The organism is Gemmatimonadota bacterium, from assembly GCA_026706845.1.
In the GTDB taxonomy this organism is placed as follows: Bacteria; Latescibacterota; UBA2968; order UBA2968; family UBA2968; genus VXRD01.
In genome coordinates this window covers 1-46,302 of sequence record JAPOXY010000155.1, presented here as the reverse complement: position 1 = coordinate 46,302, position 46,302 = coordinate 1, and the positions used below count along the sequence as shown (strand labels likewise).

The 46,302-nt window shown below is 49.4% G+C and carries 52 protein-coding genes, 3 pseudogenes and 1 riboswitch; of the genes and pseudogenes, 38 read left to right on the top strand and 17 right to left on the bottom strand.

Going from position 1 to position 46,302, the window contains the following annotated elements; translation table 11 throughout:
• The 6 genes from OXG87_14965 to OXG87_14940 all read left to right on the top strand — a co-directional run.
• Nucleotides 1-178, top strand: a 178-nt coding sequence (locus tag OXG87_14965) for a GTP-binding protein (GenBank protein MCY3870847.1), incomplete at its 5' end; no start/stop codon positions are given.
• A gap of 80 nt (nt 179-258) precedes the next feature.
• Nucleotides 259-912, top strand: a complete 654-nt coding sequence (locus tag OXG87_14960) for an ABC transporter ATP-binding protein (protein MCY3870846.1) — start codon at nt 259-261, stop codon at nt 910-912.
• Nucleotides 909-2,183 carry an ABC transporter permease gene (locus OXG87_14955; GenBank protein MCY3870845.1) on the top strand — a complete coding sequence of 425 codons (1,275 nt, stop codon included), beginning with the start codon at nt 909-911 and terminating at the stop codon, nt 2,181-2,183. The genes OXG87_14960 and OXG87_14955 overlap by 4 nt, the downstream gene beginning before the upstream one ends.
• Nucleotides 2,183-2,713, top strand: coding sequence for a DUF3299 domain-containing protein (locus tag OXG87_14950; protein ID MCY3870844.1), 531 nt, complete (start codon nt 2,183-2,185; stop codon nt 2,711-2,713). Before OXG87_14955 ends, OXG87_14950 begins: the two co-directional genes overlap by 1 nt.
• A gap of 35 nt (nt 2,714-2,748) precedes the next feature.
• Nucleotides 2,749-3,147 (top strand): MerC domain-containing protein, encoded by a 399-nt coding sequence (locus OXG87_14945; GenBank protein ID MCY3870843.1) that lies wholly within the window; start codon nt 2,749-2,751, stop codon nt 3,145-3,147.
• A 28-nt stretch (nt 3,148-3,175) separates the two neighbouring features.
• Nucleotides 3,176-3,628, top strand: coding sequence for a hypothetical protein (locus OXG87_14940; GenBank protein ID MCY3870842.1), 453 nt, complete (start codon nt 3,176-3,178; stop codon nt 3,626-3,628).
• 47 nt (nt 3,629-3,675) lie between these two features.
• Here OXG87_14940 and OXG87_14935 read toward each other — a convergent pair whose 3' ends face one another.
• Nucleotides 3,676-3,828 (bottom strand): hypothetical protein, encoded by a 153-nt coding sequence (locus tag OXG87_14935; GenBank protein ID MCY3870841.1) that lies wholly within the window; start codon nt 3,826-3,828, stop codon nt 3,676-3,678.
• A 274-nt stretch (nt 3,829-4,102) separates the two neighbouring features.
• Between OXG87_14935 and OXG87_14930 the strand changes: the two genes are divergently transcribed.
• From OXG87_14930 to OXG87_14920, 3 genes are all read left to right on the top strand, one after another.
• On the top strand, nt 4,103-4,591 hold the full coding sequence (locus OXG87_14930; GenBank protein ID MCY3870840.1) for a hypothetical protein: 489 nt from the start codon (nt 4,103-4,105) through the stop codon (nt 4,589-4,591).
• 64 nt (nt 4,592-4,655) lie between these two features.
• A complete protein-coding gene (locus tag OXG87_14925; GenBank protein MCY3870839.1) occupies nt 4,656-6,857 on the top strand; it encodes a TonB-dependent receptor in 2,202 nt (733 codons plus the stop codon).
• A 149-nt stretch (nt 6,858-7,006) separates the two neighbouring features.
• A complete protein-coding gene (locus OXG87_14920; GenBank protein MCY3870838.1) occupies nt 7,007-7,717 on the top strand; it encodes a chlorite dismutase family protein in 711 nt (236 codons plus the stop codon).
• A gap of 18 nt (nt 7,718-7,735) precedes the next feature.
• On the opposite strand, the gene OXG87_14915 is transcribed toward OXG87_14920, so the two are convergent.
• Together OXG87_14915 and OXG87_14910 are read right to left on the bottom strand one after the other, a co-directional pair.
• A complete protein-coding gene (locus tag OXG87_14915) occupies nt 7,736-8,554 on the bottom strand; it encodes an SDR family NAD(P)-dependent oxidoreductase (GenBank protein MCY3870837.1) in 819 nt (272 codons plus the stop codon).
• Nucleotides 8,479-9,210, bottom strand: a complete 732-nt coding sequence (locus tag OXG87_14910; GenBank protein ID MCY3870836.1) for an SDR family NAD(P)-dependent oxidoreductase — start codon at nt 9,208-9,210, stop codon at nt 8,479-8,481. Before OXG87_14910 ends, OXG87_14915 begins: the two co-directional genes overlap by 76 nt.
• 62 nt (nt 9,211-9,272) lie before the next feature.
• Here OXG87_14910 and OXG87_14905 point away from each other — a divergent pair, with 62 nt between their 5' ends.
• The 6 genes from OXG87_14905 to OXG87_14880 all read left to right on the top strand — a co-directional run bounded on the left by OXG87_14905 (nt 9,273) and on the right by OXG87_14880 (nt 15,095).
• On the top strand, nt 9,273-10,484 hold the full coding sequence (locus OXG87_14905; GenBank protein MCY3870835.1) for an ATP-binding protein: 1,212 nt from the start codon (nt 9,273-9,275) through the stop codon (nt 10,482-10,484).
• 47 nt (nt 10,485-10,531) lie between these two features.
• A riboswitch (ZMP/ZTP riboswitch) is annotated at nt 10,532-10,621 on the top strand.
• A 122-nt stretch (nt 10,622-10,743) separates the two neighbouring features.
• The gene (locus tag OXG87_14900; protein ID MCY3870834.1) at nt 10,744-11,919 is read left to right on the top strand and encodes a phosphoribosylaminoimidazolecarboxamide formyltransferase; all 1,176 of its coding nucleotides are present in this window, start codon (nt 10,744-10,746) and stop codon (nt 11,917-11,919) included.
• Between the two features lie 138 nt (nt 11,920-12,057).
• The gene (locus OXG87_14895; protein ID MCY3870833.1) at nt 12,058-12,564 is read left to right on the top strand and encodes a MerR family transcriptional regulator; all 507 of its coding nucleotides are present in this window, start codon (nt 12,058-12,060) and stop codon (nt 12,562-12,564) included.
• On the top strand, nt 12,561-13,436 hold the full coding sequence (locus OXG87_14890) for an RNA polymerase sigma factor RpoD/SigA (GenBank protein ID MCY3870832.1): 876 nt from the start codon (nt 12,561-12,563) through the stop codon (nt 13,434-13,436). The genes OXG87_14895 and OXG87_14890 overlap by 4 nt, the downstream gene beginning before the upstream one ends.
• Before the next feature lie 11 nt (nt 13,437-13,447).
• Nucleotides 13,448-14,278 (top strand): amidohydrolase family protein, encoded by an 831-nt coding sequence (locus OXG87_14885; protein ID MCY3870831.1) that lies wholly within the window; start codon nt 13,448-13,450, stop codon nt 14,276-14,278.
• Between the two features lie 13 nt (nt 14,279-14,291).
• Complete coding sequence (locus OXG87_14880; protein ID MCY3870830.1) at nt 14,292-15,095, top strand: TauD/TfdA family dioxygenase; 804 nt, start codon at nt 14,292-14,294, stop codon at nt 15,093-15,095.
• An 11-nt stretch (nt 15,096-15,106) separates the two neighbouring features.
• Here OXG87_14880 and OXG87_14875 read toward each other — a convergent pair whose 3' ends face one another.
• Together OXG87_14875 and OXG87_14870 are read right to left on the bottom strand one after the other, a co-directional pair.
• Complete coding sequence (locus OXG87_14875; protein MCY3870829.1) at nt 15,107-15,997, bottom strand: phytanoyl-CoA dioxygenase family protein; 891 nt, start codon at nt 15,995-15,997, stop codon at nt 15,107-15,109.
• 55 nt (nt 15,998-16,052) lie between these two features.
• Nucleotides 16,053-16,829, bottom strand: coding sequence for a hypothetical protein (locus OXG87_14870; GenBank protein ID MCY3870828.1), 777 nt, complete (start codon nt 16,827-16,829; stop codon nt 16,053-16,055).
• Nucleotides 16,830-17,007: 178 nt separating this feature from the next.
• On the opposite strand from OXG87_14870, the pseudogene OXG87_14865 reads away from it, so the two are divergent.
• Nucleotides 17,008-17,154 (top strand): annotated as a pseudogene (locus OXG87_14865) (zinc ribbon domain-containing protein).
• Between the two features lie 90 nt (nt 17,155-17,244).
• Here the strand turns inward: OXG87_14865 and OXG87_14860 are convergent.
• The 7 genes from OXG87_14860 to OXG87_14830 all read right to left on the bottom strand — a co-directional run bounded on the left by OXG87_14860 (nt 17,245) and on the right by OXG87_14830 (nt 23,016).
• Nucleotides 17,245-17,958, bottom strand: a complete 714-nt coding sequence (locus tag OXG87_14860; GenBank protein ID MCY3870827.1) for a molybdopterin-dependent oxidoreductase — start codon at nt 17,956-17,958, stop codon at nt 17,245-17,247.
• Nucleotides 17,959-18,168: 210 nt separating this feature from the next.
• Nucleotides 18,169-19,008: a thymidylate synthase gene (locus tag OXG87_14855; GenBank protein ID MCY3870826.1), complete on the bottom strand. Its 840-nt coding sequence runs from the start codon at nt 19,006-19,008 to the stop codon at nt 18,169-18,171.
• A gap of 81 nt (nt 19,009-19,089) precedes the next feature.
• Nucleotides 19,090-19,554 (bottom strand): dihydrofolate reductase, encoded by a 465-nt coding sequence (locus tag OXG87_14850; protein ID MCY3870825.1) that lies wholly within the window; start codon nt 19,552-19,554, stop codon nt 19,090-19,092.
• 7 nt (nt 19,555-19,561) lie between these two features.
• Entirely contained in the window at nt 19,562-20,902 is a 1,341-nt protein-coding gene (rimO, locus tag OXG87_14845; GenBank protein ID MCY3870824.1) for a 30S ribosomal protein S12 methylthiotransferase RimO, read from the bottom strand.
• Between the two features lie 22 nt (nt 20,903-20,924).
• The gene (locus OXG87_14840; GenBank protein ID MCY3870823.1) at nt 20,925-21,452 is read right to left on the bottom strand and encodes a hypothetical protein; all 528 of its coding nucleotides are present in this window, start codon (nt 21,450-21,452) and stop codon (nt 20,925-20,927) included.
• Nucleotides 21,449-22,348, bottom strand: a complete 900-nt coding sequence (gene asd, locus OXG87_14835) for an archaetidylserine decarboxylase (protein ID MCY3870822.1) — start codon at nt 22,346-22,348, stop codon at nt 21,449-21,451. Before asd ends, OXG87_14840 begins: the two co-directional genes overlap by 4 nt.
• A gap of 20 nt (nt 22,349-22,368) precedes the next feature.
• A complete protein-coding gene (locus OXG87_14830) occupies nt 22,369-23,016 on the bottom strand; it encodes an RNA pseudouridine synthase (GenBank protein ID MCY3870821.1) in 648 nt (215 codons plus the stop codon).
• Between the two features lie 167 nt (nt 23,017-23,183).
• Here OXG87_14830 and OXG87_14825 point away from each other — a divergent pair, with 167 nt between their 5' ends.
• From OXG87_14825 to OXG87_14805, 5 genes are all read left to right on the top strand, one after another.
• A complete protein-coding gene (locus OXG87_14825; protein ID MCY3870820.1) occupies nt 23,184-24,620 on the top strand; it encodes a pectic acid lyase in 1,437 nt (478 codons plus the stop codon).
• A 13-nt stretch (nt 24,621-24,633) separates the two neighbouring features.
• Nucleotides 24,634-25,548, top strand: a complete 915-nt coding sequence (locus OXG87_14820; protein MCY3870819.1) for an aldo/keto reductase — start codon at nt 24,634-24,636, stop codon at nt 25,546-25,548.
• Nucleotides 25,549-25,791: 243 nt separating this feature from the next.
• Nucleotides 25,792-27,090 carry an ATP-binding protein gene (locus OXG87_14815; protein MCY3870818.1) on the top strand — a complete coding sequence of 433 codons (1,299 nt, stop codon included), beginning with the start codon at nt 25,792-25,794 and terminating at the stop codon, nt 27,088-27,090.
• Nucleotides 27,091-27,158: 68 nt separating this feature from the next.
• Entirely contained in the window at nt 27,159-27,440 is a 282-nt protein-coding gene (locus OXG87_14810) for a type II toxin-antitoxin system RelE/ParE family toxin (GenBank protein ID MCY3870817.1), read from the top strand.
• A 9-nt stretch (nt 27,441-27,449) separates the two neighbouring features.
• Nucleotides 27,450-27,764, top strand: a complete 315-nt coding sequence (locus OXG87_14805) for a HigA family addiction module antitoxin (protein ID MCY3870816.1) — start codon at nt 27,450-27,452, stop codon at nt 27,762-27,764.
• Nucleotides 27,765-27,810: 46 nt separating this feature from the next.
• Here the strand turns inward: OXG87_14805 and OXG87_14800 are convergent, their stop codons facing one another.
• Nucleotides 27,811-28,020 carry a hypothetical protein gene (locus OXG87_14800; protein MCY3870815.1) on the bottom strand — a complete coding sequence of 70 codons (210 nt, stop codon included), beginning with the start codon at nt 28,018-28,020 and terminating at the stop codon, nt 27,811-27,813.
• Between the two features lie 174 nt (nt 28,021-28,194).
• Here OXG87_14800 and OXG87_14795 point away from each other — a divergent pair, with 174 nt between their 5' ends.
• From OXG87_14795 to OXG87_14770, 6 genes are all read left to right on the top strand, one after another.
• Nucleotides 28,195-28,419 (top strand): hypothetical protein, encoded by a 225-nt coding sequence (locus tag OXG87_14795; GenBank protein MCY3870814.1) that lies wholly within the window; start codon nt 28,195-28,197, stop codon nt 28,417-28,419.
• 235 nt (nt 28,420-28,654) lie between these two features.
• Entirely contained in the window at nt 28,655-29,401 is a 747-nt protein-coding gene (locus tag OXG87_14790) for an NAD(P)-dependent oxidoreductase (protein MCY3870813.1), read from the top strand.
• The gene (locus tag OXG87_14785; GenBank protein MCY3870812.1) at nt 29,401-30,075 is read left to right on the top strand and encodes an HAD family hydrolase; all 675 of its coding nucleotides are present in this window, start codon (nt 29,401-29,403) and stop codon (nt 30,073-30,075) included. Before OXG87_14790 ends, OXG87_14785 begins: the two co-directional genes overlap by 1 nt.
• Nucleotides 30,075-30,878, top strand: a complete 804-nt coding sequence (locus OXG87_14780; protein ID MCY3870811.1) for a phytanoyl-CoA dioxygenase family protein — start codon at nt 30,075-30,077, stop codon at nt 30,876-30,878. The genes OXG87_14785 and OXG87_14780 overlap by 1 nt, the downstream gene beginning before the upstream one ends.
• 15 nt (nt 30,879-30,893) lie before the next feature.
• Nucleotides 30,894-32,081, top strand: a complete 1,188-nt coding sequence (locus tag OXG87_14775; protein MCY3870810.1) for a CaiB/BaiF CoA-transferase family protein — start codon at nt 30,894-30,896, stop codon at nt 32,079-32,081.
• Nucleotides 32,082-32,101: 20 nt separating this feature from the next.
• The gene (locus OXG87_14770) at nt 32,102-32,887 is read left to right on the top strand and encodes an enoyl-CoA hydratase (protein MCY3870809.1); all 786 of its coding nucleotides are present in this window, start codon (nt 32,102-32,104) and stop codon (nt 32,885-32,887) included.
• 1 nt (nt 32,888) lies between these two features.
• Here the strand turns inward: OXG87_14770 and OXG87_14765 are convergent, their stop codons facing one another.
• Nucleotides 32,889-33,794, bottom strand: a complete 906-nt coding sequence (locus tag OXG87_14765; GenBank protein MCY3870808.1) for a metallophosphoesterase — start codon at nt 33,792-33,794, stop codon at nt 32,889-32,891.
• Between the two features lie 98 nt (nt 33,795-33,892).
• Complete coding sequence (locus OXG87_14760; GenBank protein MCY3870807.1) at nt 33,893-35,302, bottom strand: hypothetical protein; 1,410 nt, start codon at nt 35,300-35,302, stop codon at nt 33,893-33,895.
• Between the two features lie 171 nt (nt 35,303-35,473).
• Between OXG87_14760 and OXG87_14755 the strand changes: the two genes are divergently transcribed.
• Genes OXG87_14755 through OXG87_14740 form a run of 4 tightly spaced genes read left to right on the top strand, consistent with a single transcriptional unit; the run spans nt 35,474 to nt 40,769 of the window.
• Nucleotides 35,474-37,495, top strand: a complete 2,022-nt coding sequence (locus OXG87_14755) for a class I SAM-dependent DNA methyltransferase (protein MCY3870806.1) — start codon at nt 35,474-35,476, stop codon at nt 37,493-37,495.
• Nucleotides 37,488-38,501 carry a PDDEXK nuclease domain-containing protein gene (locus OXG87_14750; protein ID MCY3870805.1) on the top strand — a complete coding sequence of 338 codons (1,014 nt, stop codon included), beginning with the start codon at nt 37,488-37,490 and terminating at the stop codon, nt 38,499-38,501. Before OXG87_14755 ends, OXG87_14750 begins: the two co-directional genes overlap by 8 nt.
• Nucleotides 38,498-39,838: a restriction endonuclease subunit S gene (locus OXG87_14745; protein ID MCY3870804.1), complete on the top strand. Its 1,341-nt coding sequence runs from the start codon at nt 38,498-38,500 to the stop codon at nt 39,836-39,838. Before OXG87_14750 ends, OXG87_14745 begins: the two co-directional genes overlap by 4 nt.
• 10 nt (nt 39,839-39,848) lie before the next feature.
• On the top strand, nt 39,849-40,769 hold the full coding sequence (locus tag OXG87_14740) for a putative phage abortive infection protein (protein ID MCY3870803.1): 921 nt from the start codon (nt 39,849-39,851) through the stop codon (nt 40,767-40,769).
• Between the two features lie 64 nt (nt 40,770-40,833).
• Here the strand turns inward: OXG87_14740 and OXG87_14735 are convergent, their stop codons facing one another.
• Both OXG87_14735 and OXG87_14730 read right to left on the bottom strand, forming a co-directional pair.
• Nucleotides 40,834-41,094 carry a hypothetical protein gene (locus OXG87_14735; protein MCY3870802.1) on the bottom strand — a complete coding sequence of 87 codons (261 nt, stop codon included), beginning with the start codon at nt 41,092-41,094 and terminating at the stop codon, nt 40,834-40,836.
• Between the two features lie 30 nt (nt 41,095-41,124).
• Nucleotides 41,125-41,313 carry a YjzC family protein gene (locus OXG87_14730; protein MCY3870801.1) on the bottom strand — a complete coding sequence of 63 codons (189 nt, stop codon included), beginning with the start codon at nt 41,311-41,313 and terminating at the stop codon, nt 41,125-41,127.
• A 117-nt stretch (nt 41,314-41,430) separates the two neighbouring features.
• Between OXG87_14730 and OXG87_14725 the strand changes: the two genes are divergently transcribed.
• The 7 genes and pseudogenes from OXG87_14725 to OXG87_14695 all read left to right on the top strand — a co-directional run.
• A complete protein-coding gene (locus OXG87_14725; protein MCY3870800.1) occupies nt 41,431-41,766 on the top strand; it encodes a helix-turn-helix transcriptional regulator in 336 nt (111 codons plus the stop codon).
• 15 nt (nt 41,767-41,781) lie between these two features.
• Nucleotides 41,782-42,642 carry an ImmA/IrrE family metallo-endopeptidase gene (locus OXG87_14720; GenBank protein MCY3870799.1) on the top strand — a complete coding sequence of 287 codons (861 nt, stop codon included), beginning with the start codon at nt 41,782-41,784 and terminating at the stop codon, nt 42,640-42,642.
• Nucleotides 42,635-42,886: a hypothetical protein gene (locus OXG87_14715; protein ID MCY3870798.1), complete on the top strand. Its 252-nt coding sequence runs from the start codon at nt 42,635-42,637 to the stop codon at nt 42,884-42,886. Before OXG87_14720 ends, OXG87_14715 begins: the two co-directional genes overlap by 8 nt.
• A gap of 67 nt (nt 42,887-42,953) precedes the next feature.
• A pseudogene (locus OXG87_14710) lies at nt 42,954-43,160 on the top strand (hypothetical protein).
• Nucleotides 43,161-43,464: 304 nt separating this feature from the next.
• Nucleotides 43,465-43,650: pseudogene (locus OXG87_14705) on the top strand (DUF2283 domain-containing protein).
• A 288-nt stretch (nt 43,651-43,938) separates the two neighbouring features.
• Nucleotides 43,939-44,136, top strand: coding sequence for a hypothetical protein (locus tag OXG87_14700; protein ID MCY3870797.1), 198 nt, complete (start codon nt 43,939-43,941; stop codon nt 44,134-44,136).
• A gap of 20 nt (nt 44,137-44,156) precedes the next feature.
• Nucleotides 44,157-46,302 (top strand): DEAD/DEAH box helicase family protein (locus tag OXG87_14695; GenBank protein ID MCY3870796.1); only part of this gene is annotated, 2,146 nt, incomplete at its 3' end.

Here is a 46,302-nt window from a genome sequence, read left to right as displayed (position 1 = left end):
CTTCGGCGATCGCGCGCAACAACTTGTCTTCATCGGCCAGCAGATGCACGAGGCGGCGATGCGCGCTCGCCTCGATGCATGCCTGCTCGACGAGCGCCTCGCCTCCGCTAACAGCAAGACCTGGACAGGGTTGCGGAACCCGTTTCCGGAGCTTATCATGGTCGAGGAGTCAGAATGACCGAAACTGCCTCATCCGTTCGATTTTGACGGCCTCGTAACATTTAGAAGTCACACATCGCATTTTTTGAATACTATCTCATGTTTGCACTTAAACACGTTGGGCATGTTTATGGCAGTCGTCTTGTATTGGACTTGCCAGAATATATTGAGGCCCAGCCCGATGAAAAATGGCTGTTGCATGGGCCATCGGGAAGCGGGAAGACGACGCTTTTGCATATTATCGCCGGTTTGTTAAAGCCCTCACAGGGCAGTGTGCATATTGCCAAACAGGATATTTATGCAATGACAGAGACTGCTCGCGATCGATTTCGCGGGCAACGCATTGGCATTGTTTTTCAACAATTTCACCTGTTCCCGGTTTTTACGGTGCTGGAAAATTTGCTTATGGCGCATTATATGGCCGGTGTTCCGCAGGATAAAGCGCGTGTCCAACAGGTGCTTGCGACTCTCGGTCTGGCAGGCCGCGAACACGCTTATCCATCGGAACTGAGTTTTGGTCAACAACAGCGCGTGGCAATCGCCCGGGCTGTTGTTAACCGCCCCCAATTGCTGTTGGCCGATGAGCCGACATCTGGATTGGATGACGCGCGCAGCAAGCAGGTGTTGGATTTGCTCACGTCATCGGCGCGAGAGGTTCAGGCAACTCTGGTGGTGGCGTCACATGATCATCGCATTACCGATAGTTTTGACCATTGTATTGCGCTTGATGAACAGATGGAATTGCCCGCATGAATCTCTTCAAAATTAGTCTGGCCTATATTTATCGGCGCAAGTTGAATACATTGCTCAATATGATATTGTTGGGACTTGGAACGGGTATTGTCGTTGTTTTGTTGCTTTTTGGCGAACAATTTGAAGAGAATTTGCACCGCAATGTTCAAAATATCGATGTCGTTGTGGGTGCTAAGGGCAGTCCTTTGCAATTGATTTTATCCAGTGTCTTTCACGTTGATGTGCCAACGGGAAATATACCGCTTTTAGAGGCGCGTGAACTGGCAAAAAACAGAGCGGTTGCACAGGCGATACCCCTGGCGTTGGGGGATAATTATCGGGGATATCGCATTGTGGGAACGACGTCCGAATACGCCAAACACTACCGGGCGGAATTGGTTGATGGTACCTTTTGGGATGCACCATACCAGGTGGTTATAGGCGCGCAGGTTGCCAACGAGACGGGTCTTGCGCTGGGTGACGAGGTTATTAGTTCGCACGGTTTGACCGCAGAAACGGCTTCTGAACAACACGAATCGCAACCGTTTCGCGTGGTGGGTGTTTTGCAACCAACGGGTTCGATTATCGACCGTCTGTTACTGACTGCTGTGGAAACCGTCTGGCTGGTTCACGAACCGCATGAAGAAGAGGGCGATGGACTGGATCACCACCTGGAGAGCCAGGCCGATGAGAACCGCGCACGCGATGTTCTGGGTTTGCCGATGGACAGTGAAGCCGATGCCGAGCGCGAAGTTACGGGTTTGTTGATTCGCTATCGTTCACCTATTGCAGCCGTGTCATTTCCGAGGTATGTTAATAAAGAGACCAAATTTCAGGCTGCGTCCCCCGCATTTGAGACAACGCGCCTTTTTGCATTGCTCGGTGTTGGGTTGGAGGTGGTGCGGGTTTTTGGTGGGGTTCTGGTGTTTGCAGCGGCGTTGAGCATTTTTGTGGCACTTTATAATGCGATGAAAGATCGGCGATACGATCTGGCTATGATGCGTGCTCTGGGGGCAAGTCGCGGCAAACTTTTTGTTCAGGTGCTTTTGGAGGGGGTCTTGCTTACACTGATGGGCACGGGGTTGGGTTTTGTGCTTGGGCATGCAAGCACTGAGGTGATTGGCGTATGGGTGCGCGAGGCACAGCATATAAATTTGACGGGATGGATTATTGTGTCCGATGAATTCTGGCTCATTGGTCTGGCGCTTGTGTTGGGTAGTGTATCGGCTCTTATACCGGCGCTTCAGGTCTATCGGACAGATGTTGCACAAACACTGGTGGAGGTATCGTGATGAATATACAACGCACGGTAATGTTTATTTTATTATTTGCTGTGGTTTTGAGAATAGATACTGGCAGTGAGACACCGCCCTCGTCAACAGACCATCGCCCAGAACTTCAGGCGTCTCCACTGCCCCAGATGATGAAGGGTTCGCTTTGGGAAACCCTTGCGACGGTGAGTTATGATCCCTATGCGCCGACCTTTATACCCATATTTTCCGATACGTTGAAAAAAATGAATGGCAAACACGTCGAGCTTGTCGGGTTTATGATTCCGCTATCGGCTCAAAAAAAACAGGCGCGTTTTGTTTTGACTCCGTATTCACTTGGGGGATGTTCTTTTTGTGTAGGCGGAGGTGGGCCTGAGTCTCTTGTAGATGTTCACCCGAGCAAACCGATTGATTTTACTTATTATCCCGTTACTATTACAGGTCGTCTGGAACTGTTGCAAAAAGATCCGTCCGAACTCTTTTTTCGCATCAGCAAAGCCGAGGTGATGGATAAGCGCGATATGAAAAACAATCCTGGTGATACATATTAATTGTGTCGTTATTATGAATAAGAAGGAGATAATAAATGGCGCGTTTGAGCTATCAAACCGCAGGTGATAAAATTGCCATTGTTCTTTCAACAATGTGTGCGATCCATTGCTTGACATTGCCTGTTGCACTTATTGCGTTTCCGTTGTTGGCAACTACGTTTGTTGGCGATGAACATTTTCATGGGCTTTTGATGTGGCTGATTCTGCCCACCAGTATTCTTGCTCTTGGATTGGGGTGTCGCCTTCATAAAGATCAATTTGTCATTGGTTTCGGTATCCTCGGGCTGTCCCTTCTCGTCATAATGGTTATGGTTGGCCATGATCTTTTTGGGGAAATAGGGGAACGGGTGGGGACCGTTTTAGGGTCGGGATTTTTGATCTCAGGCCATATTCGGAATCATCATTTATGTCGCAAAGATGATTGTGAAAAATAGGATAAACACGCGAAAGGAGACGTAAAATATGGAGAGACAAAATCCAATGCGACTCAAAGTGATAAGTGTTATAGTGTTTGCGTTCTTTGTTTCTTGCCATGGAGAAAATAAAGAAGATGCACACCACTTGCAACAGGCGGCAGATATTCACAAGGCGATGATGGAAATTGAAAAGCAATTTGAGAGCCAACTGGATAGTCTAAAGTCATTTTCACATCATGCTGTGGAAATACGCGATAGTCTTCAGGTTATCGAAAAAGACTTTGAATTGTGGGAAAAAAATGTGGTTGAAGTGCCGGGAGATGACTCGGCAGAGGCCCATGATCACGGTCATGGACACCATCACGAAAAAGAAGATCTACAGGTGACACCCGAGCAAATGGTCGAGATCCAAAAAGAGCTAAAATCAAATCTCGAAAAATTGCTTTTGCGATTGCAATCGATTAGACAATTACGAGCGCATTCCGCAGGGGACAAATAGGCGCATTGATAGACAACTATTTTTGCTCGAGGTAGCCCCATATAGTATTAAAAATGAATTTCTACACCAGACACCCGCTCGTTAAAACGCTGATCGTCATATTGCTCGTCGGCGCGTTTGCCCTTGCCTTTGGGCATGCGGTTGACCATGGTGAACATGGTGACCATGATGAACATGACACCCATTGCTTCGTTTGCCATTGGATTTATAGCTTTAGTGGTCTTATCAGTGATGTATTGACTTCTGGTGCATTATACGCCTGTTATTTTTTCGCTCTGCCGCATCCCACATTTTTATCCCACCAGTTTTTCCTTTCACCTCAGAGCCGATCTCCTCCAGTAGTTTCCTGAATACTGAATATCTCAATACTAAAGTTTGCATTATTTTTCTGTATTTTTGTGCCTTTTTGTGCGGGCATAAGAGGGGATCCCTCTGCGTGTTCTCTGCCCGTGCGGGCTTATTCAGGAGACTATCATGTTTTTTAGAAAAAACTCGTTTCAACGCATTTTCACCGCTGTGGCAGTTCTGACTTTGTTTGTGATCGGTTGTGGTAGTGACGATCCCACGTCTCACCAGGAAGAGCATTTTGAACCCGAGGGTCTGGTTATTATAGATTCGGGCAATCGTTTTTTTCGCTATTTTCGAGGGCAGATCGATGCCAGCGGTGGTCGGAAAGATCATCTCGACGCCCCTCTCAATGAGGAAACGTCGCACTGGAGCATCCGTTTTCTGGATGAAGATGGCGACGAGATTGACCCGCCAGATGATCCGGATTTCAAATTTACATGGGCGATTGCCGATCCCACGGTTTTGGAAGTTGTTCAGGATGCCGATGATGTCGGCAAGTTTGATTTTCACCTGCGGGGTCTCAAGGTAGGCGAAACTACGATTGAACTCCAGGTCACGCACGACGATCATGTGGATTTTCGCACCATTCCCATTCCGGTGCATGTCGGAGGGTAGTAACTGCTTTGCCCTCACCCTGTTTTTGAAAGACCGGGTGAGGGCTTTTTATAGGAGGTATGTTTTGAGATTTACAGCCTTCATTCTCGTTTTTGTGGTCTGCTTTTCCGCGATCAGCGCATCGAGTGAAATGCGTTTGCTCGAGGGATATGTTTTTGATCACAAGACCCAACGCACAATTGACAATGTCGATATCATACTCGATGATGGCGCAACGAGCACGACAACCGATGATCGGGGCCGTTTTGTCTTGCGTCTGTCGCAGGGCGTTCATCGCCTGTCTTTTTTTCGTGTCGGGTATGGATTGGTGAGTCGGAAAATAAGGGTTTCGGATGAGAAATTGCCCATTCTATACGTCGAAATGGTTGCCCGGGAAATTGTTGCGGATACCATTGTGGTGGTAGGAAAAAGTGCAGAGACGCGCTTTGAAGAATTGTACGAAGCGACTGGCGTGCTTTCTGGAGATGAGCTTCAGAAGAAGTATAGTCTCACGCTTGCCGAGACGATGAAAAACGAAATCGGCGTCGCTATCCGCAGCATGGGACCTGCTCCCGCTCGACCAGTTATACGCGGTCTCAGTGGCGACCGCGTGCAGATCAATATAGATGGTATGGAGACTCGGGATCTTTCCGCTACTTCTGCTGATCACGCGGTTACGCTTGAGCCTTTTAATTCAGAACGCCTCGAAATTATCCGGGGGCCGCGCATACTGCTTCACACGGCATCGGCTATTGGTGGGGTTATCAATGTCGTGAAACAGAAGATACCGGAAGACTATCCGCAGCGCGTTTTTGGCAGTGTTGGTGCTTATGGAGAGACGGTTAATCGCGGGTATCTCTCAGCCGCTGGTATTACAGTGCCCGTAGGTCCGCTCGCGCTGTATGTCGAGACCACGTACCGCAATACCCGGGATGTGCAAACGCCTATTGGCAGGCTTGTCAACACACCGATTGACACGCGCACGCATACACTTGGTCTGTCGTATCCCACTGATCGGGGATATATCGGTGCCTCGTTTGATCAGTTCGATACGCAGTACGGCATTCCCGGTGGCTTTATTGGCGGACATCCCAATGGCGTAGATCTGGATATTGATCGCCGCGTGTTTGATGGCAGGGCGGCCTACCATTTTGATCACAAGGTGTTCAGTAGTGTAGAGGTGGATTTTACCAGGACCTTCTATCACCACTTTGAGTACGAGTCCAGCGGCAGTATTGGGTCTGAGTTTTTGTTCCACGACTACCGCGGTGATCTCAAGTTGCTTATGAACACACAGGGTCAGACGCGAAATACCGTTCTGTCTCTGGGCTTTGGTCATCACAATCTCAAATTGGGGGGGTTTGTTTTTACGCCGCCCACGCGAGAGCAATGCGCTTCCTTAGGTCTCTACCACGAATTTATTTATCGCGATATCGAATTTCAGGCTTCTGCGCGTTATACGTATGCCGACTTTGATCCGCGTCCGACGACAAGGAGTATTGCGGCTCTCGGTGTAGGTCGCACCTTTCACGCCTGGTCTGCGGCAATCAGTCCGCTTGTGAACATTACCGACCAGCTAACTGGGGGTTTCAATTTCAGCCGATCCCAGCGGGAGCCTACTATTGAAGAGCTTTATAACGATGGACCGCATCTGGCTGCTTACACTTTTGAGGTGGGTAATGTCGATCTCGAGGCCGAGACGAGTCTGGGCTTTGAGGTCTTTTTTCACTATTTGCAACCGGGTATCGATTTTGTTTTGAGTGGATATTGGAACGAGTTTGATACCTATATTGCCCCGCGCAATACCGGAGAGATCAATTTTGCCCAACTGCTGCCGATTTACGCTGCCGATGGTGTTGCCGCGCGATTTTTGGGTCTGGAGATGCATTTGGGGTGGCGTTTAAATACCCGTTTGAATCTGGAATTAAACGGTAGTTATGTGCGTGGAGAGAACAGGGATGAGCATTTGCCTCTGCCCGAGATGCCACCGCTCAAGTTTGTGGGCAGTGCGACATATCAGCATCCCTATCTTACGGTTGGCGGGACTGCAGAGTTGGTCGCAGGACAGGAGCGGGTGGATATATTCGAAGAGCCTACGGATGGCTATGCTGTTTTCAGTGTCTCTGCCCAGCGCGATATTAATACCAACCATACTCGCCATAGTATTATTCTCTCTTTGGACAACCTTTTGGATACGGAATACCGCAACCATCTCTCGCGCATTCGATCCGTGATGCCCGAAACAGGGCGGAGCATTAAAGTGCATTACAAGATGTTTTTCTTTTAATTTAGCGGTCAGTTATCCTAAAACCTTACTACGCCCCAGACCAGCAGACTGATCTGGGGCTTGCTCTTTTTGAGGTCAAGCCCTATCTTTCCGCGTTGAAAATGAAAAGAGTTTTGCAGTAAAACACACACAATGGAAGGCCTGAAGACGTGCATTATTCTACTGAATCGAGAGAAAAACTCGATATCCTCGAACACGGCGCGCCTGTTGATGGGAAACCGCAAACGAGTGATCGGCGGCTTTACATGCAGTTGCAGGTTTTTACGGGTGTCAGGGATGTCGATGCTGTATCTGAGGCGCTCGATCAAAGCGGTCTCGATGCCGCGCTCTATCTCGATGCGCACGATCCCTGCGGCATTGGCATTGTTTTTTTGACGGAATCGCCGGATTTGTTTGTTACGGATATTCGCGTTTTGCTCAATGGCGATCCATTCTCTGTCTGTACACGTCGTCCTGAACTTACGATGCTCGGTCGCACGTATGCCACGGGTTATGAGCCAGATCTCGAATACGCGCTTATCGATCGACCGCGCGATAATGTGCTCAATCCCGAATGGCCGTGGGCGATTTGGTACCCGCTGCGTCGCAATGGGGCTTTTGCCCGTCTCGATCACAGGGAACAGCGCAAAATTTTGATGGAGCACGCTTCTATTGGACGCGCTTATGGACGCGAAGATTACGCGCACGATATTCGCCTGGCCAGCTATGGTCTCGATGCCGATGACAATGATTTTGTCATTGGTTTGATCGGTGCAGAACTCTATCCGCTCTCTCGCGTTGTGCAGGATATGAGAAAGACCCAACAAACTGCACTTTATGTCGAATCGCTGGGTCCTTTTTTTGTGGGGAAAAAACGATAGCTGTTAATAGGAGTTTCCTCACAATTTCTCTAAAATCACCTTACGCATCGCATATTCCATCATGGGCGGGCACCATTTGCCCAGGAGGGCGAGCATTCGATTGGTAGCGCCTGGTATGATCAGGTGCTTTTTCTTTTTTATGCCTCGAAAGATGTGGTGCGCCAATGTTTCGGGTGGCATGCGTTTTTCTTCGCGTGTGTTGTGCGGGCTGTGATGCCGCGCATGGGCTGTGCGCGTTGGGCCGGGGAAAACTGTCATGACGTGAATATTCTGCGGCGCGAGAGCGAGGGATAAACTTCGTGCATAGGAGGCCAATCCACTTTTGGTCGCTACATAAGTTGCAGCACCCGGATAGCTCGTGTAGTGGGAGAGGGAGGAGATGAAGACTATGGACGCGCCTTTTGCTATCAGGTCGGCTTTTAGTAATGCCGCTGTGAGTCGCATCGGTGCGTAGAGGTTTACGGCGATTACGTGTTCTTGAGCTTCTATGCTTATGTCGGAGAATCGTCCGACGGCGTTGATGCCCGCGTTGTGTATCAATAAATCAATTGGTTTTCCCTGGATTAGTTTGGGGAGAGCACGGGCGATGTCCGCTTCTGAGCGCAGGTCTGCGATGACAAATCGCGCAGCTAATTCTCGTTCGACTCTCGCTGCGCTCGCGGCATCTATATCCACGCCCGTTATGGTATATCCCGCCTGTGCGAAGCGATGGGCAAGTGCTTTGCCGATTCCATGCGCCGCGCCTGTGATGACCGCGTGTTTCACGTTGTTCGTACCATGGTGTTGACTATGCCTTCGCAATAGCGTCCCAAAAATCGCGCCCATGCGTTTTGCCATCCAATTGTCGCGATAAAACGCCGTCCATCTATCGCCTGTGTGATTTTTTGGGCGACCCTTTCTGCGGACGGAAATCCCTTTGTCTTTTCGTTGTCCATGCCAATTTTTCGATGCAAGCCCGTGCGCGTCGCTCCCGGGTGAATGATCTGTACATTTATGTCGCCTTCGATTTGCAAATTGCGTCCCAGTGTGTTGAGGGCTTCTTTGCTCGCTGCATACACGGCGTAATCGGGACAGGGAAAGGCATGTGCGATTGAGCCGATCATTACGAATTTTCCATTGGTTTTTTTCAGGTATGGCATCAGGGCGTGTGCCAAGCGTAAGGGTGCCATCAGGTTGACTGCTGTGATCTCCCGAATGCTTTCCGCGCTTTGTTCTGCGATAGGTCCAAAATATCCGGTGCCAGCATTTTGAATTGCCAGGTCTATGACGTCGATTTTTTGCGCGTTCAGAAATTCACATACCCGTTCTGCACACTTGTCCTGCGATAGGTCTGTACGACAATATGTGTCTTTGGTGTATAACGGATCATTGAGTGTGTCCAGTGGGCGTCTGCCCACCAGTACTAGCCTATCTTCTCGCGTCCGATAGATTTCTGCAAGTGCCCGGCCAATCCCGTCTGTTGCACCGGTGATTAAGACTGTTTTTTTTTGCATTTGCTCTTGACGCCTCTCTTTCTGTCATGTAATATGCTTCTAACTTAATATAGGAGTTCTACATGATCCAGCGTCTTGAAACCCTTTATTACCAGTGTTTGCGTCATATTGAACAGGATCTCGCGCCTTTTCACATGCTGGTTGGTGCGAATGGCAGCGGCAAAACGACTTTTCTCGATGCTATTGCGTTTCTCGGGGATTTTGTGCGCGATGGCCTCGATGCAGCGATTTACAGTCGGGCGAGTGAGTTGCGCGATTTGACCTGGCACGGTTTTGCAGATCGATTTGAAATCGCTGTTGAATTGTCCGTGCCCGCGCACGAATCCAATCTGTTTTCCGATCGGGATTTTTCGCGGTGTCGATACGAAGTCGCCATTGGCGTGACCGAAGAAAACAGTGAGGTTGGGATTCTGTCCGAGCGGGTGCTTTTGCTCACAGATATTCAGCGAGATGATCGCGCTGTTCAAGAGTCGCTCTTTGCAGTGGAGGGTCCAATACCGCAAACTCTGGCGACGCCCAGGCTGCGCGGCGTCAAGACTATTGTCAATAAAGTTCCCGGTGGCAATGATAAATTTTACGATGAATCCGGTGCGGGATGGGATCCTTCTTTCAAGCTCGGCGCGAAGCGTTCGGCACTGGGCAATTTACCCGAGGATGAAGCGCGTTTTCCCGTCGCTACATGGCTCAAACACACGCTTTCAAATAGTATCCACAAATTCGATCTCAACGGAGAACGGATTCGCCGCCCCAGTCCGCCGGGACAACCGCGCAATCTGTTGTCCGATGGTGCTAATCTGCCCTGGGTGGTCGCTGACCTGAAAGTGAATGAGTCGGACAGGCATGCGGCCTGGCTGGCGCTGTTGCGCACTGTTTTGCCGGGTTTATCCACTGTTTACACGGTTGTGCGTCCCGAAGATCAACACTGCTATCTCGTGGTTAAGCACCACAATGATCTCGAGACACCGTCGTGGATGTTGTCCGATGGGACTCTGCGATTGCTGGCTCTAACATTGTTGGCTTATGTGCCCGATGGCGATGGAATATGTTTGTTCGAAGTTCCGGAAAATGGTCTCCATTCCGGCGCGGTAGAAGCGGTTTTTAAAGCATTCAGTGCGGTAGCACAGCACGAGGACAGGGCGCGTGCCCAAATTTTGACCACTACGCATTCGCCCGTTGTTTTCGACCTGGCTGATCCCGAGCAATTGCTCTGTTTTGTGACCACTGAAACAGGTGCGACGGAAATTGTATCGGGTGCTGACAGAGGGGCGGGCTGATGACTGTTGACATATATGTAGTCTCCCGTTATATTGATTCTACCAATTGTATCTGACGCAACTGGCGAATATCCGGAAATGACCGGAAGGAAGCGTTAGAACTAAAATTTAAGGGGTCGATCGCCTGGGCTCAATCCGCTATAGGATTGGGCTTTTTTTGTGGCTATCAGCAGTCAGCGGTCAGAAAAACCAAAAACACAGGCTTTTTGCTGATAGCTGATAGCTAAAAGCTGACTGCTTTTTCCAAAAGGATTGTCTTATGTCTCAAGATGGACTGACTCTGCGCTATGGTTGCAATCCGCATCAATCTGATGCGCGTGCGTACTCTCCCAGTGGCAAATTGCCCTTTACGGTGCTCAATGGAGCGCCGGGTTATATCAACCTGCTCGACGCGCTCAATTCCTGGCAACTCGTGCGCGAGCTTAAAGAGGTGCTCAATCTGCCGGCAGCCGCGTCTTTCAAACACTTAAGCCCTGCTGGTGCGGCTGTTGCTGTTCCCATTTCCGATGCGCTGCAAAGGGCGTATTTTGTCGATGATCTCGATCTTTCGCCTCTGGCTACGGCTTATGCCCGCGCTCGGGGTGCGGATAGGCTATCCTCTTTTGGCGACTGGGTGGCTTTGAGTGATGAGGTGGATCAACCGACTGCGCGTTTGCTCAGCCGCGAAGTGTCCGATGGCATTATTGCTCCGGGGTATCAACCGGAGGCGTTCGATATTCTCAAGAAGAAAAAAGGCGGCAGTTATCCCATTCTTCAGATGGATGAATCATATGCGCCTGCTGGCCCGGAGTCTCGCGATGTTTTTGGCATTGTTCTGGAACAGACGCGCAATACCAAAGCCATTAATACGGATATTTTAACGAATATTGTGACAAAGAATAAAGAGGTTTCTCCCGAATCAGAGCGCGATATGCTCGTGGCGACTCTTGTTCTGAAGTACACGCAGTCCAATTCGATGTGTTTTGCCTTTGATGGACAGGTTATCGGCAATGGTGCCGGGCAGCAAAATCGTCTGGCGTGTACGGAGATTGCCGCGGGTAAGGCCGAAGCGTGGTATTTGCGCCAGCATCCGGATATTCTCAATTTCAAATTTAGAAGAGGGCTAAAGCGTCCCGAAAAGATCAACGCTATTGAAGCTTATTTGCGCGGCAATATGACGCGTGAGGAACGTCGGATTTGGGAAGGTTGTTTCGATACTGTGCCTTCTCCTTTGAAGGAGAAGGCGCGGCGAGGGTGGATTGGACAGATGGACGAGATTGTGCTCAGTTCCGATGCGTTTATTCCCTTTCGAGATAATATTGATCGCGCCGCTCGCACGGGTGTCAAATACGTGGTTGAGACCGGGGGCTCCGTGCGCGACGACGATGTTATCGCAGCCTGTGATGAATACGGTATGCTTCTGGTTATGACCGGGGTGCGTTTGTTCCATCATTAAGACAGCTGATTGCCCAACCTTAACGTAACGTCAAAGTTTTTCGTTGACATTGATGTTGTGTTGGGGTATATTTTGTGCCTAACTTTAACGTAACGTCAAAGTTTGTCTGTTCTATCCATAAAAACGAGGTGATTTGTTGTGTCAAAATGCGATGATGGTTTGATGCATATTGGGAAATTGGCAAAAGAAGCCGGTACGACTACCCGTACAGTGCGCTATTACGAAGAGATGGGTCTGATATATCCCGAATGTCGAAGTAGCGGCGGTTTTCGATGTTATTCCCACGAGCAACTGACGCGGTTGCGCATGATTTTGAGTCTTAAAGAGATGGAGTTTGATCTCGAACACATCAAGGTCATTATTGACAAACGAGAGCAAAACAAAACTGCAGGCGAACTCGCGCATGATATTCTCGAAGATCTCAATGAACGCCTTAAAGAAGTTGAAGAACAGATTGAACACTACAAGCATATACGCAAAACGCTAACCCAAACCATAGCCAGTATCTGCGCGTGTTTGCCCTGTGATCTCAGAGTTGAAGAGCGTCTCTGTCCAGCGTGTCAAACGCTCAACCAATCGACGTGTCAGTCCGTACCATTTTTTCATTCTACACCAACTGTCGAGACACTGGAATTAAAACTATGAAAAAAGAATTAAAAAAATCAGCAGAATCCTTAACTAAAAGCGATTCTCCTTCGCAGGCTCAGGGCCAGCTTACAGATCTTTATTTGCGCGATATTCGCAAATACACTCCTCTTTCCCGCGAGGACGAGGTCAAAGCCATAAATGCCGCGCGTAAGGGCGATCAAAAGGCGCTGGATCATCTCATTACAGCCAATTTGCGCTTTGTTGTGCGCGTGGCTGGCGAATACACGGGGCGCGGGTTGCCCCTTTCCGATCTCATTGCCGAAGGCAATATGGGCCTTATACGCGCTACCCAAACTTATGATCCTGAACGCGGGTACAAATTTATCACTTATGCGGTGTGGTGGATTCGCCAGGCGATTCTCTCTGCGCTCAATCGCCAGACGCATCCGGTCGCGTTTCCGGTCAATCAAATAGATGATCGCGATGTGCTCAATAAAGTGTCTGCCGCACTTTCACAAGCATCCGGTCGCGTTCCCACTATTGACGAGTTGGCTTCAGAAACCGATTTTTCACCTCGACGGGTGCATAAGGCACTTCAAACGAGCCTGGCATCTGTTTCGCTCGACAGCCCGGTATATGAAGATGGGGACCGCCGGTTTGCCGATGTTATTCCCGATGATGCACCCCTGCCAGATGAGGATGTGCATGCCAGCCGATTGCGCGATCTTTTGCACAAGGGCCTGGCCGATTTGCCCGAGCGCGAAGCCGAGATTATCAACCGCTATTTTGGTCTGGATGTTGATGACGCAGAATCGCTCGAGCAAGTGGGCAAGCGTTTTCACATTAGCCGCGAGCGCGTGCGACAGCTCAAAGACCGCGCGCTTGGGCGATTGCGCGAGCATATGGACATAGAAGAAGTTGCATTATAGAGGAGTCATTGATGATTATTGATACGCATATCCATATTTACGACCCCACTCGCCCAGAGGGTGTGCCTTTTCCCGAGCCGGATGACGAGATTTATCGCCGGGTTATGCCCGAAGACTACAGAGCGCTGGTCGTGTCTGAAGGTGTTACGGGGGCTATTATTGTCGAGGCGAGTACATGGGTTGAAGATAACCAATGGGTGCTCGATGTGATTGAGGATGATCCGTTTATCGTGGGGCTGGTCGGTAATCTCGATCCGCGTGCTGAGGATTTTGGCGATCATCTCAATCGCCTATCTCCCAATCCGCTGTTTTTGGGTATTCGCCCGCGCACCCATCCCTGGGAGCGAGAGGATTTGGGCAAGATGGCGGGTGCTCTTGAAAAGCTCGTCGAACACGATCTCGAACTCGATTCGGGGATCAACGATGCGGTTGTGGAAATCGCGCGTCGTTTGCCCGATCTTCGCATTGTGATCAATCACTGCGGCAATATTCCGGCAGATGGGAATCCCATTGCGCCCGAGCGTTTGGAGCTTATGCAAAAAGCCGCGGAACAGCCCAATATTTTTTGCAAGGTGTCGGGCCTGATGGATTTGCGCTGTCAGGTCATTCCGGCTCCTACAGATCCCGATTTTTATGTCTATTTGCTCGACGCGCTCTGGCAGCTTTTTGGTGAAGATCGCGTGATTTACGGCAGTGATTGGCCGGTTCTCGAACGCAGCAAGCGCACCCCTGCCGAGGCGCAACGCCTTGTGTATGATTATTTTTCTCAAAAGGGTGACGCGGTGCTGGAGAAGTATTTTTGGAAGAATGCAAAGGTCGCGTATAAATGGCCGGATAGATGAGGTGGTACGAACTATGCAAGTCATACCTTCTGGCGGCGCACTCGGCGCTGAAATTCGGGGGCTTAATATTTCGCAGGCACTCGACGATGATAACGTCCAGGCTATTCGCCAGGCATTGCTCGATTACTGTGTGGTGTATTTTCGGGATCAAGATTTGTGTGAGGAAGATCAGATTCGCTTTACCAATTATTTTGGTCGCGCGGTAGAACACGTTCGCAAACAACTGGATCGGGAAAACAAAGAGATTTTTATTGTTTCCAATATCGAGGAGAACGGGCAGCCCATCGGTGCTCTGGGCGATGGAGAGGTTAGCTTTCACTCCGATTTGTCGTATCTCAAGCGGCCCGGCACGATTTCTGTTCTCTATGCGCTTGAGATTCCCAGTACAGGGGGCAATACCCAGTGGTGCAATTGTTATGCCGCGTATGAAGCGTTAGATGAAGATATGAAAAAACGGCTCACGGGATTGCGAGCCGTGCATCGCCATTATGTTGAGGAACAAAACCCACCCGAGCGCGTTGACCATCCGGTCGTGCGCACCCATCCAGAAACCGGGCGCAAGTCGCTTTATGCCGGTCCCCATCTGACCAAATATATTCTCGATATGCCCGTCGATGAAAGCGACGCGCTTCTCAAGACGCTTTTTGAGCACGCGGCCCGTCCCGAATTTTTGTGGACCCATATCTGGCAGGTCGGCGATCTGGTGATGTGGGACAACCGCCCCACGATGCATCGTCGCGAACCCTTTCCGCCATCGGAACGCCGCATGATGAAACGCACGCAGGTTTTTAATGCGGATGATATTCCGTTTGAATGACGCAGGGGGGGTTATACCCGATGCAGATGGGTTCCCTTGCTCTCCCGCAGGTCCGTTATCCACCGCGTACACCATTCGTCAAAGCTGTCTTGCACAGATGCGGGGGTTTCTTTACTCTGGACGATAAATTCGGGCCAGAATGGGCGCCCTGTGGGTGTGCCCGTTTTTTGAAACCGCAGGTCCATGCTCCAGCGCACCAGATTGGAGCGGTTTGGCTGGCCTCTGTGCGGGGTGTACGCGCTCATCATGAGTACGTCGCCGCGTTTCATTATGCAGTTTACGGGTTCGATTTCCGGCATGTACATGGGTTTGATCATGGTGCCGCCTTCGCGCTGGTGTTCGAGCAGTCCCATGGGTACTACGCCGGGCAGTACCTGTAGGCATCCGCGTTCCGGGGTGACATCTACGAGTGGTATCCAGCAGGTTATGATTTCCGAGATGTCCGCTTCTTCTTTTGTTACGCCTTGGTCCTGGTGCCAGGGTACCTGTCCGGGTTGTGTTTCTCGCGCGGGCAAGTAGGGGCGGAAATGCTGAATTGGACTCAGGGTTATTTCTGGTCCTATGAGGCTTTCGACTGCGGATAATAATTGTTCGTTGAAGAAGATGTCGAACATCGGTTTTACGCGCGCGCGCATGATGTCAAATCCCCCCACAAAACTGCGCAGCGCGTCATATCCCTTATCGTCTAATTCCCGGGCAATCGCAGCCAGCCGATGGCTGAAGGGTTTGTCTGCATGTGCGGATGAGATCGTTCCTTCTTCCAATAGTTCTTGCGCCTTTTGATTGATCAATATGTCGTAAGCGTGTTCAATCGGTTCAAAGGCCGCGTCATCCAATACATTTTCCGCAATCGTGAATCCCCGATCGCGATACTGGTCAATTTGATTTTGTGTCAATGACATGGTGTTTTTTCTCCTTTGATGCGTGTGACCGGCGTTGGTGTTGAGCAACTGATAGCTATCCATTGACCGTTTTGCCAAGAGAATCCACAAAGATGAGGAAGTCGGAAATGCCAACGGTTCCATCGCTGTCGAGATCAAATTTTGGATCGAAGTTCTCCTGTCCGCTCTGGGTTCCAAATACTTCAACAAAAAGTAAAAAGTCTGGGATCCCAACCTGCCCATCGCCATCAAAGTCGGCAGTTGGCATACTCGGCATCCCCGTATCTGTCTCTTTCTCAAAAGTGATCACGATCTTGATAGGATCATCTGGTGATAAGTACTGAGAAAGTACGCTCATTGCGAGGGGTCTTGCATCTTCGGGTATTGATGCCAATAATTCTTCTAAAAGGAGCGGTCGTATGATCTTCAGTGAATTCGCCGTAGCTGTGTACGTATAATTGAGTGGGTCTTCATTTTCGCGCGTTATGGTGAGTGCATGGGTATCGGACATGATCGTGTAATTTCCCTGGTATTGGCTCATATCGCGTACAGTAACTTCAACCGGAATTAACCCACCTAATAACGCAGAGATATCGGTCACTGTTGTGTAGTCAGATTGAACCTTGCCATCTGAACCAAAAGTTATTGTGCCGTTGATCTCGCCTTCAACTGTGAGAGGCGATGCAAACTGCACGAGCTCGGCCGGGACATAAGCGTTTAGCGCGATCTTCTCAGCTACCCAAGAGCCGACGATATCACCGCCTTGAGGCTGGGGGGTTTCTGGCAGCAATCCCGCGTCTGCTTGTCCCAATATTATGACTGTCATCATAAGTAGAACGCAGTTTCTCAGCATCTTAAACCTCCATTTTTTGACTGCGACGCCAAAATTTGACCAGTTCATATATTTATCTGCAAAGCCCGTAAAACCCAAGTCCTTCAGGCTTGGGTCGCATGGCGAAGGGCTTACGATTTTATGGTGTGGTGCTTTTACTGGCGGCACAATCCTCAAGGGATTGTGGGCGATGCATCAACAAGATTGCTCAGCATGCGGACATAGAGAGAAAAAGACACTTTCTGATCGTGTGCATCATTGCAAGGCGTGTGGGTATAAGACGGACAGAGACCACAATGCTGCGATAAACATATTGACGTTGGGGCTACAACGTCAGGCGGATTGACCGCCAAGAAGCCCAACTGCTTCGGCGTTGGGAGTAGTCACGCCTTTCAGGTGTTGAAGTTTTCTGGTTTAACTTCTTGTACATACTCCTCTATTTTAAAACGATTTCGACCCGCGCCACGCCCTTTACATTTGCACAGCGGTCGTCGTGTCCGGGAATGATCAGTCGCAGGGGTCCGCCATAGCTGGCGGGCAGGGGTTGTCCTTCCAGTCCGTAGATTAACAATCCTCGTTCCCGGACGAGGGCGAGATCAACGGTGGCTGAGAAACGGTCGGCGTCTGCGTAAAAGATTGCGTCGGCATTGGGTGTGTGGTCCAATACTTCGCGTACCCAGACGCCCTGTCCCTGGCGGTCGGGGACGAGTGTACTTATATCTGCGATCTGATTCGGTAGTGTGGCAAAATTTTCAAAGTCGAGGATTCGAGAGGTATTCGGTGTTTCTATTGTCAATATGGGTGTGTTTTGCGTGCTTTTCAGCGCGGCTGCCATGCGGTCCTGGATCATGTCGAATAAGCGGGGATCGCCGCCCAATGGGCTGGTGAGTAGGATGCGTATTTGTGGGTTTTCGTTTTGGAGAGTTGCGATGCGTTGTAACAGGTTTTCGCGCATTGTATCGGGCAGGGCGATTAGTGCGGGGAATATGAGAATGCGATCGATGCCTTCGCTGGTGCGCACGCTTTCTTCCAGTTTGTCAAATGAAGTAGCTGCTACCTGATCGGCGATTTTGGCGTCGTTTGCCGCGTTGATAAATTGGCGAGATATCTGCGCTTCGCTTTCGGCACAGATTAAGAGTAGTGTTTTCACGATATTCACGTTCCGTTCAGACGACGCTCGGCAAAAGAGATAATAACTGGTTTACCTGCTATGTATCCAATCATTCCATTTGAAAACCTGCCTTTAGGCTTCCAGATTTTCCTGGTTCTCACGTCCGTTTTTATTCTGGTCGGCATTGGATTCATCTTGTGGCAGATGATCCGCGCAATACGCGATAAAAGGGAATAATGGGTGGCCGTCTTAAACAGCCATTTCCGCGCGGATGGTGTCGTGGTGCTGGTAATTGATGAGTTCAAAGTCGTCTATTTCAAAATGATCGATTTCGGTTTGTCCGCGGTCTTTTATCCGCAATTTGGGCAGGGGATATGGTTCGCGAGATAGTTGTTCTTTTACTGCGTCGAGGTGGTTTAAGTAGATGTGTGCGTCGCCCAGGACATGGATAAATTCGCAGGGTGTGAGGTTCGTGATTTTTGCGACCATGTGCAATAATACGGAATAGGATGCGATGTTGAGTGGTACGCCTAAAAACATGTCGCACGATCGCTGGTACATTTGTAAGGATAGTTTGCCTTCTGCGACGTAGAATTGGAAGAAGTTGTGACAAGGGGGCAGTGCCACGTCTCGAGTGCCTATTTCGGCTGCGTTCCAGGCATTGACCATGATGCGCCGGGATTCGGGGTTTTCTCGGATTAGATCAATCGCATTTTGAAGTTGATCGACCACTTTTCCGTTGGCGCCTTTCCATCGCCGCCACTGTACACCGTAAATACGCCCCATGCTGCCGTCGTTTTTATTTCTTCCCAGGCGGTTCAAATAGTCCTCGTAATTGCCATCCCATAGCCGGTTGCTTTTCAAATAGGTTTTTAAGTCGTAGATGTTGTCGGATCCGGATATAAACCACAGGAGTTCCGATAGTATCGATTTCCACACCAGTCGCTTGGTGGTTACTGCGGGAAATCCGTCTGCCATTGCATAGCGCGCATGCAGGCCAAAACACGAGATTGTGCCCACGCCCGTGCGATCTCCCTTTTTTACGCCGTGGTCCAATACGTGCTGCAGTTGGTCGAGATATGTGTGCATATAGAAATACCCCCTCTTCACATGTCGATATTTGATGGGGGAGCATAAAGGCGAGAAGCGTAACGAGCAGAAGTTCTCTGTCTAACTCTTGCGCTCATAATATACAACTGTGAATTGATCATGTGGCTCTTTTTTTAAGATGAACCATTCATTTTCGTCAAATTCTGGGAAGTATTCATCGCCTGCGTACTCGCCGTCGATATACGATAGGATCATCCGGTCGGCTTTTGATAGTGTGGCGCGATATATTTCGCCGCCTCCGCAGATGAATACTTCGCGGCCATAGGACCTGGCTTTTTCGATGGCTTCTTCAAGCGATCTGCACACATCTACGCCTTTTGTGTCGGGCATGGTTCGGCTCACAATGACATGCAGGCGATCCGGCAGGGGTTTGCCACCCCAGGATTGATATGTTTTGCGGCCTACCAATAAGGTATGTCCGGTTGTTGTGCGCCGAAAGTGCTTCGATTCTTCAGAGATGTGCCAGGGCATTTTGTTGTCCCGACCAATGACGCGGTTTTTGTCCATTGCAGCGATGATGGTCATTTTTCCCTCAGATTTTTATGGGCGCGATTTCCAATAGGGCGTTGGTTTTTACGACATGTCCGATGAGGTCGTGTTCGGTTGCGTCGGTGATTTCGACTTCGACAAAGTCGCCGATATTTGCAGGTCCTGTGAAGAATACGGCGCCGTCGATTTCCGGGGCGTCCATTCGCGTGCGTCCGACGTAGTGATATGCCGGGTCGTCGGAGGCTTCATCTACCAGTACTTTGAAGGTACGTCCCACATGTGCGGCGTTCAATTCGCCCGATATTTGCGCCTGCAATGCCATGAGGTCGTTCAACCGTTCGCGCTTGATGTCTGCGGGTACGTCGTCTTCCAATGCGCCCGCTTGCGTATTTTCTTCGTGTGAATAGGTGAATCCGACGAGGCGGTTAAATTGCATTTCATCGACAAAGTCCATGAGTTCTGCAAAGTGTTCATCGCGTTCGCCGGGAAATCCGGTGATGATTGACGATCGGATGGTCAAATTTGGTATGCGTTCGCGCAAGGTGTGGATGAGTTTTCGAATGCCCGCTTTTGTGGTGCCCCGGTTCATGGCTTTTAGTATGGGGTCTGATGCGTGCTGGATGGGCAGGTCGATATAGGCGCACAATTTTTCTTCGGTTGCCAGGAGGTCGATCAACTCATTGCGCCAACCGGTTGGATATGCGTATAACATCCGCACCCAGTCGAGTTTCTCGATTTGGATCAGTTCTTCTATCAGGTCTATCAGCCGGGGTTTGCCATACAGGTCTGCGCCATATCGCATGGTGTCCTGGGCGATGAGGGCGATTTCGCGCACGCCATTGCCGACCATGCGATAGGCTTCGGCGACGAGGCGATCCAGGTTTTCGCTTTTGTTTTTTCCGCGAAAGCTCGGGATGGCGCAAAATGCACATGTTCTGTCGCATCCGTCCGAGATTCGCAAGTACGCCCAGTGTTTTGGGGTGAGTAGATGGCGTGCTTCTGCATCTCGAATGGTGTGTATGCGCGATGTGCCCAACAGGTTATCGCAGTGTGCGACGATTTCGCGTTCTCCGGCGAGGCCCACGATCATGTCTGCTTCGACGAGTTCGGTTTCCAATTCTGTTCGGTACCGCTCGGCCAGGCAGCCCGTGACGATGACGCCGCGACATCGTCCGTTTTTTTTGTATTCTGCGGCGTCCATCACTGTTGCTATTGATTCTTCTTTGGCTGGTTCGATGAATCCGCAGGTGTTGACGACGATGATGTCGGCGTCTTCTGCGTCGTCCGAGAGGTCGTAGCCGTTGAGCTTGAGGAGGTGATGCATGCGCTCGGAATCGACGGTGTTTTTGGGGCAGCCGAGGGTTATGAGGTTGATTGTTGGCATAGGGTATTTTGGGGTTAAAGGTTTATTGCATTGCCGTCCAGATAGCCCACGCGTAGATTGCGATGAGTATTGCGATTACCGCGGCAAATACAATCGCTTTTGGTTTGCGCGCTGGTATGTTGAGGAGCATGGCTGCGATCATTAAAAGATATGTGATGAATAAAATTTGTCCAACGCGTTCGTCGGGCATGATAAAGCGCGTTGTGAATGCCAGCGGCAGGAGTAATACCGATGATGGCATTTCGTCCCGGTCTTTGTCTGACAATTTTATGGCGTAAACGCCTGTGTATCCGATGAGCAATGCGACGGATAGGGGGCCTTTTAATCCAAAGCAATAGACAAAGATAGCAGGTGCAAAGCCATAGGTGCAAATTGCAATGAGGCGGTTGAGGACGACGTGTTTTGGGTCGCGCCATATATTGAGCAGGACGGCGAATAGAAGAGCTATGAGGGCGACTTCGTATTGCGCGTGTATGGCATAGATTACAATGCCAAAGGCAAAGAACAGTCCCGATAGCGCGATTAATCTGGATGGTGTTTCCGACTTCATGATGCGGCCTGTACGCCCAGTTGTGATCCCGCGTGTACCTGCACTTCGATGCCTGCTTGTGTATCGCGGGTCAGGTCATTGTCAAAGACAATGCGCCCGGGCTCAAATAAGAGTACCAGAGTAGATCCTCCAAATTGGAAATAGCCCTTTTCCTGCCCACGTTCTACATTGCCCGGCTGGTATGTTTGGACGATGCGCCCCACGCCCCAGCCCGCTACTTCCATGATCATGATGCGTCCAAAGTGTTCGGTTTCGAGGTATGTCACTTCGCGTTTGTTGTGGGCAAATAAGTCGGGTTTTACGTCGAGGGCAATGGGGTTGACGAGATAATAGCGTCCAGAGATTTTAGTAGATGAGGTTGCGATGCCGGCAACGGGAAAGTGGTAGCGGTGATAGTCTGCCGGGGCCAATCGAATGACGAGTGCAGCACCATTCCTATAGGGGATTGCGGATTCTTTTGATGATAGGAGGTGTGCAATATCGACATGGGATCCTTTGATGGGTAAACGGGTTTGTGCATTTAGTTTGGGATATGCGAGTACTTTTCCATCGGCGGGTGAACAGAAGATGTGGGAATCGGCGATAAAGGGGCGTGCGTCGGGTTTGAGTTTGCGCGAGAAAAAGGCGTTTAGATTTTTGTATTGGTTCAGGGGCAATTCGATTTCGTTGAGGTTGATGTCGTATTTTTGGACGAATGGTTGGATTTTTTTTTGCGATCCCGACAGGTCCATCCATTTGCCGAGTAGCCAGCAAAATGGGTATGTGTTCAGGAATATGTTGTAAACAAATATTGCGACGCGAGATCGCGCGACAGCATATTGAATGCGGGGCAATATGAGCGGTTCGGAGATCATTTCATCTGTTTTGCGATTGCGATAGGTTATTTGTTCGGTCATGAGTGGGGTGTGCTCTAAAGCTATGTGAAAGATTTGGGCCAGAATGTTTCTGGTCGGGTTTCAAAGGTCATGCGTTCCTTTTTTGTCGGGTGTGTTATGGTCAGGCTCTGTGCGTGGAGGGCGATGGCGCGGTTGGGAAATGGTTTGCGCGATCCGTATTTAAAATCGCCCAGTACGGGGTGGCCTATGTCTGCGAATTGTACGCGTATTTGGTGATGGCGCCCGGTGGCGAGGTCCACGCGTACTGAGGAGACGCCGTTATGGTATGCCAGTCGCTCGTAGGTGAGTTCTGCGCGTTGTCCATGAGGAGGGGTTACGATGCGGCTTTTTGTTTGCCGCCGCGCGATGTGGTTTACGAGATGGCCGTTTTCGGGGGTTTTGCCGTGGACGAGAGCGATATAGCGTTTTTCAACGGTTCGCTCTCGAAATTGTTGCGATAAGCGGCGCGCTGATGTCGATGTGCGCGCAAAGACGACTACGCCAGATACGGGGCGGTCCAATCGGTGTACGAGTCCGAGAAATACGTTGCCGGGTTTGTTGAATTTGACTTTGAGATAGGCTTTGCCCATGTCCAGCAAGTTTTTGTCGCCGGTGTGGTTGCCCTGTACGAGCAGGCCCGCGGGTTTGCGTACGACCAGCAGGTGATTGTCGAGGTAGAGGATGTCCATTGTGAACTGAATTTAAATGCTAATGCTTAAAAGCGCAACTGATGTGGACATTTTGCGGTTGACCGCAGAGGTTGAATGGGATAGCTTGCAGCGGTTGGTGGCTGGTGGTTTAGTATATGTAGGGGCGGTGCCCCTGTGCCCGCCCGCGCTTCTTTTAAGAGTTCGAAATGAAAAGATTTTTTGTTTTGCTCCTGATGGTCAGTGCGCCTCTCGGTGCGGATGAAAGTCTTCATCGGGCTGCGATTGATGCTATGGTTGTGGCGACGCGCTATTTTCGCACCGATGTTGCGACCAATGGCGGTTATTTGTGGCGGTATAAGACCGATTTTTCCATGCGCGAGGGCGAGGGCGCGGCGTCGCCTTCGACGATCTGGGTGCAGCCGCCGGGTACGCCTGCTGTGGGTATGGCGTTTTTGGAGGCGTATGAGGCTACGGGCGATACGCTGTTTCTCAATGGTGCTGTTGAGGCGGCGCGCGCGCTTGTTTGGGGGCAACTCGCTTCTGGGGGTTGGGATTATCGCATTGATTTTGATGCGGAGGGAAGTAAGCGCTGGCATTTTCGGCGAGATGTCGAGCGGGGCGATGGCGATACGGGGAACCGCCGCAATCGCACGACGCTTGACGACAATAATACGCAGAGTGCCCTGCAGTTGCTGATGCGGGTTGACAAGGTGCAAGATTTTGAGGATGAAGAGGTTCACGCGGCGGTGCTATTTGGGCTCGATGCGCTTCTCAAGGCGCAGTATCCAAATGGGGCGTGGCCACAGCGGTTTGAGGTTTTTCCCGATCCAGAAAAGTTTCCGGTGAAGAAGGCGCGTTATCCCAATACGTGGTCGCGGACCTATCCCAATACGCGTTATTTGGATTATTATACGTTTAATGATAATGCGATTGCCGATGTGATCGAGACGATGGTTGAGGCGTACGATGTTTACGGGGATGTCCGCTATCTCGATGCGGCTAAGCGCGGTGGCGATTTTATTATTTTGGCGCAGATGCCCGAGCCACAACCCGCGTGGGCGCAGCAGTACAATTTGGATATGGAGCCGACCTGGGCACGCCGGTTTGAGCCGCCTTCTGTTACGGGTGGCGAGAGTTTTGGGGTTTTGCAAGTGCTTTTGGATTTGTATTTGGCGACTGGGGAGGAACGTTTTCTGGATCCGATTCCCGGCGCGCTGGATTGGGCAAAGCGCTCGCTTCTGCCCGATGGTCGCCTGGCGCGGTTTTACGAGCTTCAGACCAATCGGCCGCTGTTTTTTACCCGCGATTATGTGCTTACGTATGACGATTCAGATTTGCCCACGCATTATGCGTTTAAGGTGAGTGGGAATCGGATTGAGCGGGTTGAGGTTCTGTACAATCGCATCAGGGCAGAGGGGCGGGAGAAGATTTTGTCTGAGCGCGGGCGCGTTACAAGCCCCGGTGTTGATCGGGTGAGAGAAGTTATTGATGCGCTCGATGGCCGGGGGCGATGGGTCGAGCAGGGGTCGTTGAGAAATCCAGAGAATAGACGCGAGCGCATTGAGGCGGAGATTCTTTCGTGCCGCACATTTATTCGGAATCTGAGCTTGCTGGCGCGTTATGTGAGAAGTGAACGAAAATAAATAAGGAGATGCTATGCCAGAACTCGAAACGCGACGTCTTGGTCGCACGGAACTTAAACCCAAAGCGATTGGTCTTGGCTGTGCTTTTCTCGGCAGTCCGCAGCGGGTCTCTGATGATGAGGGGATCGCGACTGTGCGAGAGGCGATTGATCGGGGGATTAATTTTATCGATACGTCTGCTGCTTATGGCGGGGGCGAGAGCGAGCGGCGTGTGGGTCTCGCGCTTCAAGGAGGGTACCGGGAGAAGGTTTATTTGCAGACTAAGGCGGGTACCCATCGGGATCGGCGGCACGATTTTTCGGCGAAGTCGATTCGATGGACGGTTGAGAATAGTCTTAGGCAACTCAAGACGGATTATATCGATGCGTTGCTTATCCACGATCCGAGGGATATAGAAGAGGTTTATTCACCGGGATTTGCTTCGGATGAGCTTTTGAAGATGAGAGACGAGGGGCTGATCGGTTATACGGGTATTGGCTGTCGTTCTCACGATTTTCACCGCTACGCGATTGAGACCGGGGTTTGCGATATTGTGATTACGTTTCTCGATTATACGTTGCTGAGTCAGACGGCTGCGGAGACGACGATTCCTCTCGCGCTTGAGCACGATGTGGGTCTTATTTTGGCGAGTGTGCAGGGGATGGGCCTGCTGGCAGGTCCCAAACCCGATGTCGAGTTGTCTGGTCGTCGCTATCCAGGGCAGGCAGAGCGCGCTGTTGCGATGTGGGAGTGGTGCAATGCGCGGGGGATTAGTATTCGCCGCTTTGCTCTGCAATTTTGTCTGGCTGCACCCTTAAATGGCAATGGCATGCTTCTTGTGGGACCGGCTTCTCCCCGCGAACTTGATGAGGTTCTCTCCGATGCCACCGCCGATGTCGATCTCGATCTCTGGGGGGAGTTTGAGAGGGCGTTTGGTGTGGGGTTGTGAAGTGTGAAGGGAAAAGTGTGAAGTGTGAAAATTAAGTCGTAGGAGCGGCATCCCTGCCGCGACAGTAGGGGCGACCCCCTGTGGTCGCCCTGTTTTTTGTACCTATTTCTGATGTTATCCCGATGATTATTGATAAGAAAAGGAATTTAAAGAGATTTTTTCTCTTTTAACCTTGTTTTTTAGCTAAAATCCTCTAAATTTAATATGATATAAATCGAAAATATCATATTAGGAGGTGGTGAGATGATAATCAGTTTCTCAGTTGAAAACTGGATGTCTTTCCGCGACCCAACGACCTTTTCGATGGTTGCCAGCCGAGAGCGTCAGCATGGAGAACGCGTCCCAAAGCTCGGCAAGTACCAAACGCGAGTTCTTCCGATTGCGGCGATTTATGGCGGCAATGCATCGGGCAAGACGAATTTTTTCAAAGCTCTGAATTTTGCCAAGACGCTGGTTATTAAAGGTACCAGACCCGATAGCCTGATTCCAATTGAGACATTTCGGTTGGATGCCGAGGGGAGAAGTCGGCCTTCGCGCTTTGCTTTTGAACTGCTGATTGACGAGACCATCTACGATTTTAGCTTTGCAGTGACTCAAAAGGTGGTGCTGGAAGAAAGACTGGTTAAGATTACGAGTACGAGTGAAAAAGTGCTCTATGATCGACGAGACGGCAATCTCAGCTTTGACAAATCGCTCTCCAAAGACGATTTCTTCCCATTCGTTTTCAGGGGAACCCGGGACAATCAGCTTTTCTTGACCAACTCCGTATCCCAAAATATCGACGATTTCAGGCCGGTATATGACTGGTTTGAGAATACGCTTGTACTGGTGGCACCCGACTCGCGGTTTGATCTTTTCGAGATATTTCTTGATGAGGGACATCCACTTTACAAGGCAATGAACGAGATGTTGCCACGGCTCGATACCGGAATTTCCCATCTTGGCAGTGAAGAAATTCCATTAGAAAATATATCGATTCCCGAGCCATTAAGGACCGAGCTTCAGGAAGAGGTCAAAGAAGGCATGGCTGTTCGGTTGCTGATGGAACCGCAGACCAATCGCATTGTGGTTACCCGCAAGGACGGGGAGTTAATCGCAAAAAGACCGGTCACTTTCCACCCAAAATCGGATGGTACAGAGGCCAGGTTTGAGATTTATCAGGAATCGGAAGGTTCGCAACGAGTTATCGATCTCCTGCCTGCCTTTCTCGAGCTTTCAGCACAAATGTCGCAGAAAGTCTATGTCATTGATGAGATAGACCGCAGTCTGCATCCCTTGCTGATTCGTCAACTACTTGAGGAGTACCTGTCCAATTGCTCTACGGAAACCCGAACACAACTGTTGCTGACGACCCATAATGTTATGCTGATGGATCAGCAGTTGTTGCGCCGGGATGAAATGTGGGTGACAGAACGGGATGGGGCTGGTGTGTCGAGTCTGTTTTCTTTTAGCGAGTACAAAGATGTTCGTTACGATAAGGATATTCGAAAAAGCTATTTGCAGGGACGGATGGGGGGTATTCCGCGCATCTCGCCGGGATGATCATTCACATATGCTTCGTCATCGTGATAGCATTTGACATTAATAACGCTGTGCGTTATTATGTGTAAATGATAGAATCATTCCGCGATAGAGAGACCGAGAGGGTATTCCACCGTGAGAGATCGCGGAAATTCTCGAAAATATTGGCTCGCTCGGCCTTAAAGAAGCTCCTTCTGTTGGACGCAGCCGATTCGATACAGGACTTGCGGTCGCCACCTGGTAATCGTCTGGAGAGACTCACAGGAGACCGCAGAGGTCAGTATAGTATCCGCATAAACGAACAATGGCGTCTTTGCTTTGAATGGAAGGGAGGACGTGCGACCAATGTGGAGATTGTCGATTACCATTAGGAGGTATCTATGCCTACAATGCCCCCAATTCATCCGGGAGAGATCTTGCTTGAGGAGTTTCTCCAGCCTCTGAGTATTAGCCAGTATCGTCTGGCAAAGGATATTTCAGTTCCCCCTCGCCGGATTAACGAGATTGTTCACGGCAAGCGCGCTATTTCGGCAGACACTGCGCTTCGGCTGGCGCGCTACTTTGGAACCACGGATCGGTTCTGGCTCAATCTGCAGACACGCTACAATTTGGAGTTGGAGAAAGATCGTCTCGGTGAGCGATTGGAGACTGAGGTGAGCGTTTTAGAGCGTCAGGTGTTGACGGACGCCCGGTAGGATGCGATTGATAGCCGGAAATGGACACTGTCGGTTTAAATATAGCTCAAGTCGCCGGAGGTTGCATTTCTGGTTCTTTTAACACCTGATCGAGTGAAACCCGACCTGATTCTATGGCCAGAACGGCTCTTAGAACGTGCAGTTCAAACATCATCTCATTGTCGGGAAATTCAGATCTGACTTGATGGCATATTTGATCCAGATGCTCATTTTTGATACCGGTTCGGCGTGCAGCACTGAGATAGTCAAACATCATAATTGAAATCCTTAGAAAAAATACCGTTTTTCAGATAAAGGTTTGCAAATATACTAAAAAAAGAAGCCAGGACAATGGGCGAACTCATTTTAGGTGTAAAGTTAGGGGGTATAAGTCTCCAAAATACATAATCCTAATCCCCTCAGCAGAGCATTTCTACAGGGAGTCACAGAAATGGCTGATTTACTTGAACAGGTCGTCGCAGAGATTCAAAAATTGCCGCAGGACCAGCGGGATGCCATTGCCGCACGTATTATAGCTGATCTGAAAGATGAGCAGGTCTGGACAGAACGTTTTGAGGCCACAACTGATGAGCAATGGGATCGTTTGGCTGAAGGAGTAAGAAGGGAAAACGCTGCCGGTGATACGGACTATGATCAGTTACTCAAGCGTCTGTAATTGAAGTGTAGCGAAGGGTGTAATCGAACCTTATTTTTTTGAAGCCCAACGGCCTCTTCAAACCGTTGGGCTTTAATTATTCGGGCTTCACTGGCGGCTTTAGTAGATTGGTCTCCGAGCACGAGAATAGAGAACTACAAGCAAAATCGGTCTTGATAAATTCCGATTCTCAATGTATTCTCATTGATGGTAGATGTGATTTTACAGAGAGGTGAAACGTTCAGGGAGACAACACATGAAAAAAATTCTCATTACGGGTATGAGCGGGCTTATTGGCGGGGCTGTTCGCGAGCAGCTTGAGGGTAAGTATGAACTTCGTGCGCTCAATCGCCGCGATGTGGCTGGCGTGGATTGTCGGCGGGCTGATATTTCGGATTTTGACGCGATTTGTCCGGCGTTTGAGGGGGTTGATACGGTTGTGCATCTGGCTGCTGCGATTAGAAGCGATTTTGAGGGGTTTGTCGCGCATAATATCGTGGGTACTTATAATGTTTTTGAAGCGGCGCTCCGCGCCGGGGTCAAGCGCGTTATTTTTGCGAGTAGTGGGTCGGTGACAGCGGGTTGGGAGAATGATTCGCCGTATGGTGCGATTGTGTCGGGGCGATACGATGAGGTGCCCGAGAGTTGGGATAAATTTTCCCACGAGACGCCTACGCGCCCGCGTGGGATTTACGGTTGTACAAAGGTCTGGGGCGAGGCTTTGGCGCGGCATTATGCCGATAGTACGGATCTGTCTGTTATTTGTCTCCGCATTGGTGCGGTGAATGCAGAGGATCGGCCCAATGGTACGCGCGGTTATTCTGTGTGGTGCAGTCAAAGTACGATCGCTGGCATGGTTGAGTCGTGTATTGAGGTGTCCGAGGATCTCAAGTTTGACATTTTTTATGTGGTTTCGAATAATAAATACAGCTATCGGGATATGACGCATGCGCGCGATGTGCTCGGTTTTGAACCCGAGGGGGATGCGGAGGATTATCGGTGATGTACAGGACGATTTTTTTTGATGGGTATGGGACGCTTTTTGATAAGGCTTTTGATGCGCTGTACGAGGCATGTCAGATTATTGTCGATGATTTGCAGATCGATATGAGTAAGGAGGCGTTTCTCGATCACTGGGATCGCTACTTTTTTCCTCTGTTGAGAGAGGGAGATTTTATCTCGTTTTGGGATGCGCATATTATTGGCCTGGAGAAGACGTTTACGGATTTGAATGTGCGGGCAAATCCCGAGTCTTATACGGCAGGTCTTTTTGACGCTTTTGGCCGTGTACCCTTGTTTTGCGATGTGAAACCGGCTATTGATGCTTTGTCCGATGTGAAAACCGGGGTTATTTCCAATGCGGATCACGAGCATCTCACGTCTGCTTTGCGTGCTAATGCTCTGAGTTTTCCTGTTGTGGTTAGTTCGGAGTCCGCGCGGTGTTATAAGCCGAATCCCGATATTTTCTTTTCTGCGTTTGAGGCTCTCGGTGCCGATCCCGATCAGACTCTGTATGTTGGCGATTCTCAGGAGGACGATATTGTGGGGGCGAGGCGGGCTGGTATTTCCATTGCATGGCTCAATCGGGATGGGGCTGTGCGGCGGGATGGTATTCCAGAGCCTGATTATGAGATTAGCAGTTTATCGGAGTTGTGCAATATTCTTGGGGAGAAATGATGCGACCGACTGAAATGGAGGAGTATCTTTTTGATTTGCGCGGCTATATTGTGCTCAAAAATGCCGTGGATGCCGAGCATCTCGTCAAACTCAATGAGATTATCGATACGTATCGCGATCTCGAACCCGATGGATGGAGGGGATGGGTTCATCGGAGCGGGGGCCCACGACATTTGCACAATATTTTTGAAATGGGTGAATCTTTTGAACGCTTGATTGACCATCCATCGTGGGTTCATCACATGAGGCGCTTTGTCGGTGGGGATGATGGTCTTTTTATAGATGAATCATTTATCGATATTCGGTCTCGGGGCGGTGCGACGCGCATTCATTCGGGCGCGCACAAAAGGCGTATCCGCACGCAGTTTCGCTTTCACAACAATCAGTTTCGCTGTGGGCAGATCAATATTTTGCTGGCGCTTAACGATATTGGGGATGGCGATGGGGCGACGATGGCGATTCCCGGTTCGCATAAGTCCAATTTGCTTCATCCCGCGTTTGAGGATCCCGAGGGCACGGGTAGTGGGCATTCGCTGGACCGCGTTGAAGCGGCTGTTCAGATTCAGCTCGATGCGGGTGATGCGGTTTTTTTTGTGGATTGTATGGCGCACGGTTCGTCAGAGCGCACGCGCCCCGGTGAGCGTCGCGTTGCTATTATTCGCTATGGTCCGCACTGGGGCAATGACCGATACGGCTATCAGCCTTCGCCCGAGTTGATTGCGCGTTTGACGCCTGAACGACGTAAAATTGTTCAGCCCTTGCCGCCAAAGATGCCGCCGGGTGTGCAAGGCGTAAGTTATTGAGGAGTTACTTGTGTTATGAAAAATGGACATGCACCTCTCGCCCGTTTTACTGTGCTCGATTTGACCCGCGTGCGCGCGGGTCCCACTGCTGTGCGTCAGCTCGCGGATTGGGGGGCGAATATTATTAAAATTGAGCCGCCTGAAAGTATTGACGAGGCGAAGACCATGGGGGGACCGCGTCACGGGCCGGATTTTCAGAATTTGCACAGGAATAAACGCGGGATGACTTTGAATCTCAAAGCCGATGTGGGTCGCGAGGCGTTTTTCCGCATGGTTAAGCGCGCAGATGTGGTTGTGGAGAATTTTCGGCCCGATGTTAAAGATCGCCTCGATATTGGGTATGAGAGGTGTAAGAGAGAGAATCCGGGTATTGTGTACGCGAGTATTTCGGGATTTGGGCAGGAGGGACCATATAGATTGCGCCCGGGTTTTGATCAGATTGCACAGGGTATGGGGGGGTTAATGTGGATTACGGGTTTGCCTGGGCAGGGTCCGGTGCGCGTTGGGGTGCCGATTGCAGATCTCGCTTCTGGTTTGTACACCGCTATTGGTATTCTCACTGCTTTGCTTCAGCGCGAGGAGACCGGGGAGGGGCAGTGGGTGCATACGTCATTGCTGGAAGCTCAGATTGCGATGCTGGATTTTCAGGCGGCGCGGTGGTTGATTGCAAATGAGGTGCCCGAGCAGGCGGGTAATAATCATCCCACGAGTATTCCGACGGGGGTGTTTCAAACCCGCGATGGGTATATCAATATTGCCTGTAGCGGGGAGCTTATGTGGCAGCGTCTGTGCGATGTGCTGGGCGCTGGGGATTTGTACAGGGATGAGAGGTTTTCCAATGGCGGAGTGCGGTTGACCAATCGGGATGTGCTGAATGAGCATTTGCAAAAGTATTTTTTAGGGCGAGATAGTGCCTATTGGATTGATGCGCTGAATGCCGCGGGTGTGCCGTGTGGGCCAATTTATAAGATGGATGAGATGTGGTCTGATCCGCAGGTTATGCACTTGAAGATGTCGCGTTCTGTGACTAACCGCGTTATGGGGGATTGTGATGTGGTGAGGAATGCGACTAATTTGAGCAATGCGCCAGATCTGCCCTACAGGGCGTCGCCCGAACGGGGTGAGCATACGGATGAGATTTTGAGTGAGTTTGGGTTTTCGGAAGATGAAATTGCGGCTATGAAAGAGGGGAATGTCGTTTGATGTTCTCTGTGGGGAGTTCAATGTCAGATAAAATTATTGTGCAGAAAGATGGTGGTGTTGGACATATTCGCCTGAATCAGCCAGAGAAACACAATGCCATTTCTTATGAGATGTGGCAGGGTATGGCGCGGGCTATTGACGATTTTGAATCGGATGATGCTGTTCGCGTTATTGTGCTTTCGGGCGAGGGCGGCAGGGCGTTTTCTGCGGGGGCAGATATTTCGCAATTTGAAGCGCAACGCGGGACGGCAGATGCGGTGGAGGTGTATAACGCGACTATGGGACGCGCTTATGAGAAGCTCGCGCAGGTGCTCAAACCCACGATTGCAAAAATTGCGGGGTATTGTATTGGCGGGGGGCTTGCGACTGCGCTGTGTTGCGATTTGCGGATTGCGTCCGATGATTCGTCTTTTGCCATTCCCGCTGCAAAGCTGGGCCTGGGATATGGGTACGGTGCGCTCAAACCGCTTGTGGGGCTGGTGGGTCCTGCCAATGCGTGCGAGATTTTGTTTACGGCGCGTCGGTTCAATGCTTCTGAGGCGTATCACATGGGTCTGATTAACCGGGTTTTGTCTCGGGATGAGTTAGACGCTTATGTGGATGATTATGCCGAGACCATTGCGGGTAATGCGCCGCTTACGATTAGCGCGACCAAGCAGATTATTGCAGAGATTGGCAAAGATGCAGATCAGCGCGATCTCGATTTGTGCCAGCGGGTTATCGATGCGTGTTTTGCGAGCGAGGATTACAAAGAGGGCCGCGCAGCATTTATGGAGAAGCGCAAGCCGGATTTTCAGGGGCGATAGTTTATCCCCAGAGGGCTTTTAGTCGCGGGATCAAAATTTCTGTGTCGCGGTCGTGGATTTCACCTTGCCACATTTGATTTGTTTGTATGGGGGAGCGGTCAAAGGAAGCCTGCATCAGGTCGGGCAGGTCCAGTGTGCGGAAGCGCGTTTTGAAATAGCCGTCTTCTGTGAGCCAGATTTCGCGGAAGCCCAAGGGGAAACCAATCAGGCAGGCGGTGTCAACGATGAGGAAGTCGCGATACATGCGGATGCGATTGATGTGTCTGTGTCCGGTGAAGATGGCTACGACAGCGGGCAGGTCTTTTACGGCTTCCATGAGTTGCTCGGCGTTGGTGACAATGCCACCCGGTACAAAGTCGGCCTGTGCTTCGTATTGGGGGAAGACCCAGGGGTGAATGAACAGGATGAGGGCGCAGCGGTCATTATGAGCTTTTGCGGCGGCTTCGCGCAAGATGCGGTCGTGTGCTTCTGTCCAGGTGCCCAAACTGTCTTCCAGTGGGCTGACGGGATACACGTTGGCGAGTGCCAGGCGCAGGCGCGGCGCGGCTTCGACAATGTCCAGGGTTTCGGGGATTGGAAATTGTCTGGCAAAAGCCTCAAAACTCCCTTCCTGGGCATCGCAATCGTGATTGCCCGGGACGTAGTATGTGGGCGCGTGAAGGCCGTCAAATGCGTTTTTGGCTTCATCTATGGTTTGCAAGTAGATATCATAGGGCATTTCAAATGCGCCACCTCCGCAGACCACATCGCCGCCGTGTACGATGAAGTCCGCTTTGCAGGCGTTGATGGCGGGTACCATTGCACGGTGTATTTCATGGCTGCGCGTCAGCATTTTTGGCGCGCCGAAGTCTTTTTCGGCAGCGGCGTGGTGATGGCTGTCTGTGACAAAGACAAAGTGTGAAGGCATGGGGTCTCCTTGGGTTAGGGGTCTGTCAACTATTAACTCGAAGGTTTTGGTTGTCATTGCGGCAGGGTTTTAGCCGCAATCCAGTCTATTCAGGGTTGTTACGTAATATCTGTGCTAAATTGAAAGGCGTACAGCCGGGCGCAGAGGATATGAAATCGCAGTTTTACGGTTGTTCCGATTAAGGTGCGTACATCGCCGCCCGACCATGAGACGCGATGGCGCACGGAATCGCCGATTACGGGTTGACACGATAGGCGATCAAATCCTTCGATTACTTCATTGGTATCATCCAAAATTTCGACGCGTATTTCTCCCCAGGTTGCATCTGCGTTTATTTCCAGGTGGGTGCCCGAGAATTGTATGGGTACGGTTGTGATTGTGCCGCCGCTCGGTTTTTCGCCTGCGTCAATCGAGATGAATCCATCCAGGCGCAGTGTTGCCAGACCAATGCCGCTTTTTTCTTCAAACGGACGTCCCATCCCGTTCCAGTGTGGCCGGTTGCTGCCGTGGTAGTAGATGCGGATCTGATCTTTTACGACTGATGGCGCGCCGACCATGATTTCTTCCGATTCATAACTGTCTGGATCTCCCAGCGGGATGAAGATCTCGCGGTTCCCCGCTCGATTCCAATTTGCATTGTCCCGACTCGTGGCCAATTGTACCTGAAGTTTTCCCGTTCGCCAATCAAAAAGGCTGGGCATCATAATATAGGCATAATCCGCTTGCGGGTACTTAAATGCAGCGGATGTGTATATGTCTGTGTCTTCGGGGTCGCGCTCATCTGGTTTCAGGACGATTGTCGGTGTGGTCCAGTGGATGAAGTCTTCGGATTCGATGCGTCCCAATGCGCGGTGCCGCTTCCGCGGTCTCTGGTTTATGCGTACGTACGCGACGTATTTGTCGCTGTCCTGGACCGCGACGTTGAATGTGTCAAAGACGCCGGGTAAGACGGTTTTGGGATGTTTTGTCCAGTGGACGCCGTCCGGCGAGAATGCGACTTTTAGGCCGCCGCCTTCTTCGATGGTTTTGTAGAGCATTTTGTATTTTTTGGTGGGATCCTGCTCTTCGGGTGTTTTTAAGACGCATACGCCGCCGCTTCCGCCGGGTCCGGGGTCCAGTAGCAAGTTGTTTTTGGCAGATCCGTCATGGGGCAGGATGTTGAGGGTAGGTTTTGTCCATTTGAGCCCGTCTTCAGAGGTGGCATAAGCCATGAGTACTGCGCTGTCTTTGCCGTATTTGTAAGTTCGGTTTGTGTACCACATTTTGTGGGTTTGGGCTTCTTCGTCCCACAGGACGGAGCCGTAGAGTTGTACTTGCAGTTCCCAGGGCGTGTCGGGTACGAGCAGTGGGTTCTGCGAATGTTTGACTGGCTGGTGCATGACATAGCGAATCCCTTCGGCGCGTTCTACCAGAAACCCGTCGTCCAGAAAGAGCTGCTTCTGGTCACCCACATCGATGTGACGTGCCACATGCCGGGGCCAGCTTGCGTAGTTGATGTCTGATGCCATGATATTGTCTCCTGATTTTTATTATAGGATCATTTTAATATTGTGGGATAAAGAAGTATAGAGTTTTTTATATTGGTTGACAGGGCATAGCCGCGCCGCCGTCATCGCGGCATGGTGTTGAGCCGCGATCCAGTGATGTTGGGTCGCCTATAATAAATACAAGGGGTATCCATGACAAATAATTTGAGTACCCGTGCGGATTTTGGTGAACATATCGGTTTTATCTGGTCTATTGCCGAACTTCTGCGGGGCAATTACAAGCAATCGGAGTACGGGAAGGTGGTGCTGCCGTTCACGGTTTTGCGACGGCTCGATTGCGTGTTGGTGCCCACGAAAGACGCTGTGCAGGCGCAATTGGAAAGTCTGCCTGAGAATATTGACGATACGATGCGCGAGACAATGCTCAATATGGCGAGTGGAAACAATTTTCACAATACAAGTCCGTTTACCTTTGAGAGACTGCTGGACGATCCCGACAATATTGCTGCTAATTTGAATAATATGATTAACGGGTTTTCGTATGATGCGCGTGATATTTTTATCGATCGTTTTAATCTGCCCGAACAGGTTGCGCGGCTCGACCGGGATAATTTGCTCTATCTGATTGTCAGCCGTTTTGCACAGGCGGATTTACATCCGGATCGCGTTTCCAATCTGCAGATGGGATATATTTTTGAAGAACTCATCCGCAGGTTTTCCGAACAGAGCAATGAGACGGCTGGCGAGCATTTTACGCCTCGTGAAGTTATCCGGTTGATGGTCAATCTTCTTTTTTTAGAGGATGAGGCCGCGCTTACCCAACGGGGTATTATTCGCAAGTTGTACGATCCGGCGTGTGGCACGGGAGGGATGCTTTCTATTGCGGAGGATTATCTCAGAGAACTCAATCCAGAAGCCAGTTTGATTGTGTACGGGCAGGAACTGAATGATGAGAGTTATGCGACTTGTAAGTCAGATATGATGATTAAGGGGCAAGATGCGAAAAATATTCATCCTGGTAATAGTTTTACAGAGGATGGCCTTCCCGATGAGAAATTTGACTATTTGTTGTCCAATCCGCCGTTTGGGGTTGAGTGGAAGAAGGTTGAATCCGAGGTTAAGGACGAAGCCAATCTCCTGGGGTATAAGGGACGCTTTGGCGCAGGGCTTCCGCGTGTTAGCGATGGTTCTTTGCTTTTTGTGCAGCACATGATTTCAAAGTTTAATCAGAATGACGATTTGTCCCGTCTGGCTGTTGTGCTCAATGGGTCGCCTCTTTTTACGGGCAGCGCGGGTAGTGGGGAGAGCGAGATCCGTCGCTGGATTATTGAGAATGATTATTTGGAAGCGATTATAGCCCTGCCTACAGATATGTTTTACAATACGGGCATTGCGACGTATATCTGGATTATTACTAATCAGAAGACGCCGCAACGCAAGGGTAAAGTGCAATTGATCAATGCCACAGATTTTCACGTTGCAATGATCCAGAGCCTGGGTAGCAAGCGCAAGGAGATTTCCGATCAACAGATCGCGGAGATTACGCAACTTTTTGGTGATTTTGAGGATGTGCAGGACCGGGTGAAGATTTTTGACAATGTTGATTTCGGGTATCAACGCATTACCGTTGAACGCCCGCTCAAGCGCAATTTTCAGGTGTGTGAAGATCGCATTGAGATTCTCAAGTCGGCGAGGAGCTTTACCCGTTTGTCGCAAGAACTGCAACAACGCATTATTGAGGTTCTGGGTACACTTGAGGGTGATTACAAATACAAAAACCGCGATGAGTTTATTCGCCTTCTTACGGATGCTTTTACAGGGGCGCAAGTGAATATTACTGCGGCTCAATTGAAGTTGATCTATCAATCCTTGAGCGAGTATGATGAGACCGCTGATGTTTGTACCAATCGCAAGGGAGAACCAGAACCCGATCCCGATTTGCGCGATTATGAAAATGTGCCGTTGCGAGAGGATATTGACGAGTATTTTGAACGTGAGATTCAGCCTCATGTGCCCGATGCCTGGATAGATTACAGCAAGACAAAAGTGGGTTACGAGATTCCCTTTAACCGGTATTTCTATACGTTCAAACCGCCCCGCCCGTTAGATGAAATTGGTGCGGATTTGATAGGTGTGACGGATGTTATTGTTGAAATGATTGAAGGTGTGACGGATGGTATTGTTGAAACGGTTGGAGGGATTTTGAATGGGTGATAACGTGATTCACAGTCGAGACTTCGATGAAGTCGTCCAGATGATTGCCATAGCAAAACAGCGTGCGTACTCGGCGGTCAATACAATGCTGGTCGAACTGTACTGGCAGGTTGGGGAATATATCCATAACAAATTGGCGTCTGCGGCGTGGGGCGAGGGTGTCGTCAATCAATTGGCGAATTATCTCAAAACGACGCAGCCTGGTTTGCGTGGATTTACAAGGGCGAATCTGTTTCGGATGCGGCAATTTTACGCAACCTATCGGGATGATGAAAAAGTCTCACCACTGGTGCGACAATTGCCATGGACGCACAACCTTATCATCATGTCGCAGAGCAAAACCCCAGAAGAACGCGAGTTTTATCTGAAAGTAGCGATCCGCGAAAGATGGTCTAGCCGTGAGCTTGAACGTCAATTTCAGGGTGGGTTGTTTGAGCGGACTGTCCTCAATCCGCCAAAAGTCTCAGCAGTGCTGAGACAATTACATCCAGAAGCTCAGGAAGTACTTAAAGATGTCTATTTGCTGGAGTTTCTCGATTTGCCCGGTGATCACGCAGAGTCTGATTTACAGCGGGCACTCATTGCAAAGTTGCAAAATTTTCTGATCGAATTGGGTCGGGATTTTTGTTTTGTAGGTGCGGAGTTTCCTCTTCAGGTTGGTGGTCGCGATTTTGCACTCGACCTGCTCTTTTTCCATCGCGAGCTTAATTGTTTGGTCGCGTTTGAACTGAAGGTGGGGCGGTTTGAGCCGGAGTATTTGGGCAAGCTAAATTTTTATCTAGAGGCTTTGGACCGCGATGTGAAGAAGCCTCACGAACAACCAGCTATCGGTGTTTTGCTATGTGCGAGCAAAGACGTGGAAGTTGTCGAGTACGCGCTTAGCCGCACGCTTTCGCCCGCATTGATTGCCGAATATCATAGGCAGTTACCGGACAAGAAACTGCTACAGGCTAAGTTGCAAGAGTTTTATTTGCAATGCGAGTCCGCCGAGGAGAACGACACATGAGCTTTCGGAAGTATGAGACATATAAGGAGAGTGGGGTTGAGTGGCTGGGAGAAATCCCTGCTGGGTGGACGACCCAAAAATTGAAGTTTGTTGCGAGGGTTCAGCCGAGTAACGTAGATAAGAAGAGCAAAAAGGATGAAAAGGAGGTGCAGCTTTGTAACTATACCGATGTGTATTACAACGAAGAGATCACAGCCGATTTGCCTTTTATGAAGGCGACTGCGTCCGATGTTCAGATCAAAAAGTTTACTTTGAAAAGAGGGGATACCATAATCACAAAGGATTCTGAGGACCCCAATGACATTGCTGTTCCAGCTTATGTTCCACAGGATTTGGATGGTGTAGTCTGCGGCTATCATCTGGCCTTGCTAAGACCTGAGAAAGGGACATGCGGCGGATATTTGAAGCGGGTTATGGATACCCAGTATGCGAGAAGTGCCTTCGCCACCCGAGCCAATGGCATAACGCGATATGGACTTGGAACTTATGCCATCAGTAATTTCATACTCCCGTTTCCTCCACTCGAAGAACAAAAGCAAATCGCTGCATTCCTCGACAAAGAAACGACGAAGATCGACACCCTCATTGACAAGCAAGAGCAATTGATCACGCTGCTTCAGGAAAAGCGGCAGGCGATCATTTCACATGCCGTTACCAGAGGATTGAACCCGAATGTGAAGATGAAAGACAGTGGTATTGAATGGTTGGGGAAGATGCCAGCGCATTGGGAGGTGAAGAAACTCAAACACGTCGTAACCAAACCTTTGATGTACGGTGCTAATGAGGCGGCAATAGACGACGATAGGGACCAACCGCGTTTTGTTAGGATAACGGACATAAGAAACAATGGCACTTTGAGAGAAGATACGTTCAGGTCGTTACCCTGGCATTTGGCAAAACCCTATATGCTTCGGGAAGGAGACGTATTATTAGCACGGAGCGGAGCAACTGTAGGTAAAAGTTTCATTTATTCGAGCGATTGGGGCGAATGTTGTTTTGCTGGGTACTTGATCAAAGCAAGTATTGATATTTCAAAAGCCTCTCCCCATTGGTTCTATCTTTATACAGAAAGTGATTATTATTGGAACTGGATCAGCAGCACCCTGATCCAAGCAACGATTCAAAATGTCAGCGCGGAAAAATACAATAACTTCTCCTTGTGTATTCCTCCAAAACAGGAACAAAATCGAATCATCGCATATCTCGACAAAGAAACGGCGAAGATCGATACCCTCATTGAAAAATGTGAAACGGCGATTGAGCTACTCAAAGAACGCCGAACCGCGCTGATCTCCGCTGCGGTGACGGGAAAGATTGATGTGCGGAATGTAGGCTAAAGGAAATAATATGGATAAAATTCCAGACTGGCTTAAGAAGATTCTTTGGTGCCTCTTATTTTTTATCTCATTATTAGTGGTGAGCATCCTTTGGAGGTATATGCCTTTTGACTGGCTCTCCTATTTTTTTGAAATAGATAAGGAGACGCAATTTGGAGATAGGTTTGAAGCCATTAATGCTCTATTTGCTGGCTTGGCTTTTGCAGGTGTCATTTTTGCAATAATTCTCCAATGGCTAGAACTTGGACTCCAACGGCAAGAATTAAAGGACACACGGGCTGAAATCACGGGACAAAAGGAAACACTTCAGAAGCAGAATTTTGAGAGCTCATTCTTTCAACTTCTTGGCCTGCATAATGATATTGTTAGTTCATTGATTATGTCGAAGGGGACGGTGCGGAGTAGAAAGATTGGAGATGTCCCGCGAGTTACGAGTCTGGGAGAGTATCAGGGACGTGCCTGTTTTGAGAATTTACTCACAAGATTTAAGGGTTTCTATGATCGAGATCAGGAAGATAACGGAGATCAGGAAAACGAAGAGAATAAGGAAAAATCTCAGGATATAGAGGATAATGACGACTCTCACTCACTTGTATATATAGACAAGACATACGAAAAATTCTTTGCTAAATATCAATCGCATGTTGGTCATTACTTTCGGCATTTGTACAATGTTGTCAAATTTGTTGATGATCAAAAGGATTTCCCCAAAAAATTCAAAGAAAAGAAACGCTACACCAATTTCATCCGCGCGCAACTGTCAAGCGATGAATTGGGTCTTCTCTTCTACAATTGTCTGAGTAAACGGGGAGCCAAGTTCAGGGATTTAGTTGAGAAATACGCCCTTCTTGAGGATATGCGTTTTGAAACGCTTATGGATCCAGAACATAAAAAGCTCTATGATTCAAATGCTTATGGCGAATCTACATAAAAAATAAAATCGCCGTCTGCTTTGACAGAGAGACGGCGAAGATGGATACTTTTGTAGAAATCGGTCAATTTAGTGTATATTCTTTCCAGGGAATAGCCGATAGTGGAACATTAGCCATAAAGTCCACAATATCTCGGCGACCATAATAAGATGCACGACCTTGATGATCCTGAGCCATAAGCACTACTGGGCAACCAGAAAAAACAGGAGCAAAGGACTGAATCGTATTTTGAGCAGAATGAGAGTTGTCCAAGACATGCTTTTTGACGATGACAATGGCAAACGTGACGCCTTGCTCTCTAATTACAGCACCTTGAAATTTCATGGTTCTACTCCTTGCTATGGGTTATAATAATTAACCGCGCCCACTTTTATTTTTTGTGCGGTCAACGATACGATAACCTTGATTTCTTTTGGGTGTTGGGGGCAGAGGTTCTCCCTTCACGACAGTTCTTTCCTTACCAGTTCGACCTCCGCGTGGACCAATGATCTCATATTGGCCAGAGGCAGGAGCCTTTTGACCCGGGCGATGGTGCTTGCTCATATAATCACCTTCCTTTCGGCTTGACATTTAAATTCTCATCACATTTCTTTCAGACGATACGTAACTGAAAATATAGACGATTCGTATATATAAAGAATATAAAGGATTGGGGCCGCTATGTCAACTCCTACATCTGTTTTTTCCGATAACCTGAAAAAGATACGAGAAATCAAAGGATTAAGTCAGGCTGAACTTGCAAAAAGAGCTGGACTTCAGCCATCCGCAGTCTCACATTTTGAGACGGGTAGGCGGGCACCATCCTTTGATAACTTAAAGCGTTTGGCAGACACCCTTGAGGTCACTACTGACTTTCTGATAGGTCGTGATATTGATCCAACAACGTCTGGTCCGACCTTACAAAGTATTTTTAGAAATGCTCAAGAAATGGCAGATGAAGACCGTCAGCAATTAGCTGAGTTCGCAGCATTTCTTGCCAACAAAAAGAGATCGTAGTGGTAGGAGTAACGTGTGAATCAAAGACACCGATTATTGCAAGCAGAAGCCCATGCTGAAAATTTGGTGACACAGCTTGGTATAGTATCTCTTCCTATCAACCCTATTGAGATTGCCGAGCAATATGCAATCCAATGTCAGCGTGGAGAAATACAGGGATTTTCGGGTTGCTTGGTAAAACAAGGAGATGTTTTCGGCATTCTTTATTCATCTAAATTCAACAATGACGGGTTTATTCGGTTCACTGTGGCACATGAATTAGGGCACTATTTCTTACCAGGCCATCCGGAACTTTTATTTCCAGAAGGCGATGGTATTCATCACTCTCACAACGGATTTACAGACAGTGTGATTCACGAGCTTGAGGCCGACCACTTTGCCGCAGCGCTACTCATGCCTCGACATTTATTTGGAGTAGCACTGGGTCAAGAGACAATTCCGGGATTTTATGCAATTGAAGCACTTTCCGAAAAATGTAAAACATCAATTACTGCTACTGCCATCCGATATGCGACCTTTGCAGACTATCCCGTTGCTCTCATCGTAAGTTCGAATAATAGAGTTGAGTACTCGTTTATGTCTGACACGATGAAAACAAAAATTCAAGGAGCATCGTGGCTGAGAAAAGGGGAAGGCATACCTCCACAAAGCCAAACCTCTGCATTCAATGAAGATCAAAACAACATTCTATCGGGTGCAAAAGAGGAAAGTAGCTCCTACTTGGATGCCTGGTTTCCAGGAGCACAGTCGGAGGAAGTCAATGAAGATGTGATTGGACTGGGAGGATATGGAAAGACCTTGACTGTTCTATTTTCTGAAGAATCACTTACAGATGATAACGACTTAAATTTTTTTGATTATGGCTACCATGAGTAATTACAACCTGCGACTGCTCACCTCGCTTAAAGCCGAGGCGGAAAAAGTGGCGGAGGAAGAGGGCACAACGCTCAACCAGTTTATTAACGTGGCTGTAGCGGAGAAGTTGGCTGCTTTGCGGACGGCTCGCTACTTTCAAGAACGCGCCACACGCGCTGACTTGGAGACGTTTGATCGTATTCTGGGGACGGCTGGCGATGAGCCACCGCACAGTGGAGATGAGATATTGCCAACAGAAAATTGATGTTCGGATGCAGAATTTATACAGGATAAGGACTTCTCAACTGATATACTCCGTGAAGGCGTGACAAATGCAACAAACCATTGAAGCTACGATTGATGAACAGGGCAATGTGCAGTTATTACAGCCTATCCAGTTGTCAAAACCACGACGGGCTTATGTGACGATTCTCGATGATGAGCGAGAGATTCCAGAAACGGCATTGTTAAGTGAGGCCGCACTTGCCGAAGACTGGGATCGTTCAGAGGAAGACGCCGCGTGGTCACATCTACATCCTGCGCCTGTTCGCATCGCTTGGGGTCAAGTGCGCTCTGTTGTCGAGGCTGCTGCTTCCGAGTTGAATTGGAATGTGGAAATCTCCATTGATACTGCTGAAAATCTCATTGTCGTAGCTGTGCCAGAAGATCAGGACGACCTGATGGTGGAGACGGAGTTTGATTTCTACACATTGATTATGAAGCAATTAGATCAAGATGTCTTTAAGGCAATTAATTTCTTTTTCGTTTCGGATTCTGACTGATCGGATTTTAGATTATTATGATTTTAGATCCAGTACTACGCTCCAGAGTTAGGCAAGAGAAATGAGTGAGATGAAGATGAGATACTTTGAGCCAGAAGACATCTTATACCTGGCGATTTCTGATGAACCGGAAAACGGTAGTATTGAACTCAGTCCCAATATCACAGCAGAATACAACGATAAGGGTGAGATCATTGGCATTGAAATTCTCAATGCCAGTGACTTCATTCGAGATTCAATCGCTGATTTGGAGACTTTTTGTCGGGATAGAGGCATAGCAGAGTGGTATTCAAAGATACCCGGGCTTCTTGAGAGCCATTTCCCAAATTTAGAGGGTATAGAATTCAGCCTTCAAGAAGATGATGAATCTGAAGATGTCTTTGTTGAGGTATTATTCTCGGTCTCGGGTGAGCCAGAAGAAATTAATGACTCTTATGACATATTTCTTGACACCTGGGTCGAGGAGGTTCCGGCAGAGGCAAGAGCATATTTTCAGCTTCTTTTGGATATTGTGGAATAGTCATAGGAGATAGAAATTTTGAAAATTCACAAGTATTACGTCCTTGACGAAAATCAGGTTCCGATAGCGGTACAGATTCCGCTGTCGGAATTTGAGCGTTTGGAAGAAGCAATTGAAAATCATGGTCTCGCACAATTGATAAATGAAGTACAGGATGAAGAACGTCTTACTGGAGAGGATGCCTATAATTACTATAGGTCGCTGAAAAGTTGAATATTTCCTGATCTCTCACAATGACACGCAAACCCACATCTGAAAAAGACTTTGAGGACGCGATTGAAGCGTGGCTGGTAGATCACGCTGGATATGCCAAAGCCGATAATCGGCTGTTCGATTCTGCACTCGGTCTGGACAAACACACGTTGCTCGCGTTTCTCAATGAGACGCAGTTCGATACAATGGACGCGCTCAAGAGGAATTATGGCAGCGCGTTGGAGGAGGCGGTTGTCAAGCGGATTGCCTCTGAGTGCGATAAGCGCGGGTTACTCGATGTGGTGCGAAATGGCGTGCGCGACCGGGGGCAACATCTGCGTCTGGCGTATTTTCGCCCTCCGACCCGTCTGAATGTCGAAACGGAAAAACGCTATAATCAGAATCGCCTCACGGTGACGCGACAGGTGCGTTATGATCTGGATAGCAATAATTCGATAGATATGCTCTTGTCGCTCAATGGTCTGCCCATTGCTACGGTTGAACTCAAAAACGCTTTCACTGGACAGCGTACGGGTCACGCTATTCAGCAATATATCAAGGACCGCGTTCCTACCGTTAGAACACCCCTTATCCAGTTCAAAAAACGCGCTCTCGTGCATTTTGCCGTTGATACCGATGACGTGTATATGACGACGCGGCTTTCGGGTGATAAGACTTTCTTCCTGCCTTTTAACACGGGTAACAAAGGTGGCAAGGGCAATCCAGACGATCACCAGTATGAGACGGGATACAAAACCGGTTATCTCTGGGAAGAAATCTGGCAGCGCGATAGTTGGCTGGATATTATCCACAGATTTATCCACCTTCATGTGGAAAAAAGTACCGACGTCACCACGCGCAAAACCACTACTAAAGAAGCGCTCATTTTTCCCCGCTATCACCAGCTTACCGCTGTTCGCAATCTGATCGCAGGTACCAGAGCCAAAGGTATGGGCCACAATTATCTGATTCAGCACAGTGCTGGATCGGGTAAGACCAATACCATTTCATGGCTCGCTCATCAGCTTGCCAGTATCCACGATGATGAGGACGCGCCTATTTTCAATTCGGTTGTGGTTGTTTCCGACAGGCGTAATCTGGACAAGCAGTTGCAGGATAATATTTATCAGATCGAACACAAGCAGGGCGTGGTTGTCAAAATTGATGAGGACCGCAATTCGAGTGATCTGGCTGATGAACTCAATAAGGGGACGAAGATCATCATTACGACCCTGCAAAAATTCTCTTTTTTGATGGGCAAGGTGGAAGATCTGTCAGATAGGACATTCGCGGTGATTGTGGATGAGGCTCATAGCAGTCAGGGTGGGCGAAGTGCGAGTAATTTGCGCGGTGTGTTGGGTGGGCTTGAGCAAGCAGAGGCTGAGGAGGCTGAGGGAGAAGATCCGCCCGATATGGAAGATTTGATTCTTGCGGAGGCCAAACGCCGGGGACCACAGCCGAATATCAATTTCTACGCTTTTACGGCTACGCCTAAACACCGTACGCTCGAAATGTTTGGCGTGCGCGATGCAGAGGGCAATCCGCAGCCGTTCCATCTTTACGCTATGCGTCAGGGTATTGAAGAGGGTTTTATCCACGATGTGCTTAAGCATTACACTACGTACAGGACGTATTACAAATTGTCCAAAGCGATTGAAGACGATCCCGAGGTGGATGAGAGCAAGGCGAAGCGGGCTATTGCGCGGTTTATGAGTTTGCATCCGCACAATATCGCACAGAAGACGGAAATTATGGTTGAGCATTTTCGGGCTTTTACCCGCAAGAAGATCAATGGCAATGCGAAAGCGATGGTTGTTACGCGCTCGCGGTTACATGCGGTGCGCTACAAACAGGCTTTTGACAAATATATTGCGGCGAGAGGATATACCGATCTTAAAACACTTGTGGCGTTTTCTGGAACTGTTTTCGATCCAGATGTCGAGGATATGCAGTACACAGAGGCGAGTATGAACGGCATCAGTGAACGAGAATTGCCCGCCCATTTTGCTACGCCCGAATATCAGATATTGATTGTTGCGGAGAAATATCAGACCGGTTTTGATCAACCTCTTTTGCATACGATGTTCGTCGATAAGCGGCTTGCAGACTTGAAAGCGGTTCAGACTCTGTCGCGGCTCAATCGCACAGCAGGCGGGAAGGTGGATACATTTGTGCTGGATTTTGCCA

Coding starts and splice junctions, on each gene's coding strand:
- OXG87_14800 (MCY3870815.1), bottom strand. CDS start 28,020: ATGATGTTTGACTATCTCAGTGCTGCACGCCGAACCGGTATCAAAAAT.
- OXG87_14960 (MCY3870846.1), top strand. CDS start 259: ATGTTTGCACTTAAACACGTTGGGCATGTTTATGGCAGTCGTCTTGTA.
- OXG87_14760 (MCY3870807.1), bottom strand. CDS start 35,302: ATGGCATCAGACATCAACTACGCAAGCTGGCCCCGGCATGTGGCACGT.
- OXG87_14815 (MCY3870818.1), top strand. CDS start 25,792: ATGATAATCAGTTTCTCAGTTGAAAACTGGATGTCTTTCCGCGACCCA.
- OXG87_14790 (MCY3870813.1), top strand. CDS start 28,655: ATGAAAAAAATTCTCATTACGGGTATGAGCGGGCTTATTGGCGGGGCT.
- OXG87_14930 (MCY3870840.1), top strand. CDS start 4,103: ATGTTTTTTAGAAAAAACTCGTTTCAACGCATTTTCACCGCTGTGGCA.
- OXG87_14820 (MCY3870819.1), top strand. CDS start 24,634: ATGCCAGAACTCGAAACGCGACGTCTTGGTCGCACGGAACTTAAACCC.
- asd (MCY3870822.1), bottom strand. CDS start 22,348: ATGACCGAACAAATAACCTATCGCAATCGCAAAACAGATGAAATGATC.
- OXG87_14805 (MCY3870816.1), top strand. CDS start 27,450: ATGCCTACAATGCCCCCAATTCATCCGGGAGAGATCTTGCTTGAGGAG.
- OXG87_14950 (MCY3870844.1), top strand. CDS start 2,183: ATGAATATACAACGCACGGTAATGTTTATTTTATTATTTGCTGTGGTT.
- rimO (MCY3870824.1), bottom strand. CDS start 20,902: ATGCCAACAATCAACCTCATAACCCTCGGCTGCCCCAAAAACACCGTC.
- OXG87_14755 (MCY3870806.1), top strand. CDS start 35,474: ATGACAAATAATTTGAGTACCCGTGCGGATTTTGGTGAACATATCGGT.
- OXG87_14905 (MCY3870835.1), top strand. CDS start 9,273: ATGATCCAGCGTCTTGAAACCCTTTATTACCAGTGTTTGCGTCATATT.
- OXG87_14955 (MCY3870845.1), top strand. CDS start 909: ATGAATCTCTTCAAAATTAGTCTGGCCTATATTTATCGGCGCAAGTTG.
- OXG87_14825 (MCY3870820.1), top strand. CDS start 23,184: ATGAAAAGATTTTTTGTTTTGCTCCTGATGGTCAGTGCGCCTCTCGGT.
- OXG87_14870 (MCY3870828.1), bottom strand. CDS start 16,829: ATGCTGAGAAACTGCGTTCTACTTATGATGACAGTCATAATATTGGGA.
- OXG87_14910 (MCY3870836.1), bottom strand. CDS start 9,210: ATGCAAAAAAAAACAGTCTTAATCACCGGTGCAACAGACGGGATTGGC.
- OXG87_14890 (MCY3870832.1), top strand. CDS start 12,561: ATGAAAAAAGAATTAAAAAAATCAGCAGAATCCTTAACTAAAAGCGAT.
- OXG87_14830 (MCY3870821.1), bottom strand. CDS start 23,016: ATGGACATCCTCTACCTCGACAATCACCTGCTGGTCGTACGCAAACCC.
- OXG87_14730 (MCY3870801.1), bottom strand. CDS start 41,313: ATGAGCAAGCACCATCGCCCGGGTCAAAAGGCTCCTGCCTCTGGCCAA.
- OXG87_14780 (MCY3870811.1), top strand. CDS start 30,075: ATGCGACCGACTGAAATGGAGGAGTATCTTTTTGATTTGCGCGGCTAT.
- OXG87_14915 (MCY3870837.1), bottom strand. CDS start 8,554: ATGGCAAAACGCATGGGCGCGATTTTTGGGACGCTATTGCGAAGGCAT.
- OXG87_14940 (MCY3870842.1), top strand. CDS start 3,176: ATGGAGAGACAAAATCCAATGCGACTCAAAGTGATAAGTGTTATAGTG.
- OXG87_14770 (MCY3870809.1), top strand. CDS start 32,102: ATGTCAGATAAAATTATTGTGCAGAAAGATGGTGGTGTTGGACATATT.
- OXG87_14725 (MCY3870800.1), top strand. CDS start 41,431: ATGTCAACTCCTACATCTGTTTTTTCCGATAACCTGAAAAAGATACGA.
- OXG87_14880 (MCY3870830.1), top strand. CDS start 14,292: ATGCAAGTCATACCTTCTGGCGGCGCACTCGGCGCTGAAATTCGGGGG.
- OXG87_14850 (MCY3870825.1), bottom strand. CDS start 19,554: ATGACCATCATCGCTGCAATGGACAAAAACCGCGTCATTGGTCGGGAC.
- OXG87_14810 (MCY3870817.1), top strand. CDS start 27,159: ATGATAGAATCATTCCGCGATAGAGAGACCGAGAGGGTATTCCACCGT.
- OXG87_14945 (MCY3870843.1), top strand. CDS start 2,749: ATGGCGCGTTTGAGCTATCAAACCGCAGGTGATAAAATTGCCATTGTT.
- OXG87_14765 (MCY3870808.1), bottom strand. CDS start 33,794: ATGCCTTCACACTTTGTCTTTGTCACAGACAGCCATCACCACGCCGCT.
- OXG87_14740 (MCY3870803.1), top strand. CDS start 39,849: ATGGATAAAATTCCAGACTGGCTTAAGAAGATTCTTTGGTGCCTCTTA.
- OXG87_14745 (MCY3870804.1), top strand. CDS start 38,498: ATGAGCTTTCGGAAGTATGAGACATATAAGGAGAGTGGGGTTGAGTGG.
- OXG87_14775 (MCY3870810.1), top strand. CDS start 30,894: ATGAAAAATGGACATGCACCTCTCGCCCGTTTTACTGTGCTCGATTTG.
- OXG87_14795 (MCY3870814.1), top strand. CDS start 28,195: ATGGCTGATTTACTTGAACAGGTCGTCGCAGAGATTCAAAAATTGCCG.
- OXG87_14855 (MCY3870826.1), bottom strand. CDS start 19,008: ATGCACACATATCTCGACCAACTGCAGCACGTATTGGACCACGGCGTA.
- OXG87_14935 (MCY3870841.1), bottom strand. CDS start 3,828: ATGGCAAACGAAGCAATGGGTGTCATGTTCATCATGGTCACCATGTTC.
- OXG87_14885 (MCY3870831.1), top strand. CDS start 13,448: ATGATTATTGATACGCATATCCATATTTACGACCCCACTCGCCCAGAG.
- OXG87_14840 (MCY3870823.1), bottom strand. CDS start 21,452: ATGAAGTCGGAAACACCATCCAGATTAATCGCGCTATCGGGACTGTTC.
- OXG87_14750 (MCY3870805.1), top strand. CDS start 37,488: ATGGGTGATAACGTGATTCACAGTCGAGACTTCGATGAAGTCGTCCAG.
- OXG87_14715 (MCY3870798.1), top strand. CDS start 42,635: ATGAGTAATTACAACCTGCGACTGCTCACCTCGCTTAAAGCCGAGGCG.
- OXG87_14900 (MCY3870834.1), top strand. CDS start 10,744: ATGTCTCAAGATGGACTGACTCTGCGCTATGGTTGCAATCCGCATCAA.
- OXG87_14875 (MCY3870829.1), bottom strand. CDS start 15,997: ATGTCATTGACACAAAATCAAATTGACCAGTATCGCGATCGGGGATTC.
- OXG87_14735 (MCY3870802.1), bottom strand. CDS start 41,094: ATGAAATTTCAAGGTGCTGTAATTAGAGAGCAAGGCGTCACGTTTGCC.
- OXG87_14785 (MCY3870812.1), top strand. CDS start 29,401: ATGTACAGGACGATTTTTTTTGATGGGTATGGGACGCTTTTTGATAAG.